Source organism: Bradyrhizobium sp. STM 3843 (assembly GCF_000239815.1).
Taxonomy (GTDB): Bacteria; Pseudomonadota; Alphaproteobacteria; order Rhizobiales; family Xanthobacteraceae; genus Bradyrhizobium.
Map to the genome: position 1 here is coordinate 1 of NZ_CAFK01000054.1, position 49,166 is coordinate 49,166.

Here is a 49,166-nt window from a genome sequence, read left to right on the forward strand (position 1 = left end):
CGATCCTGCTGGTCGAGCAGAATGCGCGCGCCGCGCTGGAGACGGCTGACCACGGCTACGTGCTCGAGACTGGCGAGATCGTGCAGTCCGGTCCCGCCAAGGACCTCATCCACGATCCCAGGCTGATCACGGCCTATCTCGGCGGACATTAGAATCGCAGGTGTCTAGACGCCCGGCCGAACCGTGCGGGTCAGCATCGGGAAATGCTTGTTGCCGCCGGAGAATGGCGGAAATTGGAGGAAGTCCGCGCGCATACGCTTGATCACCTCGGAGTTCACCGCCAGCGAGAGCGCATCCGGGCTGTCGAACACCAGCTTGTTGCGCTGCATGTGCTCGACCCGCCGCGACGGCAGCCGGTCGACCCAATCGATACGCGTATAGATCTCGACCTGGCGGACGTTTGGAAAGGTCCGCATGATCGCCGGATGATGCTCCAGATAATGCAGGTTCCAGGCATTCATGTCCTCGGCCGGGCCTGGATAGTGCACGAGGTAGCTGCATGAAACGTTCGTACTCGCGGGATACGCCGCGGCCTCGACCGGAAACGCGCGCGTCAGCATCACCTGGTGCGTGACGTCCAATCCAGCGAGGCCCGATAACCCGGCGCCCACCGCCAAGCGGGCAAGGACGCTGCCGCGATCCATCGCCGCCTCGCAAGCAAACAGATTCGAAAATCGCAATTGGAGGGCGAACGCTGGTCCAAGGCCGTCAGCCCTGTAGGGATGGTCGACCGACTGCTCGAGCGGCGTGAATAGCAGGCCCTCGGTCATCTCCGGGACCGAGCCGACGAGTGCTGCAACGGCGGCAAGATCATTGGGCTCGACCTGGCGCTCGCCCCGCGGATCGGAGAATGTCATGAAGAGCGAAATCATGACGGCACCGCCTGCACGTCCTCATCCGCGTGCAGATGCGACACCAGCGCGGCGCGAATATCGTCCGGCCAGGCAATCGCCTGATGATCCACCAACGATGTTGCAGCAAGGATCTGGCCGGCCCGCCAGCGCATGCCATCCACGCCCGAGACGACATGCGCCAAATGAAGCGATGCCCGGCCGACCTTGCCTATGCGCAGCGTGAACGTGAGGGCATCCCCAAACATCGACGGTCGGGAAAAGTCGCAGGTCAGGTGCACCGTGGGCGTCCCGATCTTCCGGACCCTCATCAGCTCCGGCCACGGAAAACCGATGGTCGCCCAGAATTCCTCGACGACGCCGTTGAGAATGTTCAGGTAGGACGGGAAGTACGCGATCCCTGAGGGATCGCAATCCCCGAACCTCAGCTCGCGATCGAACGAGAAAATCGCCATCAGATCGCGACAACAGGGTGTCTGATCACACCGACGCCATCGACTCCTGCTTCGACCACATCGCCCGGCCACAGCCATTCCTGCGGGCTCATGCCGGCTCCGACGCCCTCCGGCGTTCCCGTTGCAATGATATCGCCCGGCTCCAGCGTCATGCCCGATGAAATGTCGGCAATCAGGCCCGGGATGTCGAAGATCATATATTTGGTGTTGGAATCCTGCTTGGTGACGCCGTTCTTGGTCAACCACAGCCGCAGATCATGTGGGTCGGAAATCTCGTCCGCAGTCACGATGCCCGGGCCGAACGGCGCATAGGTGTCCATGCCCTTGGAGAAGATCCACTGGCCGGCGCGGCGATTGTCGCGCGCGGAAATGTCGATCATCACCGAATAGCCGAAGACGTGATCCATTGCCTTCTCGACGGAGATGCGTGTCGCGGTCCTGCCGATGATGACCGCGAGTTCGACTTCCCAGTCGAGTTGCTGCGTCATCTTGGCGTTGTGTTGGATCGCCGCCCCCGGGCCGATCACTGAAGTCGGCGGCTTCGAGAAAACGACCGGCTGCTTTGGCAGGTCCTTGTCGGTATCAAGGCTCTTGGCGGATTCCGCGACATGCGCCCGGTAGTTCAGCCCGATGCCGAAGATGTTCTTGCGGGGCCGCGGGATCGGAGCTTGCAGCTTGACATCCTCGACGGGAACGGCGGCGCCGGCCGGCAGACGCCCATTGGCACGATCAAGGCCATCCCTAAGCGCCGGTAACAGCGTGGCGTTGTTGTCGATGAAGGACAGCATGTCGCTCGGCCATGCGAGACCTGACGACGCGCCGAGACGCTCGACATCGACGACCAACCCCTTGAGGAGAACTCCGAGGCGGGCGCCGCTGGCGCCCAAAGTATAGGTCACGAGACGCATGGAAGCTTGATCCGACTCTTTTCCGTTGAATGTCCAGCGAGCAAGAAGATGTCAGGCGGCGACCGATTGGTGGCCGCCATTGTCGCCATAAGTCTCTTCCCGATACAGCCCGAGACCCTCGATGACAGGCAGATCGTTGAAGCAGAACAGGCAGGCATCCTCGCTCGTCGACGCGTTGCCGTGCTCATGCCAGGCCCAGGACGGAACACAGAAGATGTCGCGCTCCTCCCACTCGAAACGCTTGCCGGCGATGATCGAATAGCCGCATCCCTGGGCGACCTGATAGATGAAGCTGCCAGTGTGCCGGTGTGACTTTGTCGCCTCGCGCGGCCGCAACAACTGCATGCTCGCGCCGATCGTCTGCATCACGTGCCCGCCGGTGATCGGATTGACGTAGTTCATGAGAATGCCATCGTGAGGCGAGCCTTCGGTCGCAGCGGCATATTTTTTCAGGGATTCATAGGTCGGTTCCCACTCATATTTGAACATGGGCGAATAGCCCTTCGACCAGCGCGTGTCAGCCGGCCGAAGACCGGGATTGCCCCAGGTCTTGGTCATGTCGTCCACGGGATAACCGGACGGCTCCTGCTGGATCTTCGGATGCACGACGAAGAAATTGGCTTCCAGCGCATTCACGAGTGGGATGTCCAACCCATCCTGCCAGATGCAGACCGACCCATCGCCTTCGACCCCGTGCTCATGCCAGGTGCCGTTCGGCGTAAGCACGAAGTCCCGTGCTCCCAACGTCATCTTGTGACCATCGACGATGGTGTAGGCGCCCGCCCCTTCCATGATGAAACGCAAGGCGGAGGCGGAGTGCGCATGGGCGGAGGCGACCTCGCCGGGATGCATCACCTGCAATCCCGAATAGAGCCAGCCGACCGCGGCCGACACCTCGCGGCGACCCGGATTGTTAAGATAGATCACCCGCCGCCCGGCCTTCTCCGGCGAGACCAGCTCCACCGAGCGCAGCACATGTTCGCGCAAATCACTGTAGCGCCAGAGAACCGGAACGGACGCGGATTGCGGCTGCCATGGCTCGATCTTGTTGGCGACCGTCCAGAGAGCGCCGGCTTCGTATTTTTCGAGGTCCTTGTAGTAGGCCATGAGCTCGGGGGTGTCTTCGACATTGGCCCGGCCGATCACGTTCTCGCGCATCCTGTCCTCCAAGTCCTGTCTCACGACCCTGCATGCTCGATACGTCCCCGACCATCATTCCGACTGGCCGGGGATCGAGGAAAAGCTCACCTGCTCCTCCCCTGCGCCTCGCTCTGTTTCTGCCAAGCCAAGCGGCGCCAATGGGCGGCGGTTCACACGCAAATCAAAAATGTCGAACCGGTTGTAGTGCCCGACAATGTCATGCATCTGCTTCGGCTGGATGCAGCGGTCAAGGTCGATGTCGGCATAGACGATGCCTTCATCGTCGATCAGCGGTGCGCCAACCACACGGCCATCGGGTCCGATGACCCCTGAGAAAGCGCTCGATTTGCGCTGCAAGCGCGCCCTCGCGTCGGGGACGACCGTTTCCATCGCCGCGATGATCTCCTCCGATACGGTCGAGCAGGAGACGATCGTAAAGATCTTGCCTTCAAAGGAATGGGCAATCGCGCGCAACTTGATCGCCTCCGCCATATCGTAGTCGGCGGGTGCAACGGGAAGCGAGATGTAGCTGGCGACATGCACGAGTTCGCCCTGGCCCAACAGCGCGAAACGCGCGAGCGTGTTGGTGTTCTCGCCGCAAGCCAGCCCGCCGAGACGCCCGATCTCCGTATCATAGACGCGCAGGCTCGATCCGTCGCCGCCAGTCCAGGTCAGCTTCTCTGCCCAGGTCGGCACCAGCTTGCGGTGCTTGCCAAGCAGCGCGCCATCCGGCCCGATGAAAACCAGCGTGTTGTAGATCGCACCCAGCGAAACCGAGCTGCGCTCGTTCGCGCCGAGCACGACGTAGCATCCCGTGTCGCGCGCAGCCTTCCGGACAACATCAAGCTCCGGACCCGGCACAAGGATCGACGCCTTGACGAGCTTCTCGAACCACGCGCTCCCGGTGACGGGATCGGTGATCCAGTTCCAGTAGGGATAGCCGGGAACGAACACTTCGGGGAACGCAACGAGCTTTGCGCCGTTCGCCGCGGCCTCACGGACCAGTGACACCGCCTTTTCCGCGGTCGCGCTCGCGTCGAGATAGACAGGTGAGGCCTGGACGGCGGCAGCTCTAAAGCGAGGCAGCTTCAGCATTGGCCCTACCCTGTCGCCGGCTTATGCCCGCCTTCCGCAGCAGAAATGTGCAGGCGTGATAGCATGGCGCGGCGTTGACTTATTTTACATATAAACGTATGCTATCGCATATTTCTGGAGGGTGCAATGGCTGAACGGTCTTTCGCTCGCGAGGTCGAGGATCTCCGGCTCGGCGATGGCGACACGTTCCGCGGCGAGGGTATCCTCGCCATCACCAAGGCGCTGCTGCAATCAGGCGTCGCTTATGTCGGCGGCTACCAGGGCTCTCCGATCTCTCATCTCATGGACGTGCTGGCTGACGCCAAGGACGTGCTCGACGATCTCGGCGTCGTGTTCCAGAGCTCCGCCAACGAAGCGGCCGCGGCGGCCATGTTGTCGGCTTCGGTGATGTATCCCTTGCGCGGCGCGGTGGCGTGGAAATCCACGGTCGGCACCAACGTCGCATCCGACGCGCTCGCCAATCTCGCCTCGGGCGGCGTAACCGGCGGAACGATGATCATCGTCGGCGAGGACTATGGCGAAGGCTCCTCCATCATGCAGGAGCGCACCCACGCCTTTGCGATGAAATCGCAGATGTGGCTGTTGGACCCGCGTCCCGACCATGAATGCATCGTCAATCTGATCGAAAAGGGCTTTGAGCTCTCCGAATTCTCGAACACGCCCGTGATGCTGGAGGTCCGCGTTCGCGCCTGTCACATGCATGGCAGCTTTGCCTGCAAGGACAATGTCAGGCCGGCGCATACCATCAAGGATGCGCTCAACAATCCCAAACGCGACGTCAATCGCATCGTGCTGCCACCGGCGGCCTATGAGCATGAGCAGGAGAAGATCAAGACACGCATGCCGGCGGCGATCGGCTTCATCCGGGAGAACAAGCTGAACGAGTGGATGGGACCGAAGCAGGGCAAGGTCGGCATCGTCATGCAGGGCGGCATGTACAACAATGTCGTCCGCGCGCTGCAATATCTCGGATTGTCGGATGCCTACGGCAATACGCAGATCCCGCTCTACGTCATGAACGTCACCTACCCCGTGATCGACAGTGAGGTTGCGGAGTTCTGTCTCGACAAGGACGCCATCCTGATCGTCGAAGAGGGCCAGCCGGAATATCTGGAGCAGGCGATCAATACGGTGCTGCGCCGCAAGGACATCCAGGCGCGCGTCCATGGCAAGGACGTGCTTCCGATGGGTGGCGACTACACCGCGCAGGTCCTGCTCGGCGGCATCAGAGAATTCCTGGAGAAGACCGAGCCGCGGCTGCTCGGCAACCGGCCGCCGGCGCCGGACGCCACTCCGGTGCTCCATCACCCGGCAGTCGAGAGGCTCAAGCAGGTCGTGCCGGCTCGCCCGCCCGGGCTCTGCACCGGCTGCCCCGAACGGCCGATCTTCGCGGCCATGAAGCTCGTCGAGGAGGAGCTCGGCCAGCACCACATCTCGGCCGACATTGGCTGCCATCTTTTCTCGATTCTGCCGCCCTTCAACATCGGCGCGACCACCATGGGTTTCGGCCTGGGCCCGGCCTCGACATCGGCCTTCAACGTCAAGGCCGACAAGCGCTCTATCGCCGTGATGGGCGACGGCGGTTTCTGGCACAACGGATTGACCAGCGGCATCGGCAACGCCGTGTTCAACAAGCATGACGGCGTGTTCGTCATCGTCGACAACTACTACACGTCGGCCACCGGAGGGCAGGACATCCTGTCGTCACGCGCCATCAACAAGCGGCGCAACACCAACAACTCGATTGTCCAGGCCGTGAAGGGTATCGGCGGCCAATGGGTGCGGCAGCTCGATCGTACCTACGACGTCGGCAAGATGCGTGACACGCTGAAGGAGGCGCTGACGACCAGGGAAGAGGGTCCCAAGGTCATCGTAGCCTCCTCCGAGTGCATGCTGAACAAGCAGCGCCGCGTGAAGCCGCAGATGAGCAAGGCCATCAAGGACGGCGTCCGCATCGTAAAGGAGCGTTTCGGCGTCGACGAGGACGTGTGCACGGGCGACCATGCCTGCATCCGGCTTTCCGGCTGCCCGTCGCTGTCGGTCAAGCAGCTCGATGATCCGCTGCGCGACGATCCCGTTGCGGCGATCGACAATTCCTGTGTCGGATGCGGCAATTGCGGCGAGGTCTCCGAGGCGGCGGTGCTCTGCCCTTCCTTCTATCGCGCCGACGTCATCCATAATCCGACCCGCTGGGACACGTTCAGATCCAAGGTCGCCATGGCCGCGATCGGCTGGCTGCAGCGGCGGCGAGATCGCCGGCGCCCGGCGCTTGAGGCACTGGCATGAGGGACGAGACGGTCCGGCTGGCCCTGCCCGCCGCAGGCGAGGCGACCGAGCGGCCAATCTCGATTGCGATCGTCGCGATGGGCGGCCAGGGCGGCGGCGTCCTGACCGACTGGATCGTCCAGCTTGCCGAGAACCATGGCTGGGTCGCGCAATCGACCTCGGTGCCGGGAGTAGCCCAGCGCACCGGCGCCACGATCTACTACATCGAGGCGATGCCGCCGCTCGATGGTCGCAAGCCGATCCTGTCGCTGATGCCGACGCCCGGCGACGTCGATGTGGTGATGGCGGCGGAATTCATGGAGGCCGGTCGATCCATCCTGCGCGGCCTGGTGACCCCGGATCGCACCACGCTGATCGCGTCCAATCACCGGTCATTTGCGATCGGCGAGAAGATCGCTCCCGGCAACGGCATCGCCGACGGAGGGGCCGTTACCGGCGCAATCGGGATTGCGGCAAAGACCGAAATCATCTTCGATCTGAATGCGCTGGCGATCGAGCATGGCAGCGTCATCTCGGCCGCGATGTTCGGCGCGCTTGCAAGCGCCGGCGTGCTGCCCTTCAGCCGCGAAAGCTATCTTGATGTCATCCGCGCCGGCGAGAAAGGTGCCAAGGCGAGCCTACGAACCTTCGAAGCCGCCTTCGACCGGGTCAAGATCGGCTCCGCCGGCATCGTCGCGCCGACACAGCCGAAGCAGGCCGACGATATCCCGTCGCCCGTAACGCCCGATCCACATCTCGCTGGGCTCGTCGCAAGGTTGACGCAGGAGCTGCCCGAGCCCGCGCTCGCTATGGCCCGCGCCGGCCTGAGAAAGGTGGTCGACTTCCAGGACGTCGCCTATGGCGCCGAGTATCTGGACATCCTGAAGACGCTGCACGCGACCGACCGGAGCTCCGGCGGTGCTGCCCGGGCCTATGCCTTCACCCAGACCGCGGCAAAGTATCTCGCTAACGCCATGGCCTATGACGACGTCATCCGCGTGGCCGACCTCAAGACGCGCGCTGGTCGACGCGCGCGCATCGAGAGCGAGCTCGAGATGTCGCCGGGCCAGTTGCTCCAGACCACCGAATTCATGCATCCACGGATGGAGGAGGTCATGGGCATGCTCCCCGCCGGCTTCGGCCGCTGGCTCGGCGCAAGGCCGCGTCTCTTCGGCTGGCTCGATCGGCGCGTCAACAAGGGGCGCCGGGTGCGCACCTACTCGCTGCCCTGGTTCCTGGCGCTCTATGTCGTGGGCGGGCTGCGCGGCCTGCGCCGCCGCTCGCTGCGTCACACTGTCGAGACGGCCCACCGGGACGGATGGCTCAAAGCCGCGACCGACGCGGTTGGCACCAATTACCAGTTGGGTGTCGAGATCCTGCAATGCCGACGCCTCGTAAAGGGCTATTCCGATACTCACAGCCGGGGACTGTCGAAATTCGATAAGACGCTGGCGGCGATCAAGCTGGTCGAGCAGCGCGAGGATGCCGCGGATTGGGCGCGCCGCCTGCGCGAGGCCGCGCTGAAAGACGCCACCGGTCGGGAGCTCGACGGCGTGATCCAGACCATCAAGAGCTTCGCATGATGCCAGCACGCGAGCCGCACGATTGCTTTGCCGCCGAACCAAAAGGACGTCGGGATCACGCGGCTTGACTAGGATTCTCAGGTTGCTAATCGGAGCGAACGCCCCGCGGTCAATCCCCCAAATCGACGAGACACTTTGTACTCGATGGTCATGCAATGCCGGCAGCACTCAAAGAGAACATTGTTCCTGTCCCCGGGCAGATTGAAACCCGGCTCTGGCTTCAATTGCTGTCTCTGCATGGCGAGCTGTTCGGCTCGCTGAATACGATGCTGAGCTCGGAATTCGGGCTGTCGCTCGCAAAGTTCGACGTGCTCGCCCAGCTCGATCGCTACCCGGACGGACTCGCGCTCGGACAGCTGTCACAAAATCTGAAAGTATCGGGCGGCAACGTCTCGGGGCTGGTGCAGCGTCTTCTCGCCGACGATCTCATCAGCAAGGAGATGTCCAGTGAGGACCGACGGTCGTTCATCGTGCGCCTGACGCCGAAAGGCGACGCGCTGTTCAGGAAAGCAGCCGCCGTTCACAAGAAACATCTCGGCAAACGGCTCGAGAACGTCTCGGCCCAGGAGCTGGACACTGCCTTGTCCGTGTTGAAATCCCTCTCCTCGAAAATTCGCACCGAGAGCAAGAAGCAAAGTCGCAAGAGATAATGGCCAGAGAATCCAAGAGCAAATGGAAGTCGGGTCCACCGAGGACAAGGGACCAGCTGCAAGCCTACATCCCGTATCTGTTCAACCGGCTCGCCAATCGCTGGAATCTCGACCAGAACCGCGATCTGAGCGAGCACAACATCAACAATGTCGTGTTCCGGACGCTGTCGGTCCTCTTCATCTACAAGACCCTCACCGTCAACGAGATCGCCGTCCTCGCGGTAACCGAGCAGTCGACGGCGAGCCGCATGGTCGAGTCCATGGTGTCATCGGGCCTCGTAAAGCGCGAGATCGCGGAGGAAGACCAGCGCCGCCGGGTGGTCGGATTGACGCCGGAGGGCGAGGCGCTGTTGCGCAAGATCTGGCCGATCATGGAGCAGAACTACGACCGGCTCACCGCAGGCATCGATCCCGACGAGATCGAGATCTGCGCGCGCGTGCTCGCCAAAATGGTCGAGAACATCCGCCAGAACCAGATCTGACCGGCGCCATCAGGGACCAAGGCCGACGAGGCTGGTGCCGCCGCAGACATAGAGCACCTGGCCGGTGACGAAGTCCGAGCGCTCATCGAGAAAGAATGCGATGGCGTGCGCCACATCCTCGCGCGAGCCGAGCCGCCCGACCGGAACATTGCGCGCCATCCGCTCCTGCTGCTCGGAACCTTTCGGAACGATGCCCCAGAAATTATCGGTCAGGATCGGCCCCGGCGCGACGACGTTCACGGTGATGCCGCTCGCGGCGAGTTCCAGAGCCCATGTCCGTGCCATCCCGTGCACGCCGGCCTTGGTCGCCGAATAGGCCGAGCGTGTGGGCGCGCCCATCGCGGCGCGCGAGCTGACGAACACGATGCGCCCGAAGCGGCGCGAGCGCATCCCGTCCAGTGCTGCCTGGGTCAAAAGCATCGGCGCGCCCAGGTGCAACTGCGCCAACGTCAGGATGTCTTCCGGCGTCGCATCGGGCAGCAGGTTCGGCAGGATGACGCCCGCATTGTGCACGAGGCAATCGATGGCGTGATCCCGGCAGATCTCCTGCGCGATCGCGCGCGTCTCCTCGATATTGGTGAGATCAGCGCGATAGGCCGCGAGCAGATCATGCGTCCAGCCGGGCTTCTCCAGCCCGACCGAGACGACGCGCTGCCCTCTCTCGACGAGCTTTTTCGCCAGGGCCTCGCCGATCCCTGAATTGCCGCCAGTGATGAGGGTGGTGCGGATCTCACTCATGATGACGTCCCCTGCCCCGTGTCAGACCTGACGCCGCTTAAGGTCGCGCAGATCAAAAAACGCGCCATCACGCATCAGCCTGGCGACAAAATCCTTCAACCCGCCGCGCTGGATCTTCTCCGTTGCCGTCAGCGGCAGGCTGTCGACGAAGCAGATCCAGCCCGGCGCCTTGTAATAGGCCATCTGCTCCAGGCTCCAGCGGACAATGTCTTCAGCGAGCGCGCGGTCGGCGATGGTCGCTTCGGCGATGATGATGACCGCGGCAACCTCGTCGCCGCGCACCTGATCAGGCGTGGACGCAACCGCGGCCTGCCGGATTGCGGGATGGCGGTTGAGCACGGACTCCACCTCGACTGCCGCAATGTTCTCGCCGGAACGGCGGATGACGTTCTTCTTGCGATCGACGAAATGAAGATCGCCATCCGCATCGCGCGACACGATATCGCCGGTGTGCAGCCAGCCGCCCTCCCACGCCTCCGCGGTGGCAGCCGGATTCTTCAGATACTCCCGGAAGAACCCGTAACGCGGATCCGCGCCTGCCCGCCGCACCAACAGCTCGCCCGGCATCCCGGCCGGCGCGTCATGTCCGCCGTCGTCGACAATACGAACCTCAACCTCGGGAGCCGGGCGGCCGAAGCAACTGGTGCCGACCTTGCGCGGCTCGACATTGGCCGCGATCACGCCCCCGCTTCCCGTCTCCGTCATCGCCCAGGCTTCGAGCAGCGGAAAGCCGAACCGCTCCTCGAAGGGCGCATGCAAGAGCTTGTCGACGCCGGCACCGAACCCGAAGCGCACGGTGTGCGCGCGGTCCTCAACCGACGGCGGCGCGCTCATCAGCATCGAGGGCATGACGCCGAGATAGTGCAGACAGGTGGCGCGGCTATCGCGCACGGATGCCCACCAGGTGCGCGGGTGGAAACGATCGAGCATGGTCAGGCTGCCGCCGACTGACAGCATCGCCATCAGCGACACCGCCATCGCGTTCATGTGGAACAGCGGCAGCGGCGTGATCATGCGCTCGCAGTCGGGCTTGAGATCGATCAGCCCACCGACATCGCGATACCAGTTTCCCGAATGCAGGAAATAAGTGTTGGAGAGCACGCAGCCCTTGGGCTGCCCCGTCGTCCCCGATGTATAGAGCAGCGCGCATTCGGCGGACGCGTCACACGCGCTTGCCGGCCGCGCGCCACCGAATGGCGGTGGTACGCCGCCCTCGTCGGTCACGACCGGGATCGGCCGGCCGACCTGAGAGGCCGCCATCTCCACCTCAACGCGCCGTTCGGCGAGAACGAATGCCGCGTTCATCTCGGAATGCGCGATAATGTATTCGAGCTCGCTGATCCGAAGATCCGGATTGATCGGCACCACGGAGACGCCCAGCGCGTTGAGCGCAAACCACAGCTCGATGAAGACCGGCCGGTTCTGGAGCAGCAGTCCGACCCGGTGGCCTTCGCCATATCCTTGGCTCGCAAACGCCGAGCGCCAGTGCTCGACCCGATCAAGCATCACGCGATAAGAGATCTCCCCTGCCGAGATGCCATAGATCCCGGCGGTCTCCGGCAGCACGTTGAGGAAGCCCGCCTCGCCGCGACGAAGGGCGGTCTCGCGGAAGCGGGCATAGACTGTGGTCGCGGCGGTCAAGATGCACTCACATGAAGAGCTGGATGTTGCCGAAGGGCGCGTCAAAATTCACGAGATCGACCCGCTTGAGCTTGATCTTGAGGTCGTCGCCGACCTGGACGAGATCATGGGAGACCCATCCCGAATAGCGCTCCAGCGCGTCGCCACGCGTCTCGGTATAGATATAGGAGGTCCGTGCCTTGAAGACCCCTGCAGTCGCGTCGCATGCCACGATCTGCGGCGCCTGAAGAAGATGGTGGCAACGGCTCTTCGGCTTTTGGCTGAAGGTCCGCTCGCCGGCCAGGCGCTCGACCCGCACCTTGAGCAGCAGCAGGTCCTCGTACATCAACGACGGCTGCAGCACCGGATCCTGCTGCTGCCACTCGAGCGGCATCCAGTATCGCCCTTCGGGGTGAAACAGATCGAGCCACCCTTGCCATTGCATGGTGTCGAGAAGCTCCGCCTCTCGATAGATGAAATCCGTGATGGTCTTCTCGCTGATCATTCGGCGGCCTCGACGTGCTGATCCATGTCCATGGTCATGAACTTCACCCAGGCATGAAACTGGTTCCGCATCTGGCGCTCGGAGGTGCCGTTGATGACGGCAGTCGCGTCCGGTTGCTCGCCGGCCTCATAGAGCCGCTGCAGGTTGACCCATTGGTTGCCGTTGGTCGTCAGCCCTTCCTGCGCCCGCTCATACATCTCCAGGTCGTCGTGACCCACGATCGACGTCGGCGCGTTGATGAAGCGGTTGTACATCAACGCACGCTCGTAGAGTTTGTCGGGTGCGCCGACCAGGCGATAGACCCAGCTCTCGACCAGCGTCCTGTCGACCGCAATCGGGATGAAGTTGCGCAGGATCTGGACAGCACCTTTGACCATGATGTTCGGGAAATACACGGTGTTGTGCCGGACCTCGCCGAGAATCTCGAGGGCCCGCTTCTCTCCGTACGCCGCGACCATCTGGTCGAGATAGCCCGGGATGCCCGCGTAGTTCGAATGGATGGAGTTGTTGACGCCGGTATGACCGTGGCCGTTTGGCCAGATCCTGATGCCGCTTTGCTCGTAGAATTCGTAAGGGCTCATGAAGGGAGCATAGAGCTGCACCGCCATCGGCGCTTCCGTAGCCTCGCCCTGTTCGCGCTTCCAGACCTTGACGGCAGTGCCGGCCGAGCTCTCATGCGCGACCATCGGATGGCAGGTGTCGGTCTGGTTTTCGACCAGCATCTTCCAATTACAGGTGTGCATGTAGCGGATCGGGGTGGCCATGACGGCGAGTTTGCCGTCCGGCGAGCGGTCGACCATGTTGTCGATCGTCGAAAGGCTTTCGCCGAAATAGTCCTTGAAGGAGAGGCCGCTGTCGTTGAGCCGGGCGAAGATGAAATCACGATAGACAACGACGTTCCTGACCTTCGACAGGCCCTCATTCGCCTGGGTATCGCCAAAGCCGGTACCCTCGTAGCCCTTCTTCAGCGGGATCGCGAGCAGCGAGCCGTCGGTCTTGAAAGACCAGGCGTGATACGGGCAACGGAAGAATTTTCCGGTGTTGCCGCAGGGTTCGGAAGCGATCTTCACGCCCTTGTGCGGACAGCGATTGTAGAACACGTGGATGGAGCCGTCGCTATGGCGGCTCGCCAGGACCGGCTGGCGGCCGATATTGGCAGTGATGAAATCGCCAGGCTTGGACAACTGGCTTGCATGCCCGACATAGATCCAGCTGTTCGGGAACAGGTGCTCCATCTCGAGCTCGAAGATCTCGGGGTCGACATAGACGTCGCGGTGAACCTCGGCCTCGCGCACCAGCGCCGCAACCGCGTGGGCATTCCTTCTGTATTTCGCCATGGCGTCCCTCGCCTTCCTCACAAATCCAGCACCAGACGTTCCGACTTCGCGCGTGACACGCAGATCTGCATGACCTTGTTGGATGCTTTTTCGTCCTCGCTGAGAATGACGTCGCGATGGTCGGGCACGCCTGCGATCACGCCGCACTGGCAGACGCCGCAATCGCCGCGCTGGCAGTCGTAGAGCACATCGAGACCCGCCGCCTCCAGCGCCTGGATGATGGTCTGACCTGCTGCGACGCTGACGACCTGCCCGGTCGAGTTGATCTGGACCTCGAACGGCATGTCGGGCGAGGACGCCTGCTCCGCTTTGAAGAGTTCGTAGTGGATGCGGTCCGCCGGGATGCCCTTGGCGAGCGCGGCTGCCCTCACCGCCTCGATCATCCCCCCCGGACCACAGACGTAGATGTGGGAGTTTGCGGCAGCATCCCCGAGCGCCGCTGCAATGTCCAGACGGGACTCGTCACTGTCGTAGTGAACGGACAGCTCTTTGGCGCAAATCTCCTGCAACTGCGGCAGGAACGGCAACAGTCCTGGCGCACGGCCTGCATAATGCAGGCGGAACGGAGTTGCACGGGCCTTGAGCTCCGCCGCCATCGACAGGATCGGCGTGACACCGATGCCGCCGGCAAGAAGCAGCGCCGGCGCTGCTCCCACGTGCAGATGAAAATTGTTGACCGGCGCACTTGCTGTCACGACGTCGCCGATCTTAAGCGTGTGCATGAACTGCGAGCCACCGGTCGAAGCCACCTCGCGCAGCACCCCGAGCGCCAGCGCCCCCTCGGGAAGGCCCGGCAAAGCCATCAGCGAGTACGGCCGGTCTCCTCCGTTCGGCAGCGCCACGCGGATATGCGCGCCCGCCTGCCATCGTGGCACCACGCCGCCCTCCACGCCGAAGACGAGGCGCCGTATGAGCGGCGTTTCCGCGGCATACGATCTCACCTCAAGCTTGAGCGGATGCGTGTCCATTCAGGCATCTCGAATTATATGAATTTGCATATTTTTAGACGTGTAATATTTGTCTGTCAATCGTCGGCACGGGAAGAGGGCTCGGATGGCGGTCCGAGGCCCAGCGCATTACGGTGCGCGATCCGCCACCGCCTGCAGGGGGCGACCATCTAGGGCGGAGTTCTGCCCCGATTGTCGGCGCAGCGGCACTCCCAGAAGCTGTCCTCAAGACATACCACGCACATTTGCTCGAGACGCTCTCTCAGAGCCTGTCGCGCGCGATGAAGGCGGACGGTCAGATTGTTCACGGTCACTCCGAGATCCGCTGCGACCTGCTCCCTGGGCTCGCCGGCAAGATCCAGTCTTCTGATGACCTCGGCATGCTCCGCCTTCAACAGGGAGAGATGGGTATAGAGACACTCGCAGGCGGCGGCATCCACCGTGCCGTCCTGGTCGGCGGCAAGACGATCGCTAAGTTCGTTCGGGAACGGTATCTCCCGTATTCTATTCTTCGAGCTCTGACGGTGATGGTCGGCGATGGTGGTCGCAAGCACCCGGCTGAGCCATCCGCGGACCGAGTCCGCGTCACGGATGTCGCCGGAGCGCTCCAGCGCCCGCAACATGAACGCCTGCAGCACCTCGTCGGCTTCCGCCTGCCCTACAAAGCGGCGCTGCAGATAGCTGCGAAGACGGCCGTAGCTCCCAACAAGAGCGGCACGAACGATCGCATCCGATGCTTCCGAACAACCGGCTACCGGCTCCGGCGTTTCGTTTGATGATTTCATGGCGCATCGTCCTTGCATTGACATTCCTCAGATCGCTTCCTTCCGGCCGAGCGGGTCGGAGAGAGCCAGCGTTGTCATGCTTGAATGAACGGGAGGACTCCCGAACAACGGCGACGACAGTTGTCGTCGCGCCCGACGCGTGGCACCGCGACTAGCTGCGCTTCGGTGCGCCGGGTGATCATTTTTCCGCCGTTCAGCCACCAGCGCGTGCGATCGCGTCCCTTGCGATCATCGGCATGGGCATCGTGATCCCCCCGGGAGGCAACGAGACGCGACTATCCGCGCGCAGCGATAGCGCGAGGCGGCTCGATACGCGGGAGCTGTCTCAGGCGATGGGAGGCCGGTAGTGACGGCGGGGCGCGCCGTCGTTGCCGATGCTGTCGGCCTGCGCCTCACAGCGTGTCTGCGGTGCTACGAACGGGACGATCCAGGGGCCATGCGGTGGAACCGCGCTAAAACACAGCACCGAACCACAACAGGTCGCATGCCGGTTACAGGGCTGATCCTGTTCGTCGTCGTCGCAGTCATCAGCCATCGCAGCGTCATGCGAATCCACATCCGATCGAGCATCGGCCTGATCGTGTTGGTGCGCATCTCCAGATGCGCCTGCCCCGTGCTCGCATGGGACCAATGCATCGAGAAAAACCGAGCCCGCGAGAGACGGCGTCATCGACGCAAGCAGATAGGCGACGACAACAAGCCATCCCCACCATCTGCGCCTCGGCCTTCTCAAGCCAATCATCTCTTCACCCGCTGCCAATCCGGAACGTATAGCTCCGGTTGCAGCAGCGGCCAACAAAAAAACAAGACAGATCGAGCTGACAGCGAAGTGCGCGTGGTGCGCCTCGCGAAATTTGCAGTCGGCGTGATCGTCCAACCTTCGGTAGCGCTAAATTGAATCTATAGAAAACTTATGGTGCAGCTGTAATGAATTACACCAATCGCCGTCGCCCGTCCGATCTCTGCCCGACACAGATGTGGCTCAGGCCGACTTGCATCAAATGCGGTGCGTATCGTCAATGATGCTTCATCCACCCAATGCCCCTGATCTCGTTGAAGGAGTCAGTCCTGTGACACAAATAGCATTGATCGACCGATGCGTGCTCCTGGCCCGTGATCATGCGATCCATCATGACGAAGTGCTCCATATAGTGGCTGGGCGGCGCCTGATGGCATTGCGCACAGTCCTTTGACGTCGGTGAGGGATGCAGGAAGCCGGCGATCTTCCAGGAGCCGAGTTCGTGGCAGCCGCCGCATTCCCGCCCGAATAGTCGGCGATGCGGCTCCCGGTTGCCGTGGCAGCCGGCACAATCGAGCTCCGCCTTTTCCCGATCTTCCGATTTCGGCACGCCGACAAACTCTTTCAGATCCACGATCACCTGATCGGCGAAGATCCACGCAGACTGCTCCAGATCCCCAGAAGGCCTACTGGCTAGCATTAACGAAGCGTGGTCCATCCTGGTCGGACGTGCACTCCCGGTGTGCTCGAGATGGCAACCACGACATAGCATCCCTGCCGCCCCGTGGAAGGCTGTCGATTGCTTGCCCAGCTCCTTCGCGGACGGCGCGTGACAGGCAATGCAGGAGGCCGCATCGACGCCTTTGACAGGCGTATGGCAGCCTTCGCACCGCCCGGACAGAAATGCATGCTTTGCGGAAAGCGGCCCGGGCGTCACGACGCTCGTCCAACCCGACACGGCCTGAGAACCGCCCCGATAGAGGCTGACCGATACGACTGCAGCGCCGACGACCGCCAATGTGGCGACGATAGAATACAGCGGGCCGCGAATGCTCACGCGAACCACCGCAGACCATAGTACCACTCGGCGGAAACATGGAGAGCAAGCAGCGCATACATGACGATCGCGGCGATCACGTGCCCCCCGATCCATGGCATGAAGATCTTCTTGATCGTTTCGCTCGACCCGATCGCAGATTCAAGGTCGGAAATGCCATCGACGAGCTGCAACAGCGGTACGTTCTGCAAGACGAAGTCGTGCGTGCCGGAGTCGCCGAAAGCCGCGGCTTCGCGTGAAGACAGATGCGCGGCCGTGCGCTCGTAGGACGATCGCAAGACGGCAAGGTGAGACTGCTGTTCGCGGATCTCCGCTGCGGTCTGCGGCAGGTAGTAGCGACCGACAAATCCGGTCACGACGACGATCAACAGGCTGATCACGAGCGCGATGCCGAGCGGGCTTTGAAACTTGTGCCCGGTATGCAGCAACGCGAAGAACGCTGCGAGAATTCCGCCATGAACGTGCAAAGTCAAAAGCGTCCGCATCGACATCCGCCGAGTGACTGACGCCTTCAAGGCCCCGCCGTATTTCATGACCGGGTATACGAGAAGGAGAAGGAGCAATGCGGCCGCGCAGGAGCCAAGGACAAAGCCCGCCAGGCTCCCTGCAAACCTGCCATCCGAGTGAAGCAGGAAGGCCGGTACAAACAGCAACAGGCTCGCCAGAACGATGTCGACGATCAGGCGCTGCTTTTCGCTCATATCAAGCCTCGACGACCAGATCTTCGACGGACTTGGCCTGGCACGCCAAGATGATGCCCCCCGATTTGTCGTCCTCGGTCAGGGCATCCTGGACTTCCATCGTGACGCGCCCCTCCAGCAGATGTGTCTTACAGATCCCGCAGATGCCGGCGCGGCACGAATAGTCGATTGGCACACCGATGCTTTCGGCCACCTCGAGAACACTCCTGTTCGGAGGCAGTGCCGCGACCTTGCCTGAGGTCGCAAAGCGGATAGTCGCAGTCGCCGGACCGATGGCGACAGCGGCCTGGCCGCGCGCCGCAGACTCGGCCGTTTGCGCCCCGGCAGCGATGCTCGTTGGCGGAGGAACGGCCCCACGCGCGGGTCCGAACGCTTCTGTCCTGATCTGTTCGGACGGCACCCCGAGCTCGCGGAGGATCGTCTTGAGGGCCTCCATCATCCCCGGTGGACCACACAGATGAACGCGTCGCTTGACCAGGTCCGGCACCGCCCGTCTCAGAAAGTCGGCCGTGATCCGGCCCTCACTTCCCATCCATGATGTGCCGGATGCCCGCGCCATGGTCGCGACGACGTGCAGATTATTCATTCGCCTCTGCAGGTATTCCAACTCGTCACGGAAGATGAATTGCTCGGTCGTCTGTGCGCCATAGACCAGATAGATCTGGCCAGACCATGCGATGTCGGAGAGATAGCGGATCGCCGCCATCAGCGGGGTGATGCCGACCCCGCCGCCGATCAGGACCACGCTGTCGGCTTCGACCCCGGTGAAGGTGAAGGCTCCCGAGGGGGCCATGACCTCCAGGAGGTCTCCGGTCTTCACATTGCCGTGCATGTAGTCAGACAGCAGTCCACCGTCTTCGCGCTTGATCGTGGTCTCCACAAAGGCGGTCTGTGCGGCGGACGACGCGATCGTATAGGAACGCCTGACAACCTTTCCGCCGATCTCGATGGCATAGGTCAGAAACTGGCCCGGCAAGAATGAAAATGGAATCGCGCCACCATCTGGGACCTGCAGACGGAACGTCTTGATGTTCGGGGTCTCCCGATAGATCGCAGAGACCCTTAGCTTGCCTTTCCAGGGTCCGCTCGCTTTGGCCGGCTCGCGATGAGGGCTCGGCTCTGGAGAACGCGCCTCTGCCGTTTGTCGGGCCGGCGCGACGCCCGCCCTTGCGTCTGGATGACGTCCTGCCCCACTGGCGCCCGGTATCTCGATCGCCGGCATGGAAGCGGGCGACACCGGCACGGGCCCGCGCGTCAATCGATCAACAAGCGCATTCGCGCGACGCATGCGCGCCATATGGATGGCGAGCATCCCCGACGAGAAGATCGCCAGCAGCGCCATAGTGGTCACGTGAAACCAGGAAATTCCCAACATGCCGTCCGCGTCCACCACAGCAGGCTGAGGCGGCAGGTTCATCTGTTCCTTGAGCCAGCTTTGCGCAATCTGTTGGGGAGACCTTCCTTCGTTCAGCGATCGCAGCACGGTGACGCCGCTCTGCACCCCATTGAGCGAGTCGCGAATCCGGCTCGCTACCCGATCTGCGCCAACAATATCGCCTGCGGCGATGGCATGGCGCAGGTCCATTTCCGACTCCGAGATACGATCGACCTCGCCGTTGATCCATCCACGCGCCCGGAATTCCAGATTTTTTCGTTGCTCGGCGGATAGCGCCGGCATGTCCATCAATGACGGGTAGAACTCCTTGCGCGGCCTCCCCATCATGTCGCCCATTCCGCTCATCATGCCCGTCGCATCGCCACTTGACGGCGCACCGGCCGCATGGTTACCGGCCGATCCGTCCGACTGCGACGGCGCATCACTGCCCGAGCCGGAGGCTTCGGGATGGTGCGCCGAGTGTCCCTCCTCCGCCTGAGCCGACTGCCAGCTTCCGTCGGCCTGCCGGGCAGAGCGCTTTGCATCGAACCGCACGTCCGATGCGAGCGCGGCGTTGGCTGCCAGCGCTCCCATCAGCAGGGCGAACACACAGAGGCCATGTCGACATTGAAAATGCGATCCGAATCCAGACATGGCTTCTGCTTCCGCAAACGGCCGTCAGAACGTGGCGATCAGAGACAGCAGGACCGCGTCTGCGGTCTGTCTTTGGCTCTCGTTCAGCGACGCATACAGCCGCGTGAAGGCCGAGCGAGCTGATTTGATCGCCTCCAGACGCTCGGACAGATGTCGCTCGTAATGGTCGAGCCGATCGATGCTCCCCAGCCTGTCATCCATCGCGACCATCTTACGCGCTTCCAGGAGATGCTGCCGGCTTGAACGCAGCGCATCCGCCAGATTATTCCAGTCGGCGATCTGCCCGTCGTTGATCTGCAACTCGGCCTTCAGGAAGGCGATCCTTCCTTCAAGGCGTTCCGTCACGTCAGCCGGGCCGCTCACCGCATTGCCGCCGGCGGACGGGTTCATCTGGCCGCGCATCATCTTCTCCATCATTTGCATCATCTGCATCATGTTGGAGCCTTCCTGGCAGCCAGCGCCTTGGCAGTCCCGCATCTGGCTTTGCGGCTGCATCTTCATCTTATCGTCGTTCATGCGACCGCCGCCCATACCGCCGCCCATGGCGTTCGGCTGGCCACTGGGCTGTCCCATGTTCATGTTGGCGCTTGGATCGGATTTCTTCGACATCTTGTCGTCGTCCATCATCGCGAGCTGCACACGATCGGTGGCGCGCGCCGATGCCAGCCCGAACGGCGCCAGAACGAGAACGGCAAGCGCCGCGCTCATAACAACATTTCTCCGGTGGTCCATGGTCATTCTCCAGTTTTGATACGGATGGTCATCCGCTCTTTGATCCGGCGGTGAGTTTCGGTCGGTACGGATCAAGGCATATAGACGCGCGGCGCCTGCGACTCTTACGCGTGCTTGTCTCTCAAAAGCCATCATCCGCTCACCTCCACGCTTCCCCCGGGCGAATGGCTTCTGTCGACGCGCTTGGACCAGGTTCGGTAGTAGGCGACGATCGTCATGATCCAGAGGCCTGCGGCGCCCACCATAAGCTGCGCCAAAACTCCCTCCGATCCGAACTCGAGCACAAAGTGTGCGACGAAGGAGAGAAAGAGGCCGACGCAAAACACAGGCAGCGATTGCTGGCCGCATCTGATCAGCGGCTGCAGCAACGGCGACTTCAAACCCGGCCAATCGATTGGCACGAGCGAGACCACGATCAACAGCAGGCTCGCGAGATGAACGACCCGGTAAGGGCCCAGGTTGGTCTTGTCGTTTGGAATGAACACGCCGGCGAGATCATCGGGAACGTACTCACGCAGCTCCGGGATGCGCTCAGCCAGCGTCATCGCGAGCGCGAACAGCAGAAACCCGGCACTCAGGATGAAGAGCGTGCGGGATGACAGCAGCCACCGGCTCGCCGCGGCCCCTCCCAACGCCAACCAGGCTCCAAACACAAACAGCAATTGCCAGGCAAACGGGTTGAAATACCAAACGCCGGCCGGATAGGACGGCAAGTTCCAGCCATAATGCCTGACCGCCAGATAGAGGCCGATCGAGCCGATCATCACCGCATTGCGCCACCGCAGCATGAACCAGAGGACGATCGGGAACGCAGCCATCAGCACGATGTAGAGCGGCAGCACATCGAGATTAAGCGGCTTGAACTTGAGGATCAGGCCCTGCGCGAGGGTCTCGACTGGAAACTTCATCAGCGGGGCAACGTTGAACTGATCCATCAGGTGAAGTTCGTCGAACCGGTGGGCGACATAGTGCACACCGGTGAGATAGAGTACGAAGAGCAGCAGGTGGGCCACATAGAGCTGCCACACCCGCCGCAGCAGCCTTGTTGCACCGATGACAAAGCCGCGCTCCATCATCATGTTGCCGAAGACGAAGGTCGCCGTGTAGCCCGAGATCAGCACAAAGAGATCAGCGCCGTCGCTGAAGCCGTAGTTTCGCGTCGTGAACCAGGCGAGCACCGAATCCGGAATGTGTCCGAGAAAGATCAACCAGTTTGCCAGTCCACGAAACAGATCCAGCCGGATGTCGCGCTCCGGCTTCACCAGCACCGACCTGATCGTGATGGTCTCCCAGATACGACGGCGCAGGAGAAACGCGACCTGCAGGGGCCGGCCGGAGACATGACCGATAGTCTCGTCAGTCAAAGGGGATCCTCCATTCTGCGACATGCATTGAGGGTTTCGATCGCTTTGCGATTTGCTCGCCGTTCACTGGCGCGGCACGCTAAGTCGCGTCATTGATGCTTGTTTGACGGATATCAAATAGCCACGACGCGCTAGCCAAATCTTTTTGTAGCTCAGTCGAGTAATGAACCGAGGCGGCCGCCGTCCTCAATACGGTCCACACCGTTGCGTCTCTCAGCAATATCTCTCGTTGAACCGACAACAGCCTCGCTGCGCAAAATAGTGAAATTTCGGCAAGCGCGACGCTCGGATTGAGTAAGAAATGCAGGCCGTCCCCGTCGCAGGCGGCGCCGGCGCGATCAATAACAGGTCATTCGGTCCCCTCTCAGGCGCGATTGCACGACGAGATGGTGAGCTCGACTTGGTCTTCGCGACAGACGCCGCCGCAAATGCGGAGATTCTGGCCGATGAATGCCGCTCTCGACTTCCCACGAAGAATGGAATTTATTTTTGTAAGAAGATCGAGATTTTCCGTCACCCGCAGCAAGCGCAACGATCTGCGCATCGGCGCACGGAAGCACGCGTGGTGACGTTTGATCTTTCTCAACCAGCGCCGGCTTCTCTCGGGTTTTGTTGCTGCTCAATCAAGCCACCGGGACTTGATTGCTGCTTGCACAAATTCAAACAGGAGAAACCAGAATGCGTCGCTACAAATTTGTTATTGCCGCTGCCGCGGCCATGACCTTCATCACGCTGCCTGCAATAGCGCAGACCAACACCTCCGATGAACAGAACGGCCATCATTACTCGGGCGGACCGAAGACCGAAGTCCCGCACCACATGGGCAAAAAGGAGAGCGACGCCGGGTCCAACAGCGGCTCAGGCGGCAGCCATCACTACGAGGGCGGACCGAAGACCGAGGTCCCCCATCACATGGGGCCAAAGAAGCCGCAATGATGATCGAGCTGTGGCCCCGTAAGCACGCGGGGTCACTGCCTGCTCCGTTCGGACAGGCAGATGAGCTGATCGGGGCCCATGCTATGTCGCGTCCGCCGGCATGGTTGATTTGTTCGCCGCGATGAATCTTGCGGCGAGGACCAGCGCTCCCATTGAGAAGTCCTTGCCATGCGCGGCGATCATCCGTTCGGAGAGTTCTGCGAGCTCCTTAAAGAATTGGTCCTTGCTCTCTTGCTCCGCTGATGCGCCTGCGTCTGTCATCGGGTCCTCCCTTCGATTCTTGTCAAGCACTACGCACCGTCCTTCGCTTCTGATGGTGCGCTCTCGATTTGGGTCATGATCCGCTGCAGCCCTCCGACACCGGATACAAATCCTCGCTCCGCATATGCGATGTGCGATTGCAGAGAGTCCCAAAGGTCAACCCGAAGCAGCCGGAGCGGGTCACCCGAGAACGTCTCGATCGCCTGCAAGCCGAACTGATGATCAAGGCTCAGACCATGCAAGACGAAATCGGCGAGTTCGCGGGCATGGGTTTCGACAAACGGACGCAGCAGTGGATGGGCGCCGTAGACAATGCCACGTCCTCCGAGCTCACGTTCGATGAACCCGACGAAATGCTCGACCAGAATGGTCTGGCTTTCGCCGGTCACGCGCAGCACGAAAGCGAAATCACGATCGGCGCGCGCCAGAAGCTCCGACGCGACCAGGCCGGCGGCTCTCGCCCCTTCCCGGACCTGTCCTCGGTGCGGCACGTCGCTCATCCTGGGGCTCGGCCACTCGCTCACGGCCTCGATCGATATTGATGCAGCTTGCGATACAGCGTGCTGCGGGACACGCCCAGCTTCTCGGCAGCGGCGGTGACGTTGCCACCCGCAGCGGCGAGCGCGCGTTCGATTGCGCGCCGCTCCATTTCGTCGAACCGAGCCACTTCGTCGTCCGGGGCAGCCTTACGCTCAGACAACGGCTTCGCGGGTGTCGCGGGAGCGTCCGCTTCAAACATATCTTCCGGCAGATCCTTGAGCGTCACCGGATCGCCGACCGACATCAGCACCAGGGTCTCGACCAGATTGCGCAATTCCCGCACATTCCCCGGCCAAGAGTAGTGCTGCAGGAAATCAAGACATTCCCGCTCAAACCGCAGCGGCTCGCGATTGTAGGACCCGGCGAACTGACAATTATAGTGATCCACCAGAATCTCGACATCACCGGCACGCTCCCGAAGCGGGGGAATCGTGATCTTGACCGCGCCGATGCGGAAATAGAGATCCTTGCGAAACCGCCCGTCGGCCACCTCCTGCTTCAGGTTTCGGTTGGTCGATGCGACCAGACGGACGTCGACAGGTCGCAGCTTCGACTCGCCGAGCCGGCAGACGGCGCGCTCTTCCAGCACCCGAAGCAGATAAGGCTGCAGCTCGAGCGGCATTTCACCGATTTCGTCCAGGCTGAGCACGCCGCCATGTGCGAACTCAAATCGCCCGGGCCGTCCTTCGCGCGTGGCTCCTGTGAATGCCCCCGGAGCATGCCCGAACAATTCGCCGCCGAGGAGCTCGCGTGAGACCGCACCACAATTGAGTGCGACAAAAGGCTCCTTGCCTGACTTCGCGCCGACGGCATGCACCAGGCGGGCAAACAGCTCCTTACCGACGCCGGTCTCGCCCTCGAGCAGGATCGGCGTCTTGCCCAGCGCAGCGCGCTCAGTCCTGTCCACGGCCTGCAAGAGCGCCTCGCTGCGCCCGACAATCGCGACGCGGGCCGCCGTCCCGGCCAAGCTCCCGCCAGTTGCCGTCTTGACGGCTGGCGACCGCGGTTTCGCAGGAAGTACGAGCATCGCACCTCGCGCCACCCCGTCGATCGCCAGCGGCTCGATCCGCTGCTCGCGTAGCGCCTCGGGCAGATCCTTGGCGATCTCTGCTGGTACGACGCCATCACGATCTGCGAGAAGCCTGGCACCGACACGCAGGTCCGATGCCGGCGCCACCGCCTTCCAGCGCGTCGAGGCGATGTCATTGTGATGAACAACGCGACCAAAGCGATCGAGAATCACGACGCCATCGGCGCTTCCCGTTCCCGGCAAACGTTCCAGCCCAGCTTCGAGCAGGCGCAGTCGTTCGATGCGGATTCTTTCCGCCAGCGTGAGCTCGATGTGCCCCGCTGCGATCACAGCCAGCGCTACATTGTGTCGGTGAAAGATCGCCTGCGGACCGGAGAAATCGATGATGCCGATGATGCTTCCGTCGACCGGACTGCGGATCGGGCAGCCGACGCAGGTCCACGCTTTGATGCCTTCCGAAAAATGCTCGGCGGCGTGGACGTGAACCGGTTTGCCCGTGATCAGCGCGGTGCCGATTCCGTTGGTCCCGGTCACCGCCTCGCCCCAGGCCGCACCCAACTCCAGGCGGATATCATGCCCGGACTCGATCGTCCGCTGATCGCCCCCGACATCGAGAACGACGCCATTCCTGTCAGTAATGACCACCATGGTGGCGGCGTCGCCGAGGACCTCGGCCACTCGGCGCAGCGTGTTCGCGCTGGCGCTGAGCAGGTCCTCATTCTTGAGGCGCAGTTCGTGGATATTGTCAGCCGAGACGATCAGACTGCTGCCCCGACAACGCGCATCGACGCCGGACTGTACGCTGCGTTGCCACGACTCCTCGATGACGCCCCGCACGGATGCACCGCCCCTGCGGAGGTCACCCGACGTCACAAAGGATTCCCAGGCCTTGCTGGTCTGCCGCTCGTTATAAGGATGCCCCTCATCCGCGTCCCAGGCGCTCGCCTGGTCGCCGGGAATGTGACTTCCGTCGAAGCCAAATGGCGGCTTTGCCATGAGAAGATCCGTCAACATCGCAACACCCACCGCCGGACCGCCCGGCCTTACGACACCGGCGCAATGATCCAGACTGGTTGGACCACTGCCGCAACGGTCGCTTCCATTCTCCGGCGCCATGACATCATACGAACGACCATCGCATGCCCGCCGAAGCCTGATCATCTCCGAGCCACGACATCGTTATTTGTAGCTCGGCTTCTGGCGCTCGCTTCAAGCTCGTGACGTCGTGTCTGCGCGCGTCAGACTCATCGGACCTCGCGATCGGCCGCATTATCCTCCACCGCGCGACAGCACCTGGATGCCAAGCCGAATTGCTACCTCCTGCTCCAGGCATTCTTCCGCAGCCTCATCCGGGACGTGCAGCCCTTCGAGGTCTGCCAGTGCAGCATGAAGCTGGTTGTCGAGCGGGTCAAACAAACCATTTTGTGATGTTGCAAGTGCGAGACGCCGTGCAGGGCCGCGTCCTCGCAATTCTCCGACGAAATGGAGCTGCCGTCCCGATGCGAGATCAGCAACAACGATGCGCCCGTTCAGGCTGATCCTCACATAGGGCGAGACTTCGGAAGACGCCCTGCTGGGCGGTGTATACCACAGCTTGCCCGATGCCTCCGGCTGCGGTGCAGCGACCGGATTGCGCATCGCCTGCCACCGTCCGCCCGTGAGTTGGTTCGCGATCTTGTCGATCGTCGCCCTGTTGGTCTGGATGAACTCCTTGGCCGCAACATCTTCCTTGCGGGGTCCATCCCGCTTCGAGATGATCTCCACCATACACGTTTCCTCCACCCTGTTCCGGTTACGGCTGCGGGGGTTGCTAGATTCCCCTTGTCTTGATCATCGCCGGGACTGTCCCAGTCTAGTCCCTTCCACTCTTTTGTCACTCGCTCATCGCGAATCCTGAGGCATCACATCCGCACGTGCTTCCGCCTAAGTGCCGCTCACGCACGCCCCAGCCTCTCGGCACCGCCGCCGAGCGCCGGACCAGCCGTCGGATCGATGAACTCGGGCCTGTCGGCCACCAGCGTATTCGTGGTCAGAACGAGGGTAGCAACCGACGCCGCATTGCGCAGAGCCGTGTAGGTCACGCGGACGGGATCGATGATTCCTGCAGCAATCATGTCAGTGAAGGTGCCGCTGGCCGCGTCGAACCCAGTCCCCGCTGGAGCTCCGACCAGTTCCGCCACAATCCGTTCGGGATTGTGGCCGGCATTGCGGGCAATAAAGGCCGCCGGCCGCGAGAGCGTATCGCGAACCAGGCCGATGCCCGCACCGAGATCACCGTTGATGTTGCCGAGCATCCTGGTCACGACCGGCGCACATTGAGCCAACGCGGTGCCGCCGCCTGGGACGATCCCCTCCTCCACCGCGGCACGCGTCGCACTGAGCGCATCGTCGATCAGCTGGATGGTCCGCTTCTGCTCGACCGGCGTAACGCCGCCGGCAAAGATGATCGCCGTGCCGCCGGAGAGCTTGGCCAGTCGCTCCTTGAGCTTGTCCTGCTCGATGTTCGGTGGGGCGAGCTCGTATTGCCTGGTCACCTGCTGGCGCCGCGCCGCGATTGCCAGCTCGCTACCGCCACCACGGACGATCACGGTTTCGCGCGCACTTGCCCTGACCTGCCGCGCCGTGCCCAGATCTTCCAGAGCGACCTCTTCCAATTTGCCACCGAGATCGCGCGCAATCACCCGGCCGCCCGTAATGATGGCGAGGTCGTCCATCATCGCTTTCCGCCAATGGCCGTAATCGGGGGGATTAACCACCAGCACCTTGCCTCGGTTACCCTCGCCCAGCAGTGTCACGACGACCTCAGGCGAGATCTCCTCGGCGACGATCACGAGCGGCCGCTTCGTCGCCTCGACCGCCGCACGAATGCCCGCAATCTCCGCGGGGTTCCTGAGTTTCAGGTCGGTGAGCAGAATGTACGGCCGGTCGAGCACCGCCTCCATCTTCTCGACGTCCGTCACCATGTGGTGCGAAATATAGCCCCGATCGAACGACATGCCCTCGACCACTTCGAGGGTGGTCTCGGTCGTAAGCCCATAGTCTGAGCTGATGATCCCGTCCTTGCCGACACGTTCCACAGCCTCGGCGACCAACGCTCCGAGATGGGCATCCGTTGCCGCAATTGTCGCGACCGCCTGCAGGGTCTTGCGGTCCGTAACCTCAACGGCGCTCTTCTTCAACGTCTCGACCACCAACTCGACCGCCTCGTCGATCCCCTTGCAGAGATCGACCGCCTTGGCGCCGCGCTCGAGCGCGGTCACGCCCGCCTGGATGAACCCGTTGGCGAGCACCATGGCGGTCGTCGTACCGTCGCCGGCCACCTCGTTGGTCTGCATGGACACCTCGCGTACGACTTGCGCGCCCATGTTTTCGAAACGGTCCGGCAGCTCGATCTCGCAGGCAATGGTGACGCCGTCGCGCGACACGATCGGCGTGCCGACGGGACGGTCGACCATCGCATTCATCCCCTTCGGGCCTAACGTCGGCTCGACCGCCGCCGCCAACTTCTCGACTCCTCTCGCGAGCGCACGACGCGCCTCGATCGCATGCAGCAGCGCCTTTGGCATGATTATCCTCCCGAATGCTTTCTATTGGTTATTTCGTCGTGCGCGCACGACGCCGCCTCGCGTTGTTCATGCGTCCAAAGGGAGCGTCTCGATCCTCTCAACCGAAGATGCAGCGACTCCGCCTTGCTCCGATCGTGCTGTCACCCGCGGCTTCCCGCAGCTCGCGCCACAGCCTCCGCAATGCCCGCCGTCCGCCGCTGCGGCCTGACCGGCGCCCGCGTCTCCCTGCCGGTATCGCGCGTCGAGCAGCCCTCGACAGAGCGCGCTGTTGAACTCCATGTTGATCCTGACGCCCCTGAGCTTCCGCAAATGCGCGGCCAGTTCGAGCCGTTCGATCGGCTGCCCGGCCCAGGTGACGAACACACGCGACTCAGCATGAGCGGCGAGGCCCCGTTCAGCCAGGATTTCGAGATAGCGCCGCTTGTGGCGAGCCGCGTCTGCGCTACCCAGCGTGACGCGATCCAACCACTTCAAATCCATGTCGGTGATGGCCTGATCATCATATCCCGCGTCCTTCAAAGCCAGGATCACGGCCTCCTGTCGTCGCTGGAAGGCCTTGCGCCGGAACGTCTCCCGCAGCTCCTCCAACGACTCTCCCGGTGCGAACTCGCGCAGCGCCTCCTGGAATGACAGGCCAAGCGCCACCCCGCGGTTGATCTCGTCCGCCACCATGTGGTCTTCCAGACGAAGTCGTACCTGCCGGACCCAGGGCAGTGCGAGCGCCGCACGACGCATGTCGTCGGCCATCAGGAACGCGAAGTTCGCCGCGCACCAGAAGGAGGGAAGTCGAAAATCGATATCGACTGCTCCGGCATCATCGATGGCAATGCGCTCGACGAATCCGAGCTCCGTCACAGGCTCGTCGAGTTCCGGGTCCGTCACCAGAGCAAGGCGTGCCCACACCTCGCTCACCCGTTGATCATCCTGCTGATTGTTCCGCATGCGACTACTCGGCAGCTGCCACTCGAACCTGCTGATCGAGCTTGGCCTTTTGGGCCTCGACGTCGATGCCGTAGAGCCGCGCGGCGTTCAGTCCCAGGATCTTTCGCTTGGCCTGCAGCGACAGGTCGACGCCATGCTCTTTCCTGATATCTTCCGGAATCTCGAAGCTCCAGAATTTCTCGACCAGCCATCGCGGCGTCCAGATCGCGTAATCGCTGCCGAACAACAGCTTGTCTTCGCCGAGCCAGAACAGGAGCTCGCTGATCACCTCCGCAAAATAGCGTGGCCGGCTGTGAATGAAGGGCAGCGCCACCGCGAGCCCGCCATAGACATTGGTCTCCTGCACGGCGATCCAGCAAAAATCGTCCAGCCGCGGCAGCCCGCAATGCTCGATGATGAAGTTCAGCCCCTGGAAGTCGGTCGCGGCATGATCGACGTCGTGCACGTCGAAAGCGTCCTTGTCGAGCGGGATGATGGTCGGGCCCTTGTGGACATGAATATTGGTAATGCCGAGCTTCTGGCAGAGCTCGAGGCACCGGTAAGCGTTTGCATCCGTCAGTTTCCAACCGCGCGATTCACCCTTCCATTCCGCGGTGTAGAGCTTCACACCCTTGATGCCGAATGTTTCCTTCATGTAATGGATATATTCGAGCGCGCGCTCGCCGTCGCGGGGATCGAACGCCCCATTGACGATAAAGCGGTCCTTGTATCGCTTCGCCATCTCCGCGTTGCGATCGATCGTGTTGAAGCCGTTCTTGTAAAATTCGGTCAGATAGGTCGACTGCACGATCGCCATGTCGTCCGGCCCATCGACGAACAGATCATTGTACATCTGCTCGGCGCTGTACTTTTCGAACTGCTCCTTCGGCCATAATTTTTCCGGTGGGCTGAGCGACGTGTGATAGGCATAGAAGCAATCGATGAACTGCTTGCCATGGATGTTGAGCTGATTGGCTGGGCTGCCGTCCCAGAAATGGGTGTGCCCGTCGACGACGAAGACCTGCTCTCCGTTGGGAGCTACGAACATGATGTCCTCCTCCGAGGCTCGTGATGCTGCGCTTTGATCGGTATGGATAACGAGGGCGGAGCCTTCGGGAATGCCCGGCTTCGCCCTCCAGGCGAGGACGCCATCGTCACTCGATATATTCGAACACTTCCTCCATGTTACCGAACAGCGTCACGGTGTTGTCGTCGATCCGCACCATGCGGCCGTAGTGGGTCGACGTGTTCACCTCGAAGATCTCGGCCGTCATCTCCTTGCCAAGGATGTCGCTGATCTCATCCATCTTGAACACCAGCTTGCCTTCACCGTCGATACGGATCAGAGCCGGCTGGTAGGTCACGGTCACATTTGGCTTCTTGGCCATGAACTCCGCGATCGCGCGAGCTTCCACGCTGTCGTTCATGGTGACGCCGCACTGGTGAGAGATTGTCTGCTCGAAGACGATGTCTTTCATCTTGTGAAAGATGTTCTGATTGGTCGCTGCTCGTGATGCCACTGACATTGTCCTTCACTCCTTCGGTGCGGCGAGGCCGAGCTCGACCAGGATTTTCTTGAGGCGCTCGATCGACTGATCCCTTGCGTCGGCATATTGCACCGGCTTGGAATGTGGCTGCGACCAGATGGGTTGCAGGCCGGCCGCCGCCTTTCGCGCGAGCGCGACGTGCTTGCCCAACCAGCTCTGGAACAATCCCTTGTTGTGCTGCGCGTGCTGATTGTCCGTCACGAGCAGATGGAACAGGTCGATCGCGTTGGCGAGATTTCGCTCGTAGTTGGCCTCGGCTGCCGAGATCACCGACGGCGTCATGAAATCGCCGTTCGAGGAGGCTACCTGCATCAGGAAGCCGCTCCGGAACAATTCGCCGACCAGCGGCTCGAAGACGAGATTGATGGCAAAATATTGCTCGAGATAGTCGGTCGCTCCCATGATGGATTCGACCGCCTCGCGCGTGCCCTGCCAGGTCCGGTCCTCCAGCCACGCCCGCTTGCCGGCGGCATCGTCGAAGCCCGGAATGTCCATCCCGATTTCCGCGAGATAGAGCGTGATGTCCTGCGCCAGGCGGTGCTTGTAGGAAGAATTGGTCAGCGTGGCGTTGTTGATCATCTGCGTGTAGCCGTAGCGCTGCGCCTGCATCAGCGACGTCGCCAGGCCGAACTCGGCATGCTTCCAGGCACCGAGGTGGTTCTGAAGGATCTTGATCCAGGCCTTGTCGAACAGCTGCGTTGCTCCGGATTTGCGCCCGTTCGCAATCACTGACTGAACCATCGCCTCGATCTTGGACTGCCGCTGATAGTGGGTCCGCTCCCACTCCTGGTCCGGAGCCCGGAACGCGTGCCAGTTCGAGCTCAGAGCGGCGGTGTTGTCCTTGGTGTAGGCTCCTTTGCCATTCGGAAAGGAGATGATCCAATCCTGGAGCAGATAGCGCTCGGGATCCGGCTGCACGTCGACCGTGACGTCCTCGTAATGCGTTGCCCGCTTTCCTCTCGGCTCGAAATAGCGGTAGCGGCGGCTGTCGGAGTCTGGAAACACTGCGGCGCCGGCCGCGCCGGATCGCACTGCAGGACGTTGCACGGCATTCATCGTATTCCTCCCTTGGTTGATGAATTGTCGGTTTGTTGCGTTCGCTCCAGCCGATCAGGTATTGGCCGGCGTGAACTTGTCGAAGAAGATGCGCTCGGCATCGACGCCGCTGATCTGCAGAACCGGAGTCAGCGCGTCGATCATCGGCGACGGACCGCAGGCATAGACATCCGCGTCATCACCGCCTCCCACGCTGCGCAGATGCGCGTGAACGACCTCGTGCACGAAACCGCGCTGGCCCTCCCACGCCTGGTCATCTGCCGCATGCGACAAAACCGGAATGAAACTGAAGCTGGGACAGGCGGCTGCAATGGCCGCGAAGCGGTCCAGATAAAACAGATCGTTGCGCGTGCGCGCGCCGTAGAAGAAGCAGACCTGACGGTCTTCCCCCGAAGCAAGGTGATCCTGCAGGATCGACCACAGCGGCGACATGCCCGATCCGCCGCCGACCAGGATCATGGGTCCGGTTCGCCGTTCGCGGCGGAAGCAGGTGCCGTAGGGTCCTTTGAGTCTGATTTGGGCTCCGACCTCGAGCTCTCCGTCGAGCCTGGAGGAGAACCGTCCGTTGGGGTATTTTTTGATGATGAAGCTGAGCGCTTGGCTTTCGCTCGGCGGATTTGCCATGGAAAACGAGCGCGTAATCGCCTCTGATCCCGGGAGCGTGATGTCGACATACTGCCCCGCCCAAAACTTCAGGGGTTCATCCAGCGCAACATCGAGGCGGCGGATATCGTGGGTCAGGGCCGTGACGCTCATGACCGTCCCGCCGAACTCCCTGACGGGAATCGATTTGGACAGCACCTCCTCATCGTAGTTGAGCAGGTCGACCTCAAGATCGGAATAGGCCAAAGTCCGGCATAGCAGGATATAGTCCTGTCCGCGCTCCATCTCGTTCAGTGCGAACGTCGAGTACTTCTTAAGCTCGATCTCTCCCTGGACCAGGACGCTCTTGCATGCGGAGCACTGGCCTTCCTTGCAGCCATGCGGCAAGGCGATTCCCTGTCGAAACGCAGCATCCAACACGGTCTCGTTCTCCTCGACCTCGAACTCAATCCCGACCGGGTTTAGACGAACAACATTGGCAGGCGCGCCCATAGGCTGCTCCTCGACGCAGATGGATGCTGGGCTTTTCGAGAGCCGCGAGCGTGGGAGGGAAGGAGCCGGTGAGGCCGGCTCCTTCGGTGATGCTCAGTTGCAACGGTTGATGGTGAATCCCTTGCGGTAGTCCGCGAGATGCGCCTCACGCTGATCCGGCGTCATCTCCCGCAAGGTGATCAGCGGGCTCTTCAGCACATGGCCGCGGACATCGTCGAGGGTCCACATCTCCTTCTGGTCGAAGCGAAGATGCGGCTGCGCGACGAGCGTCTTGCCGTCGGTGCGAACGAAGCCGAGATCCTTGATGGCGTCGGCAAGATCCCAGTTGTGGTAGCAGCTTTCCCATTCGCGACGTCCACTGAACCGTCCCATCGCCGGCGTCGGGCGCCCCTGGTATTCCCCGGCGAACGCCTCGACCGCGGTCCAACGATCGAGCTCATGCGCGAAGGTGTAGAGCTTGCCGTCGATCTCATCCGTGACCATGTCCTCGCGGATCAGGCAAGGCACCAGGCACGACCAACACCGATGTGGATAGACATAACCGACATCACTGTTGAACAGGATATTGGTCTGGCCGCGGTGCGACAGCTTCTCGTACCACTTCCAGAACTCGCCGAACTGGGCGTACCAGCCTGGATATTTATGCTCGAACCATTCGAAATCCTTGTCGGTCTGGGCCTCGATGCGCCAGAAATTCGCCGACCAGCCGACCGCGAAGAATTGCGCGACCCTGTGGACGTAGTGCTTCTCGGTCAGGCGCTTCCAGGCGGTCTGCACGTCATCATGATGGATCTTGATGCCGTATTTCTCGAGCGGCAGCATGTAGGTCCGGTAGTAATCCTCGAAGATCCAGCGGTGCCACATCTCCGCATAGGATTCCTTGTTCTTGTCGCGGTTGGTGGTGCCGTATTCGATGAAAGTTCCGATCGCGGCGTCGACAATCGCATGGTTCTGCCAGAACGCGTAGCGGAGGTCACGCTCGATCAGGAGATGGTTCTCCGGCTCCTTGAGCATCGACATCAGCATGGAATGACCATTGCCGATATGACGGCTCTCGTCGGACTGCACCGACAGGAACACGGTCGGCAGCGCATAGTCACCGTTGCGTGCGGCCTCTGACGGCATCGCTACGAACAGCGTGTTGGTGAATGCGGTCTCGGCAACCACCGTCAGGTAAATGTTGGCCGATGTGATCGCGTCACCCGTGATGAATCCCTCGCCGAACTGCCGCCCGATCGTGGTCGCGTAGCACTTGCCGAACGCTTCCTCGGTAATGTCGAAGCCGGCCGGATCGATGTAGTTCTCCATGTACCATTTCTTCAGGTTCATCTGGATGGTCGAGTGGCGGAACTCATCGACCATCTGCATGGTGAAGCCGGTCCTCAAGTCTTCGCCCGGAGCGAGCCGGCCGACCATCGCCATCGAGCGGGCCGCCGAGATTTCCGGGAACGGGATGATGGCGAGGAACAGCTTCATCCATTCCACCCATCGCGGCTCGACGTTGCGGAACATGTCGCCGCGGAGCGCTGCATCGAGCGCGCCGTAAACCCGATTATCCTTCTCCTCCTGCATCGGAAAGTAGGATCGCAGGACCTGCTTCATCGGGTCCTTCGGCGCCTTGGTGATCTTGTAGTCGGTCGGGAAGGTCATCGCCTCCTGGACGTAGGACGGATTCCATCCGAGATCGGCGATCCGCTTGGCCGCCTCAGCGACGGGAATGCCGCGCTGGGCAGTGATCTTGTTGAGTGTCAAAGTTCCGGACATCTATTCTTTCCTCCTGCTCACGTCAGAGACCACATCGATATGCCACCCGACAGGAACCTGATCGGACCGGGCGGCGCTTACCCGCGCATCGCGGGCAATGTTGCGACCGCTCGCGCGGCCGCACGCTGCATATCGGCAAGGGTCTCGGAACGGCGGGCACAGGCTTTGGGATGACTTGCGATCCCCGGAGCCTCGCTGCTCCTCGATCCCAATCGGTCACCGCCGCTGCTGCGTTCTCTGCCTGGGCGTCCCTTCCCTCGTTCTTGTCGCGACCTGCTGAGATGCGCGGTCGCCGTTTTTCTCTTGCCCTTGCGTTAAGCAACGGACGTGCCACACCCGCTTCTGAGTTGGTCTTGTTAGTTATCAGCCGAAAGGCCGCAGAACGGATGGTCGTGTGGCGTGGAAAGGATCGACGTCGCAGCGCCGCGAGACGCAAATTGCGACAACAATCGCAAATTGCGACTCAGTCTCACACGCATGCGCATCAGCCGCGCCGCACCATTTGCAACGCAGCATCGACATATTGGCAAGGAGAGATGAGTGAGGAGCCCTGTCCAATCGGCGTCACAGAACGCTCGCGACCAGAGGCATAAGGCAACTACGGAGCGCATCGCGCGCGGCCATCGCGGACGTTCCCGCCCGCGATGGATTGGCACGGCGACATCACGGAATCAGAACGGCGCGCCCGTGAATCTTGCCAGCATTGAGATCATGCAGCGCCTGATTGGCGTCGGCGAGACGATATTCGGTCGTTGCCAGCTTGACGAAGCCGCGATCAGCCAACGCCATCAATTCGGTCAACTCCGCCCAGGTGCCGACCAGGTTTCCGATGATGTTTTTCTCGGTGATGACCATGTCAACGGTGGGAACGCGAATGTCTTCGCCATAGCCGACAACATAGTAGCTGCCCATGGCACGCGTCATCGCGAGTCCCTTGGCGGTGGTGCCTTTCTCGCCGACGAAATCGATCACCGCTTCCGCGCCGTTACGGCCGGTGAGATCGAGCACGGCCTCCACCTCGTTGCCGTCGGCTCTGACGAGATGATCGGCGCCGGAGGTCTTGGCGAGCTGGAGCGATGCCTCGGACTTGTCGACGACAACGATATCGGCTGCGCACATGGCCTTTAGACATTGAATCGCAATATGACCGAGCCCACCTGCGCCGATCACCACGCAGGTCTCACCCGGCAGCAAATGGCGCGTCGCCTTTTTCACCGCGCGATACGCGGTCAGGCCAGCGTCCGCATAAGGCGCGACGTCCTTCGGCGAAAGCGTGCGCGGCAACGGCACGATGTTGCGCTCCGAGGCGCAGAGAAACTCGGCATAGCCGCCGTTGCAGTCAAGACCAGGGAAGCTTCCCGGCCCGTGCATGTCGAAGCCGCGACGGCAGGCCAGGCAGGTCCCCCCGGTGATCTTTGGATGGACGATCACCGGATCTCCCTTCTTGAGACCCTCGACCTCCTTGCCGACATCTTCGATCCATCCGGCGTTCTCATGCCCCATGATCAGCGGCAGCAGCTTGTCTCCAGTCGGATCCATGTGGGGCTTCCACACTCCTTCGACGATATGAAGATCGGTGCGGCACACACCGGCGCCGCCGATACGCACGATCACGTCGGTCGATTTGGTCAGCTTCGGATCGGGAACGCGTTCCTCTTGGACCCATCGCTCTCCCGACAATTTCTCATCATACGCTCGCAAGACTTGGGCTCTCATGTCATCCTCCGTCTAGCCGGCGAGATCTGCGCTCGCCCTGGCGGAGGATGACGTCAGCATTTTTCGTGCCAATGGAGTTCCGATGCGGCGCAACGGATCGCCGGTGCAATCGAGCGAGCCCTTCGCGACGAGGACGAAAACGGGTCAGCCGATCTCCGCACGTAGATTGGCCGCCGCCTCGCACATTGCCTTGAGCTTGCCGAACGCCGTTGCGCGCGGCATGTATTTCATTCCGCAATCCGGTGCAGGTATCAAGCGATCGGCCGCCACGTATTTCAACCCGTTACGAATGCGGTCCATCACTATCTCGACGCTTTCTATGTTTGGGTCGCCAAGATCCAGCACACCGAGCATGATTTTCTTCGACGAGAGGTCCTGCAGCACGCCGAGGTCGAGCTTCGGCTGTGCAGCCTCAATCGAGATCTGATCGGCGATGGTATCGTCGAGCTCAGCCAGGAAGGAATAGCCGGCCGGCTTGTTCGATCCCGGCACGACCGCGGCATAACCGAAGCAAAGGTGCACCACCGTCGGAACGGTGACGCCCTTCAGCGCGCGGTTGATCGCCTTCACGGCATAGCGCCTGGCGAGCTCCGGATTGTTGCGCACCCAGGGCTCGTCGAGCTGGATCACGTCCGCGCCCGCCTTTTGCAGGTCAAGCGCCTCGGCATTGACGGCCTCCGCGAAGGCCATCGCGAGCTCTTCGTCGTCCTTGTAGAACTCGTTCTTCGCCTGTTGACTCATGGTGAACGGGCCCGGCAGGGTGATCTTCGCGGCGCGATCGGTGTTTCTGCGCAGGAACTCCATGTCGCGCAGTTCCACAGGTTGCCTGCGTTTCACTGGCCCCACGACGCGCGGCACAGGGGTCTGGGTGTTGCCGGTGCGCGCGGTGATCATCGCGGGATTGTCGGCATCGATCCCTTCAAGGGCCGTCGCGAAGCGGTTCGAATAGCTCTCCCGCCGGATCTCGCCATCGGTCACGATGTCGATACCGGCGCGCTCCATGTCGCGGATCGCGACGATGGTCGCATCATCTTGCGCCTGCTCCAGATGCTCCGCAGGCAACCGCCACATCGCATGCATGCGCGTGCGTGGCACCGACTTCGACAGCATGGCGCGGTCCACCAGCCATTCCGGCTGCGGATAGCTGCCGACGACGGTGGTCGGCAGGACATGTGTTGGCAGCGGCACGAGAGGTCTCCTTATACTTGGTGAAGGCGGTACTCAGGCCGCGCGGGTGGCAGCGCCGGGCGCCTCGTCCTTCACCGGATTGCGCAAAATACCGATCCCGGAAATCTCGATCTCGACGACGTCGCCGCCTTTCATCCACAGCGGCGGATTGCGATAGGCCCCGACGCCGCCGGTCGTGCCAGTGACGATCACGTCACCGGGCACGAGCTCGGTGAATGTCGAGCAATAGGCGATCAATGCCGGCACATCGAAGACGAGATCCGAGATCGGCGCCTTCTGCACCTCGACGCCGTTGAGCCGAGTGATCAGCGTCTGCTTGCTGATGTCGGTCAATTCGTCCGTGGTGACCATCCAGGGCCCGAAGCCGCCTGTGCCGACGAAGTTCTTCCCGGGCGCGAATTGTGAGGTATGCCGCTGCCAGTCGCGGATGCTGCCGTCATTGTAGCAGGCGTAGCCGGCGATATGACTGAAGGCCGTCTCACGTGGAATGCGGCGGCCGCCCGCGCCGATGACGACCGCCATCTCGCCTTCATAGTCGAACCGCTCGGATTCCAGCGGGCGGATCAGGGGCTGCCCGCTGCCGACCTGGCTGTTGGCAAAGCGGGTGAAGATCATCGGGTGCGGCGGCGTGGGATGGCCGCTCTCGGCCAGATGTGTCGCGTAGTTGACGCCGATGCAGAGGATCTTGTCCGGGTTAGGAACGGTCGGCAGCAAAGTCAGCTCATCGAGCGCATAGTCAGGCTGCTGGTCCACGAGCGTCTTCAGTTCGTCGACCGAAGATTTCGTGAGCAGATCCTTCAATGTCGGGACCTTGAGGCGCTTGCCCGCATCGATCACGCCCCGGTCGGTGACGATGCCGTAGCTCGCTGTGCCAGCGTGGGTGAAGCTCGCGATTTTCATGGCCGGTTACTCTCTTCAATGCAGGAAACGTAATCTTGAATTGGGAGTGCGATCGCGCCGTTGCGGATCGGAACGCATTGCGGCGGAAAGTCCTGCCGGAAGCGCGCGCCATTCGCCTCAGCGCGATCGAGAAAGCGCTCCAGATGGTCCATGGCGCCCGTGGGCAGATCGTGCAACACCAGCAATGTCCACGGCTGCCGGCTGCACTGGTCGAGCGCACGCTCGGTCCATCCATCCGGATCGTCCCAGTCACGTGGAATCGCGTTCCAGAGCACGCAACTATGCGCGTTGCGCACGAGATGATCGACCACGGACGGCTTCAACAGCCGCGCATCGAGATTGCCGCCGCCACCAAATGGCCGGAACCAGCGTTGCGGATGCGCGAGATCGCCGATCGCAGCCTGTGTGCGGCCGATTTCGTCCGTTGCCGCATCGCGGTCCGGCTGCTCGCCGAGCGGAATGCTATGCTTGAAAGTATGATTGCCGATCCAATGGCCCTCCCCGTGCGCACGAACTGCAAGGGCGCGTCGCTCCGGATCGGCAAGCTTCTCGCCAATGACGAAGAAGGTGGTCTTGAGCCCGCGTGCGCCGAGGATATCGAGCACGCGCGGTGTCACAACAGGATCAGGGCCGTTGTCGAAGGTCAGGGTCAGATCGTACACGCTGATACCTCAAGTCGCCGGCTGCATCACGCCTGACGAGACGTCGTCAGCAGCCTGACCGGCGCGCGTGCCGGTCTGCCAGATTGCCGCCTTGCGCTCGATCCACCGGATCGCGGCATTGAAGGCGATCGCCATGAACAGCACGAGAAGAACGCCGGCAAACACGTGCGGGCTGTCGAGGATCGTACGATAGCGCGAGATCAGATAGCCGATGCCGGCAGAGGAGATCAGCATCTCCGAGACGACGACGCCCACGATCACCAGCGCGCCGCCGACGCGCAGACCTGATAGCACCGTCGGTATCGCGGCCGGGATGATGACGCGGACCAGCCGCTGGCTCAGCGTTGCGCCCATGCTGCGCGCCGCAAGCAGGAGCTGCGGATCGATGGTCTGGATGCCGGCGGCCGTCGCGAGCATCGTCGGCAGGAAGCCGTAGATCGAGGCGAACGCGATCTTGGATTCGGATCCGATACCGAGCCACACCGTGAAGACGGGATAGAGGATCACGAGCGGTACCGCATAGAGGCTGGACACCATCGGCATGATCAGGATGCGCGGGCGCGGCAGGCTGCCCACGATGGCACCGAGAAGAATGCCGCCGCCGCAGGCGAACGCCATGGAGACCAGGACTTCATAGAGCGTTACGACAAGCGCATGACCGTATTCAGCAGCCTCCGTCCATCCGGCCATCAGCGTCGCCGACAGCGGCGGCAGGAACAGCTCGGGAATGAGACCGGTTCGCGGCAGAAGCTCCCACAGCGCAATCAGGCCGATCACGATCAGATGTCGCAGCGTCTTCGCACTTAGCCTCATGCTCATCTCCGCCTCACGCCGATTTGCGGATGTGGCGCCAGATGCGATCGCGCAGCGCGCCGAAGGCGTCGCCACTGAGCATGTCGTAAGTGCGCGGCCGCGGCAACTGGACCTGGAGATGATCGACGATGCGACCGGGCCGCGCCGACATCACGATCACCTCGTCGGCGAGATAGACAGCTTCGGTAAGGCTATGCGTGACGAAGACGACCGTTTTGCCGGTCGCCGCCCAGATGCGCAGGAGTTCGTCACCCATGGTCATGCGCGTCTGCTCATCGAGTGCTGCGAACGGCTCGTCCATCAGCAGCACCGGCGGGTCCTGGACCAGCCCCCGCGCGATCGAAACGCGCTGCTTCATGCCACCGGACAATTCGTGTGGATGGCGCCTGCCGAAGCCATCGAGGCCAACCAACTTCAGCGCGTCCTGTGCCCTGGCCCGGCGTTCGGCCTTGGGCACGCCACGCAATGCCAGCGGAAACTCCACATTTTCTTCCGCCGTCAGCCATGGAAACAGGCTGGGCTCCTGGAACACAACGCCGACCCTGTCCGGGTCCGGCTGCGGCATCGGCGCGCCACTGACGGTGATCGTGCCTGAGGTCTGCTGACGAAGCCCTGCCATCATCATCAGAAGTGTCGACTTGCCGCAACCGCTTGGGCCGACCAGCACGGCGAAACGTCCCGGCTTGATCTCGAGCGAGACGTCCTCAAGCGCGACGACGTCCTGGGACCGGGTCTTGAAGACCTGGCCGACATTCTTCACCTCGATCGCGCCGGCGCGGCCGGGAGGCTTCAACGGCGTCACTTTCGCCAATGGCTGCATCGCGTTTCTACCCATCTGACAAGCTCGTTGAAGGTCATGGCGATCGCGGCGACCATGACGACCCCGGCGAGGAGCTGCTTCATCTGGAAGTTCTCGCCCCAGGTCGCGATCTGGTGGCCGATGCCGTCGCGCGAGGCGTACATCTCGGCGAGGATCACGCCGGTGAGATTGAAGATCATCGAGATCCGCAACGCTTCGAGCAGAACCGGGAGCATACTCGGCAGATAGACCCGGAACGCAGTCTGCATCGGCGTGGCGCCATAGGAGCGCGCGACTGTGAGATGCTCGACCTTGATGGACTCCACGGCAGTCGTGGTCGACATGATCACGATGAAGATGGTGGAGAAGAAGCCGAAACCGACCTTCTCGGCAAAACCGACCCCAAACACCAGGATGAACATCGGCAGAAAGATCGACTTCGGGATGCTGAAGGCGAAAAACAGCAGGGGCTTGGCCACCTCAGCGAAATAGCGATTCTCCGCAACCAGGAAACCGATCACCGCCCCGAAGGGAACTGCCAGCGCGAACGCGGCCAGGACTTCGGTCGCGGTCACCATCAGATCCTTCTGCACGGAAGAGCGCCGGAGGAGTTCGACGAGCGTTGCGCAGGTGTCGGAGGCCGACGGCAGCAGACGCGGATTGACGATGCCGGTGCGGGACAACACCTCCCACAGCCCCAGGACCGCGATCACGATCGCGATCCTGGCAAGGATGATGGCGAGCCTGTTCTGCATGTTCACGGCTTGGTCGGAACCGGCTTGAACCTGGTCGAGATCACGTCCTCGACCGGGACGATATCCTTCAGCCCGCCGAGCTTGGCGAGGTCGAGCGACAGTTGCACGGCTGCCGTCACATTGTCGGCGCCCATGTTGCCATCGGTTTCGAGCTTCATGATCGTGTTGTCATATTCCATGCCAGCGATCTCCGGCGGCATCTCATAGAGCTCGGCGATCAGTTTGACCGTGACGTCGCGATTGGCGCGCATGAACGCGACCGCGCCATAGAGCGCGTTCAACGCCTTCTGCACCATCTCCGGCTTGGCCTCGGCAAACTTGTCGAGCACGATCCAGCCCGCAGTGAGGTTCGGCGGGACCGCAGTCGCGTAGTCGAGGATGGTGCGCGCCTCACCGGATTTGGAGATCTGGAAGCTCAGCGGCGAATAGACCACGGCCGCCTCGACGTTGCCGGCCAGCAAATTCGGCACCAGGCCGCCACCCCCGACCGGGACGCGGGTGAAGTCGATCTTCCTGTCCTGGATGGTCCACAGCGCCAGCAGGTCAGAGCCAGAGCCGGCGGCCGTGATCGCAACTTTCTTGCCGTTGAGATCCTTGACGTCGAGCGTCGACTTGGTAGGGACCATCAATTGCCAGCCAAAATTGCCCATCGAGGCATTGGCCACAATCCTCGACATCACACCCTTCTTCCGTCCGGCTGAGACCAGCGACGGCGGATCGAGAATGATGTCGGCGGCACCGGCGGCCATACCCTCAAACGTCTCGGCTCCGCTTCGGTAGACGGTCAGCTCGGCCTGGATGCCTTCCTTCTCGAACAGCTTCTGCCGCACCGCCGTCTCGGCGATCGTCGTCGGCCAGTAGGTCTTCGTGGGCAGGCCAACGCGAATGGTTTCGGCCGCGCTCGCAGGCCCAGCAAGAATTGCGGCGACGACGAGTGACATGAGCGCATGACGGCGATTGATTTTCATTGTTCGTTTCCTCCCGGTCTTTGCTTCTTGCTTTGCTTCTTGCTTGCCGGATCTTTCCGGATCCTCAGGGTCCGCCGCTGACCTCCGCAATTCGCGACGCGGCGAGTTCGACAAACTCCTTGGTGATGCCGAAGTGCTTTGACAATGCGCGAACTGCCGCATCCGCATCGCGTTTGATCACGGCAGCCACGATGGCCCTGTGTTCCGCCTCGACGTCACGCCGCTTTCCGACCGCTCTGCGGAGCGCGAGGCGCCGATACCTCTCGCTTTGCTCGTGCAGCACATCACGGAAGCCGAGCAGCCATGGCGAGCCACAGGCATTGACGAGTGCACGATGGAAGATGCGGTGGCGGACGACCCACTCCTCGTAATGCACCGTCGGATCGTCCGGATAGTGATAAGGAACGGCTTTCAGGTCTGCCCAAGCGGACTTCACCGACGCGAGCCAGGCCTCGCCGCCCCGCTCAATCGAGCGGCGAAGCGCGAGACCCTCGATGTCGATCCGGGTCTGCGTCACGTCGGCGAGATCAGCGAGCGACACCGGGCTCACCCGGAAACCGCGCTGATCGGACGCCTGCACGAGCCCATCGGCAACCAGTCGAGAAAGGGACTCGCGCACGGCGGCAAGGCTCACGGAAAACTGCTTGGCCAGCCCCGCAATGTGCAGCTTCTGACCGGGAAGCAGACGTGTCGCCAAGATATCGGCACGCAAGCGTTCATGCAGGGCCGAGGTCAGGCTGCGGGGACCATCGCCGGAGCTTCCGGACATATGAAACTGAAGCGGACCCATTTTCAGATGATCGCAAGAGAGCCCGCCCAGGTCAATATAAAATCGAAAATCGATTTTTTAACCTCAGAAGCCGACGTCGCCGCGAACAGAGTTTGATCAAACGCAAGGTGGCTGCCTTGCCACTGCGCCAATCTGTCATTGCACCCGATCACGACGGTCGAAGGACGCCAATGTTTCAGATTCGAATTCACGGTCGCGGCGGACAGGGCGTAGTCACGGGAGCCGAGATGCTTTCGGTCGCCGCCTTCTGCGAAGGACGCCACGCCCAGGCCTTCCCCAGTTTTGGATCGGAGCGCACCGGCGCGCCGGTCGTCGCCTTCTGCCGGATTGCCGACCAGGCGATCCGCTTGCGTGAGCCCGTCCTCGAGCCGGATTGCCTGATCGTCCAGGATCCGACCTTGTTCAAGGTGGTCGATGTGTTCGCCGGCCTGCTTGGCGACGGGTATCTGCTCGTCAACACCAACAAGAGCTTTGCCGAACTTCACCTCGACGCGACCGTCAATCGGCTGCCCAAGGGACACGCCGTGATCGTGCCGGCAACCGAATTGGCGCTGAAACATGTCGGACGCCCGGTGCCGAATGCCGCCCTGCTCGGCGCCTTTGCCGCCCTGACCCGGTTCGTCCATATCGACAGCGTCAGGCGCGCGATCGAGGAGGCGTTTCCCGGCAAGGTCGGCGCCGCCAATGTCGGCGCGGCGGTGGAAGCCTACGAATTCGTCCTGTCGCAGCAACACGCCGCCAGTGCGGCGTAGACGGAGTCCGCGATGCTCAAGCAAATCGAGGGATCGCACGCGATGGCCGAGGCCATCGCGCTCTGCAGGCCCGAGGTCGTCTGCGCCTACCCCATCACGCCGCAGACCCATATCGTCGAAGGCCTCGGTGAACTCATCAAGACGGGCAGCTTGGTCGATTGTGAATACATCAATGTCGAAAGTGAGTTCGCTGCGCTTTCGGTCGCGATCGGCGCGTCCGCTGCCGGTGCCCGGGCCTATACGGCGACGGCCTCACAAGGGCTGCTGTTCATGATGGAGGCCGTCTACAATGCCTCTGGCCTTGGCCTGCCGATCGTGATGACCCTTGGCAACCGCGCCATCGGCGCCCCCATCAATATCTGGAACGATCATTCCGACGCGATGTCGGCGCGCGATTCCGGCTGGCTGCAGCTGTTTGCCGAAACCAACCAGGAAGCTGTCGATCTACACATCCAGGCCTTCAGAATCGCCGAAGAGCTGTCAATGCCAGCGATGGTTTGCGTCGACGGCTTCATCCTGACCCATGCGGTGGAACGGATCGACATTCCCGACCAGGCGACCGTCGATGCCTATCTGCCGCCCTATGATCCCGTGCAGGTGCTCGATCCCGCAGCTCCGATCTCGATCGGCGCGATGGTCGGGCCCGACGCCTTCACCGAGGTCCGTTTCCTCGCGCACTACAAACAGACCCAGGCGCTCGGGCTCATTCCCGAATTCGCCCGCGAGTTCGCCGAGAAATTCGGGCGCGAATCCGGCGGTCTGCTGCGCTGCTATCGCACTGAAGATGCCGAGTTGCTGGTGGTCGCGATGGGGTCGGTCTGCGGCACCATCAAGGACACGATCGATGAGATGCGCGACGACGGCATCCGCATCGGGCTCGTAACTATCGTCTCGTTCCGCCCGTTTCCGGTCGAAGCGTTGCGCACCGCGCTTGCGGGCACCAAGGACGTCGTCGTGGTCGAGAAGAGCGTCGCCGTCGGCATGGGCGGCCAGCTTGCAGACAATGTCGGCGTCGCGTTGCGCAATCTGGCTCGTGCGCCGCGGCTGCATTCGGCCGTGGCGGGGCTCGGCGGCAGGCCGATCACACGCGCCTCGCTGCATCATCTGTTCCGGCAGGCCACCGTGCAGCCCTGGGAGGGCACACATTTTCTCGACCTCAACGAGCGCGTGGTGGGCCGCGAGATCCATCGCAAGCGCAAGAGCCGCCGTTCGGGACCGACAGCCGAAAATATTCTGCGCCAGCTCGCCATCGCGTCCGGCCTGCCGGCCGCCGAGTGAGGTCGCCCCAAAGGTTTAGCCGAGGAACATGTCATGACCAATCCCGTCGCGACACTCGCCCCCGAGGACGCCGTCCAGAAGCTGAAATATTATCAGAAGGGCACGTTCACCGTCGGAAACCGGCTGGTCGCGGAAGCCGAGCGCTCGGTTCAGGCCTCGCGCGATCGATCCAATGCGTTGACCTGCGGACATCGCGCCTGTCAGGGGTGCGGCGAGGCGCTCGGCGCGCGCTACGCCATTGACGCGGCGATGCGTGCCACCAACAACAACCTGATCGCTGTCAACGCGACCGGGTGCCTGGAAGTTTTCACCACACCTTATCCGGAGACGTCATGGCAATTGCCCTGGCTGCATTCGCTGTTCGGTAACGCGGCCGCGGTCGCAACCGGCGTCGCGGCGGCGATGCGCGTGAAAAAGCGCAGCGACGTGCGCGTGATCGCGCAGGGTGGCGACGGCGGCACCACCGACATCGGCTTTCAATGCCTGTCGGGCATGTTCGAGCGCAACGATGATGTGCTCTACATCTGCTACGACAACGAAGGTTACATGAACACGGGGGTGCAACGCTCCTCCGCGACGCCGCCGACCGCCCGCACCGCGACGACGCCGGCGGTCGGGCCCGAGCCGGGCAATGTGTTCGGGACCGGCAAATCCGTGCCGCGCATCGCCGTCGCCCACCAAATTCCCTATGTCGCCACGGCGACGGTCGCCGATCTGCATGATCTCGAGCGCAAGGTCATCAAGGCGATGAGCATTCACGGCGCCCGCTATATCCAGATCGACGTGCCCTGCCCGCTCGGCTGGGGCGCGGCGTCACAGGATACGATCCGCCTGGCGCGGCTTGCCGTCGAATGCGGCCTCTATCCGATCTTCGAGGCGGAGCATGGCAAGGTCACGCAGGTGCGAAAGATCCGCCGCCAGGTGCCAGTGGAAGACTATCTGAAGCTGCAACGCCGTTTTGCACACCTTTTCCGAGGCGACCGCGAAGACCCCCGCGTGGCGCGACTGCAGGCGATCTGCGACGCCAATATCGCGGAATACGGCTTGGTCAACGCGGCGGCCGACGAAGAGTGAGGATCGCGATCATGGAACATCCCTTTGCCATTACCCTTGATGTCGGCACCTCGCTCATCAATCACACCGGATCCTGGCGCACGCTGCGGCCCGAATATGTGCATCGGCTGCCGCCCTGCAATCACGCCTGTCCGGCCGGAGAAGACATCCAGGGTTGGCTCGCTTACGCCGAGAGCGGCAACTACGAGGCCGCTTGGCGCGCGCTGACGGAGAACAATCCGCTGCCCGCGATCATGGGGCGGGTCTGCTATCACCCGTGCGAAAGCGCCTGCAACCGTGCGGCGCTCGATTCCGCTGTCGGCATCAATTCCGTCGAACGCTTCTTGGGCGACCTCGCAATCAAGAACGGCTGGTCGTTCAAGCAGACCGCACAGCCGTCCGGCAAGAAGGTGCTGGTGGTCGGCGCGGGCCCGTCCGGCCTGTCGGCGGCCTATCATCTGGCGCGGCTCGGCCACAGCGTAACGATCAAGGAGGCCGGTCCGCTGCCGGGCGGCATGATGCGTTTCGGCATTCCCAAATACCGCCTGCCGCGCGACGTGCTGGATGCGGAAGTCAAGCGCATCACCGACCTAGGCGTCGACATCGAGTACAATGCCAAGGTCACCAATATCAGCGAGGCAATGGCCGAGGGCGGGTTCGATGCGGCCTTCCTGGCCGTCGGCGCTCATATCGCCAAGCGCGCCTACATTCCGGCCGGAGAAGCCGCCAGGATCCTGGACGCAACGCTGGTGCTGCGCTCGATGGAAGGCGAGGACAAGCCGCTGCTCGGCCGGCGCGTCGTGGTCTATGGCGGCGGCAACACTGCGATCGACGTCGCGCGCACCGCCAAGCGGCTCGGCGCGGAGGAAGCCATCATCGTCTACCGCCGCACCCGCGAGAAGATGCCGGCCCATGATTTCGAACTGGAGGAAGCGCTGGACGAAGGCGTGATGATGAAATGGCTGTCGACCATCAAGAATGTCGAGGCCGGATCGATCACGGTCGAAAAGATGCAACTCGACGACAAAGGCTTTGCGCAGCCGACCGGCGAGTTCGAGACGCTCGAGGCGGATTCCGTCGTGCTCGCGCTCGGTCAGGACGTCGATCTCTCATTGCTGGAAGGCATCCCCGGCATCGACGTGAAAAATGGCGTGGTCCAGGTCAGCCCCAACATGATGACCGGCGTACCCGGCATCTTTGCCGGCGGCGATATGGTGCCGTCGGAACGCACCGTCACGGTGGCGGTTGGGCACGGCAAGAAAGCCGCTCGCAACATCGACGCCTGGCTGCGTGGCGATGCGCATGTGGCGGCGCCGAAACACGAGATCGCCACGGCCGACAAGCTCAACACCTGGTATTACGGCGAGGCGCCGAAGACGCTGCAGCCGATCCTGGAGACCGCGCGTCGTACCTCGACCTTCGAGGAGGTCGTCAAGGGACTGGACGAGAGCAACGCACTCTATGAGGCGCGCCGCTGCCTGAGCTGCGGCAACTGCTTCGAGTGCGACAATTGCTACGGCGTATGCCCCGACAATGCCGTGATCAAGCTTGGCCCAGGCAACGGCTTTCAGATCAACCTCGATTATTGCAAAGGCTGCGGCATCTGCGCCCAGGAGTGTCCGTGCGGCGCGATCCGAATGGTCCCGGAAGCGATCTGAGAGATTGACGATCTCCTGAGTGCTGATTTCGATGTTCTCTGCGAACCTCTGATAGGCCTAGCGCCGCCGCAGGTCAGACGGGCTATGCCCAAATTTCTTCCGAAACACCGTACTGAAGTGCGATGAACTGCTGAATCCGAATCGATAGGCGACTTCGGTGACCGAAAGCGAACGCAGCTCCGGCCGTGTCAGGACGTCGTAGCATCGGTGCAGACGACGATCCGTGATCCACTCCGAAACCGACATGTCCGTCAGGCGAAAAAGATAATGAAGATGCCTCAACGAGACGCCGTTGCTCTTCGCAATCGTCTCGAGCGAAAGATCGGGATCGGTGAGATGCTGCTCGATCCAGGCCTTGACCGAGCGCAGACGGCTCTTCTGTGCGGTGGCATCCTCCGAGAGTTCGTCCCTATCACCCATGTCGAGCGCAAGTGCGAGCACATCCATCAGCTCAGTGCCAAGGCGGGATCTGACGGTCTCGTCAAGCGATGATCCCTCGGCTGCGATGGTCGCGCAGAATTCTGCGGCAATGCGGCCAAGCCCACGCCCGGTCGGGATGGTCATCGCAACGGGAAGCTTGCTCTCGCTGAATCGCGCCGCGAATTCCTTGCGCGGGATCTCCAGATAGAGCGACCGGACCTTCCCCACGCATTCCAGATCATAGGCCTCGGAGGCCGAGAAGATCGCGCCGACACGGGGATTGGATAGCAGCGTCTGACTTGCCTGGAGGATGTTGACCTTCCCGCGCTGTACGAACTCGACATAGTAACAATCCTTGTCGAGCTTCGCGATGTGTCGCTCGCGCCGCGTGATCCTCTGCTCGGACAACAGTACGTCCGTCATCGTCACCGTGCCGAACCGCGCTTCCCGGATGAAGCCTTCATAGTCGGAGCGCCGTTCTGCGTTGACGTCGACGTGCACATAGACGTCGCAAATGGCATCCTGCCAAGCCGCGTAGCGCTTGGACGGCTCCAACTCATCCGTCGTGAACACCAGATCCATTGGTCGCCCTTGCTGCAGGTGCGAGACCCTTGCGCGTTGCACAAATCCGCAAGCAATCAAATTCTAGAGTTCCATCCGCGCTGCGCAAGCGAACTTTGCGCGCAGACGCAAAAGCTTTGCGCTCCCGGGCAAG

The 49,166-nt window shown here is 62.2% G+C and carries 47 protein-coding genes and 1 pseudogene; 11 read left to right on the forward strand and 37 right to left on the reverse strand.

All coding sequences use genetic code 11. From position 1 onward, the window contains the following. A pseudogene (locus BRAS3843_RS42070) lies at positions 1-152 on the forward strand (ABC transporter ATP-binding protein); the annotation flags it as partial. 12 nt (positions 153-164) lie between these two features. Here the strand turns inward: BRAS3843_RS42070 and BRAS3843_RS07740 are convergent. The 5 genes from BRAS3843_RS07740 to BRAS3843_RS07760 are packed head-to-tail and all read right to left on the reverse strand — an operon-like array spanning position 165 to position 4,449. Beyond that, positions 165-872: a hypothetical protein gene (locus tag BRAS3843_RS07740; RefSeq protein ID WP_008968247.1), complete on the reverse strand. Its 708-nt coding sequence runs from the start codon at positions 870-872 to the stop codon at positions 165-167. Continuing rightward, positions 869-1,306 (reverse strand): thioesterase family protein, encoded by a 438-nt coding sequence (locus BRAS3843_RS07745; protein WP_008968248.1) that lies wholly within the window; start codon positions 1,304-1,306, stop codon positions 869-871. Before BRAS3843_RS07745 ends, BRAS3843_RS07740 begins: the two co-directional genes overlap by 4 nt. Then, a complete protein-coding gene (locus tag BRAS3843_RS07750; RefSeq protein WP_008968249.1) occupies positions 1,306-2,214 on the reverse strand; it encodes a fumarylacetoacetate hydrolase family protein in 909 nt (302 codons plus the stop codon). The genes BRAS3843_RS07745 and BRAS3843_RS07750 overlap by 1 nt, the downstream gene beginning before the upstream one ends. A gap of 51 nt (positions 2,215-2,265) precedes the next feature. Continuing rightward, on the reverse strand, positions 2,266-3,372 hold the full coding sequence (locus BRAS3843_RS07755; RefSeq protein ID WP_008968250.1) for a cupin domain-containing protein: 1,107 nt from the start codon (positions 3,370-3,372) through the stop codon (positions 2,266-2,268). 54 nt (positions 3,373-3,426) lie between these two features. Beyond that, positions 3,427-4,449, reverse strand: coding sequence for a carbon-nitrogen hydrolase family protein (locus BRAS3843_RS07760; protein WP_008968251.1), 1,023 nt, complete (start codon positions 4,447-4,449; stop codon positions 3,427-3,429). 126 nt (positions 4,450-4,575) lie between these two features. On the opposite strand from BRAS3843_RS07760, the gene BRAS3843_RS07765 reads away from it, so the two are divergent. The 4 genes from BRAS3843_RS07765 to BRAS3843_RS07780 all read left to right on the forward strand — a co-directional run bounded on the left by BRAS3843_RS07765 (position 4,576) and on the right by BRAS3843_RS07780 (position 9,429). Continuing rightward, the gene (locus BRAS3843_RS07765; RefSeq protein ID WP_008968252.1) at positions 4,576-6,735 is read left to right on the forward strand and encodes an indolepyruvate ferredoxin oxidoreductase subunit alpha; all 2,160 of its coding nucleotides are present in this window, start codon (positions 4,576-4,578) and stop codon (positions 6,733-6,735) included. Next, complete coding sequence (locus BRAS3843_RS07770) at positions 6,732-8,297, forward strand: indolepyruvate oxidoreductase subunit beta family protein (protein ID WP_008968253.1); 1,566 nt, start codon at positions 6,732-6,734, stop codon at positions 8,295-8,297. The genes BRAS3843_RS07765 and BRAS3843_RS07770 overlap by 4 nt, the downstream gene beginning before the upstream one ends. 155 nt (positions 8,298-8,452) lie before the next feature. Next, complete coding sequence (locus BRAS3843_RS07775; protein WP_008968254.1) at positions 8,453-8,947, forward strand: MarR family transcriptional regulator; 495 nt, start codon at positions 8,453-8,455, stop codon at positions 8,945-8,947. Continuing rightward, positions 8,947-9,429 carry a MarR family winged helix-turn-helix transcriptional regulator gene (locus BRAS3843_RS07780; RefSeq protein WP_008968255.1) on the forward strand — a complete coding sequence of 161 codons (483 nt, stop codon included), beginning with the start codon at positions 8,947-8,949 and terminating at the stop codon, positions 9,427-9,429. Before BRAS3843_RS07775 ends, BRAS3843_RS07780 begins: the two co-directional genes overlap by 1 nt. Positions 9,430-9,438: 9 nt before the next feature. Here the strand turns inward: BRAS3843_RS07780 and BRAS3843_RS07785 are convergent, their stop codons facing one another. From BRAS3843_RS07785 to BRAS3843_RS07810, 6 genes are all read right to left on the reverse strand, one after another. Then, entirely contained in the window at positions 9,439-10,167 is a 729-nt protein-coding gene (locus BRAS3843_RS07785) for an SDR family oxidoreductase (protein ID WP_008968256.1), read from the reverse strand. Positions 10,168-10,188: 21 nt separating this feature from the next. After that, positions 10,189-11,808: an ATP-dependent acyl-CoA ligase gene (locus tag BRAS3843_RS07790; protein WP_008968257.1), complete on the reverse strand. Its 1,620-nt coding sequence runs from the start codon at positions 11,806-11,808 to the stop codon at positions 10,189-10,191. A 7-nt stretch (positions 11,809-11,815) separates the two neighbouring features. Continuing rightward, entirely contained in the window at positions 11,816-12,292 is a 477-nt protein-coding gene (locus BRAS3843_RS07795) for an aromatic-ring-hydroxylating dioxygenase subunit beta (protein ID WP_008968258.1), read from the reverse strand. Beyond that, on the reverse strand, positions 12,289-13,629 hold the full coding sequence (locus tag BRAS3843_RS07800; RefSeq protein ID WP_008968259.1) for a Rieske 2Fe-2S domain-containing protein: 1,341 nt from the start codon (positions 13,627-13,629) through the stop codon (positions 12,289-12,291). The genes BRAS3843_RS07795 and BRAS3843_RS07800 overlap by 4 nt, the downstream gene beginning before the upstream one ends. 17 nt (positions 13,630-13,646) lie before the next feature. After that, entirely contained in the window at positions 13,647-14,597 is a 951-nt protein-coding gene (locus BRAS3843_RS07805) for a PDR/VanB family oxidoreductase (protein WP_008968260.1), read from the reverse strand. 149 nt (positions 14,598-14,746) lie between these two features. Next, a complete protein-coding gene (locus tag BRAS3843_RS07810) occupies positions 14,747-15,361 on the reverse strand; it encodes a sigma-70 family RNA polymerase sigma factor (protein WP_008968261.1) in 615 nt (204 codons plus the stop codon). A gap of 436 nt (positions 15,362-15,797) precedes the next feature. Between BRAS3843_RS07810 and BRAS3843_RS40590 the strand changes: the two genes are divergently transcribed. Further along, positions 15,798-16,259: a hypothetical protein gene (locus BRAS3843_RS40590; protein ID WP_139024765.1), complete on the forward strand. Its 462-nt coding sequence runs from the start codon at positions 15,798-15,800 to the stop codon at positions 16,257-16,259. A gap of 118 nt (positions 16,260-16,377) precedes the next feature. Here BRAS3843_RS40590 and BRAS3843_RS07815 read toward each other — a convergent pair whose 3' ends face one another. From BRAS3843_RS07815 to BRAS3843_RS07835, 5 genes are read right to left on the reverse strand one after another with little or no spacing between them, the layout of a single operon-like run. Further along, on the reverse strand, positions 16,378-17,157 hold the full coding sequence (locus BRAS3843_RS07815; protein ID WP_008968262.1) for a cytochrome c3 family protein: 780 nt from the start codon (positions 17,155-17,157) through the stop codon (positions 16,378-16,380). Then, the gene (locus BRAS3843_RS07820) at positions 17,154-17,858 is read right to left on the reverse strand and encodes a hypothetical protein (protein ID WP_008968263.1); all 705 of its coding nucleotides are present in this window, start codon (positions 17,856-17,858) and stop codon (positions 17,154-17,156) included. Before BRAS3843_RS07820 ends, BRAS3843_RS07815 begins: the two co-directional genes overlap by 4 nt. A gap of 1 nt (position 17,859) precedes the next feature. After that, a complete protein-coding gene (locus tag BRAS3843_RS07825; RefSeq protein WP_035981087.1) occupies positions 17,860-19,887 on the reverse strand; it encodes a 2Fe-2S iron-sulfur cluster-binding protein in 2,028 nt (675 codons plus the stop codon). A 24-nt stretch (positions 19,888-19,911) separates the two neighbouring features. Then, positions 19,912-20,754: a Spy/CpxP family protein refolding chaperone gene (locus BRAS3843_RS07830; RefSeq protein ID WP_244425161.1), complete on the reverse strand. Its 843-nt coding sequence runs from the start codon at positions 20,752-20,754 to the stop codon at positions 19,912-19,914. Next, complete coding sequence (locus BRAS3843_RS07835; protein ID WP_244425168.1) at positions 20,751-21,902, reverse strand: OpgC domain-containing protein; 1,152 nt, start codon at positions 21,900-21,902, stop codon at positions 20,751-20,753. The genes BRAS3843_RS07830 and BRAS3843_RS07835 overlap by 4 nt, the downstream gene beginning before the upstream one ends. Positions 21,903-22,661: 759 nt before the next feature. Here BRAS3843_RS07835 and BRAS3843_RS07840 point away from each other — a divergent pair. Next, positions 22,662-22,919, forward strand: coding sequence for a hypothetical protein (locus BRAS3843_RS07840; protein WP_008968267.1), 258 nt, complete (start codon positions 22,662-22,664; stop codon positions 22,917-22,919). 81 nt (positions 22,920-23,000) lie between these two features. Here BRAS3843_RS07840 and BRAS3843_RS07845 read toward each other — a convergent pair whose 3' ends face one another. From BRAS3843_RS07845 to BRAS3843_RS07940, 20 genes are all read right to left on the reverse strand, one after another. Then, positions 23,001-23,210 (reverse strand): hypothetical protein, encoded by a 210-nt coding sequence (locus tag BRAS3843_RS07845; protein ID WP_244425162.1) that lies wholly within the window; start codon positions 23,208-23,210, stop codon positions 23,001-23,003. After that, positions 23,210-23,578 carry a hypothetical protein gene (locus tag BRAS3843_RS07850; protein ID WP_244425164.1) on the reverse strand — a complete coding sequence of 123 codons (369 nt, stop codon included), beginning with the start codon at positions 23,576-23,578 and terminating at the stop codon, positions 23,210-23,212. The genes BRAS3843_RS07845 and BRAS3843_RS07850 overlap by 1 nt, the downstream gene beginning before the upstream one ends. A 122-nt stretch (positions 23,579-23,700) precedes the next feature. After that, positions 23,701-25,746: a sigma-54-dependent Fis family transcriptional regulator gene (locus BRAS3843_RS07855; RefSeq protein ID WP_244425166.1), complete on the reverse strand. Its 2,046-nt coding sequence runs from the start codon at positions 25,744-25,746 to the stop codon at positions 23,701-23,703. 273 nt (positions 25,747-26,019) lie between these two features. Further along, entirely contained in the window at positions 26,020-26,517 is a 498-nt protein-coding gene (locus BRAS3843_RS07860) for a hypothetical protein (RefSeq protein ID WP_008968271.1), read from the reverse strand. Between the two features lie 167 nt (positions 26,518-26,684). Beyond that, entirely contained in the window at positions 26,685-28,316 is a 1,632-nt protein-coding gene (locus BRAS3843_RS07865) for a molecular chaperone GroEL (RefSeq protein WP_008968272.1), read from the reverse strand. A gap of 66 nt (positions 28,317-28,382) precedes the next feature. After that, on the reverse strand, positions 28,383-29,258 hold the full coding sequence (locus BRAS3843_RS07870) for an iron-sulfur cluster assembly protein (protein WP_008968273.1): 876 nt from the start codon (positions 29,256-29,258) through the stop codon (positions 28,383-28,385). A gap of 4 nt (positions 29,259-29,262) precedes the next feature. Beyond that, entirely contained in the window at positions 29,263-30,285 is a 1,023-nt protein-coding gene (locus BRAS3843_RS07875; RefSeq protein WP_008968274.1) for an amidohydrolase family protein, read from the reverse strand. 106 nt (positions 30,286-30,391) lie between these two features. Continuing rightward, the gene (locus tag BRAS3843_RS07880) at positions 30,392-30,763 is read right to left on the reverse strand and encodes an MmoB/DmpM family protein (protein ID WP_008968275.1); all 372 of its coding nucleotides are present in this window, start codon (positions 30,761-30,763) and stop codon (positions 30,392-30,394) included. Between the two features lie 6 nt (positions 30,764-30,769). Continuing rightward, positions 30,770-31,840: an aromatic/alkene monooxygenase hydroxylase subunit beta gene (locus BRAS3843_RS07885; protein ID WP_008968276.1), complete on the reverse strand. Its 1,071-nt coding sequence runs from the start codon at positions 31,838-31,840 to the stop codon at positions 30,770-30,772. A gap of 54 nt (positions 31,841-31,894) precedes the next feature. Next, positions 31,895-32,935 (reverse strand): FAD-binding oxidoreductase, encoded by a 1,041-nt coding sequence (locus tag BRAS3843_RS07890; RefSeq protein WP_008968277.1) that lies wholly within the window; start codon positions 32,933-32,935, stop codon positions 31,895-31,897. 93 nt (positions 32,936-33,028) lie between these two features. Continuing rightward, positions 33,029-34,699, reverse strand: coding sequence for an aromatic/alkene/methane monooxygenase hydroxylase/oxygenase subunit alpha (locus BRAS3843_RS07895; protein ID WP_008968278.1), 1,671 nt, complete (start codon positions 34,697-34,699; stop codon positions 33,029-33,031). A 663-nt stretch (positions 34,700-35,362) separates the two neighbouring features. After that, positions 35,363-36,415, reverse strand: coding sequence for an NAD(P)-dependent alcohol dehydrogenase (locus tag BRAS3843_RS07900; protein ID WP_008968279.1), 1,053 nt, complete (start codon positions 36,413-36,415; stop codon positions 35,363-35,365). A 144-nt stretch (positions 36,416-36,559) separates the two neighbouring features. Further along, positions 36,560-37,597: a cobalamin-independent methionine synthase II family protein gene (locus BRAS3843_RS07905; RefSeq protein WP_035981092.1), complete on the reverse strand. Its 1,038-nt coding sequence runs from the start codon at positions 37,595-37,597 to the stop codon at positions 36,560-36,562. A gap of 39 nt (positions 37,598-37,636) precedes the next feature. Continuing rightward, positions 37,637-38,503 (reverse strand): fumarylacetoacetate hydrolase family protein, encoded by an 867-nt coding sequence (locus BRAS3843_RS07910; RefSeq protein WP_008968281.1) that lies wholly within the window; start codon positions 38,501-38,503, stop codon positions 37,637-37,639. Beyond that, positions 38,500-39,165: a polysaccharide deacetylase family protein gene (locus tag BRAS3843_RS07915; protein ID WP_008968282.1), complete on the reverse strand. Its 666-nt coding sequence runs from the start codon at positions 39,163-39,165 to the stop codon at positions 38,500-38,502. The genes BRAS3843_RS07910 and BRAS3843_RS07915 overlap by 4 nt, the downstream gene beginning before the upstream one ends. Before the next feature lie 9 nt (positions 39,166-39,174). Further along, on the reverse strand, positions 39,175-39,978 hold the full coding sequence (locus tag BRAS3843_RS07920) for an ABC transporter permease (protein WP_139024767.1): 804 nt from the start codon (positions 39,976-39,978) through the stop codon (positions 39,175-39,177). 13 nt (positions 39,979-39,991) lie between these two features. Then, entirely contained in the window at positions 39,992-40,813 is an 822-nt protein-coding gene (locus BRAS3843_RS07925) for an ABC transporter ATP-binding protein (RefSeq protein WP_008968284.1), read from the reverse strand. Next, a complete protein-coding gene (locus BRAS3843_RS07930) occupies positions 40,777-41,532 on the reverse strand; it encodes an ABC transporter permease (RefSeq protein ID WP_035981093.1) in 756 nt (251 codons plus the stop codon). The genes BRAS3843_RS07925 and BRAS3843_RS07930 overlap by 37 nt, the downstream gene beginning before the upstream one ends. A 2-nt stretch (positions 41,533-41,534) precedes the next feature. Then, on the reverse strand, positions 41,535-42,500 hold the full coding sequence (locus BRAS3843_RS07935; protein WP_008968286.1) for an ABC transporter substrate-binding protein: 966 nt from the start codon (positions 42,498-42,500) through the stop codon (positions 41,535-41,537). Between the two features lie 64 nt (positions 42,501-42,564). Then, the gene (locus BRAS3843_RS07940) at positions 42,565-43,269 is read right to left on the reverse strand and encodes a GntR family transcriptional regulator (RefSeq protein ID WP_035981095.1); all 705 of its coding nucleotides are present in this window, start codon (positions 43,267-43,269) and stop codon (positions 42,565-42,567) included. Between the two features lie 191 nt (positions 43,270-43,460). Between BRAS3843_RS07940 and BRAS3843_RS07945 the strand changes: the two genes are divergently transcribed. Genes BRAS3843_RS07945 through BRAS3843_RS07960 form a run of 4 tightly spaced genes read left to right on the forward strand, consistent with a single transcriptional unit; the run spans position 43,461 to position 48,031 of the window. Continuing rightward, positions 43,461-44,042 (forward strand): 2-oxoacid:acceptor oxidoreductase family protein, encoded by a 582-nt coding sequence (locus BRAS3843_RS07945; protein ID WP_035981088.1) that lies wholly within the window; start codon positions 43,461-43,463, stop codon positions 44,040-44,042. Positions 44,043-44,054: 12 nt separating this feature from the next. Then, the gene (locus BRAS3843_RS07950) at positions 44,055-45,320 is read left to right on the forward strand and encodes a transketolase C-terminal domain-containing protein (RefSeq protein ID WP_008968290.1); all 1,266 of its coding nucleotides are present in this window, start codon (positions 44,055-44,057) and stop codon (positions 45,318-45,320) included. Positions 45,321-45,353: 33 nt separating this feature from the next. Further along, positions 45,354-46,394 carry a thiamine pyrophosphate-dependent enzyme gene (locus BRAS3843_RS07955; protein WP_008968291.1) on the forward strand — a complete coding sequence of 347 codons (1,041 nt, stop codon included), beginning with the start codon at positions 45,354-45,356 and terminating at the stop codon, positions 46,392-46,394. 11 nt (positions 46,395-46,405) lie between these two features. Beyond that, positions 46,406-48,031 carry an NAD(P)-binding protein gene (locus BRAS3843_RS07960; protein WP_035981090.1) on the forward strand — a complete coding sequence of 542 codons (1,626 nt, stop codon included), beginning with the start codon at positions 46,406-46,408 and terminating at the stop codon, positions 48,029-48,031. Between the two features lie 57 nt (positions 48,032-48,088). On the opposite strand, the gene BRAS3843_RS07965 is transcribed toward BRAS3843_RS07960, so the two are convergent. Then, entirely contained in the window at positions 48,089-49,033 is a 945-nt protein-coding gene (locus BRAS3843_RS07965; RefSeq protein ID WP_008968293.1) for a helix-turn-helix domain-containing protein, read from the reverse strand. Positions 49,034-49,166: the final 133 nt, after the last annotated feature.

Bases quoted from the DNA above. Each gene is read 5' to 3' on its own strand.
- BRAS3843_RS07895 (WP_008968278.1), bottom strand. From the start codon at position 34,699: ATGTCCGGAACTTTGACACTCAACAAGATCACTGCCCAGCGCGGCATT.
- BRAS3843_RS07765 (WP_008968252.1), top strand. From the start codon at position 4,576: ATGGCTGAACGGTCTTTCGCTCGCGAGGTCGAGGATCTCCGGCTCGGC.
- BRAS3843_RS07795 (WP_008968258.1), bottom strand. From the start codon at position 12,292: ATGATCAGCGAGAAGACCATCACGGATTTCATCTATCGAGAGGCGGAG.
- BRAS3843_RS07890 (WP_008968277.1), bottom strand. From the start codon at position 32,935: ATGGGCGCGCCTGCCAATGTTGTTCGTCTAAACCCGGTCGGGATTGAG.
- BRAS3843_RS07875 (WP_008968274.1), bottom strand. From the start codon at position 30,285: ATGTTCGTAGCTCCCAACGGAGAGCAGGTCTTCGTCGTCGACGGGCAC.
- BRAS3843_RS07775 (WP_008968254.1), top strand. From the start codon at position 8,453: ATGCCGGCAGCACTCAAAGAGAACATTGTTCCTGTCCCCGGGCAGATT.
- BRAS3843_RS07860 (WP_008968271.1), bottom strand. From the start codon at position 26,517: ATGGTGGAGATCATCTCGAAGCGGGATGGACCCCGCAAGGAAGATGTT.
- BRAS3843_RS07745 (WP_008968248.1), bottom strand. From the start codon at position 1,306: ATGGCGATTTTCTCGTTCGATCGCGAGCTGAGGTTCGGGGATTGCGAT.
- BRAS3843_RS07785 (WP_008968256.1), bottom strand. From the start codon at position 10,167: ATGAGTGAGATCCGCACCACCCTCATCACTGGCGGCAATTCAGGGATC.
- BRAS3843_RS07800 (WP_008968259.1), bottom strand. From the start codon at position 13,629: ATGGCGAAATACAGAAGGAATGCCCACGCGGTTGCGGCGCTGGTGCGC.
- BRAS3843_RS07825 (WP_035981087.1), bottom strand. From the start codon at position 19,887: ATGTCTGGATTCGGATCGCATTTTCAATGTCGACATGGCCTCTGTGTG.
- BRAS3843_RS07805 (WP_008968260.1), bottom strand. From the start codon at position 14,597: ATGGACACGCATCCGCTCAAGCTTGAGGTGAGATCGTATGCCGCGGAA.
- BRAS3843_RS40590 (WP_139024765.1), top strand. From the start codon at position 15,798: ATGCGGTGGAACCGCGCTAAAACACAGCACCGAACCACAACAGGTCGC.
- BRAS3843_RS07960 (WP_035981090.1), top strand. From the start codon at position 46,406: ATGGAACATCCCTTTGCCATTACCCTTGATGTCGGCACCTCGCTCATC.
- BRAS3843_RS07885 (WP_008968276.1), bottom strand. From the start codon at position 31,840: ATGAATGCCGTGCAACGTCCTGCAGTGCGATCCGGCGCGGCCGGCGCC.
- BRAS3843_RS07780 (WP_008968255.1), top strand. From the start codon at position 8,947: ATGGCCAGAGAATCCAAGAGCAAATGGAAGTCGGGTCCACCGAGGACA.
- BRAS3843_RS07880 (WP_008968275.1), bottom strand. From the start codon at position 30,763: ATGTCAGTGGCATCACGAGCAGCGACCAATCAGAACATCTTTCACAAG.
- BRAS3843_RS07865 (WP_008968272.1), bottom strand. From the start codon at position 28,316: ATGCCAAAGGCGCTGCTGCATGCGATCGAGGCGCGTCGTGCGCTCGCG.
- BRAS3843_RS07740 (WP_008968247.1), bottom strand. From the start codon at position 872: ATGATTTCGCTCTTCATGACATTCTCCGATCCGCGGGGCGAGCGCCAG.
- BRAS3843_RS07750 (WP_008968249.1), bottom strand. From the start codon at position 2,214: ATGCGTCTCGTGACCTATACTTTGGGCGCCAGCGGCGCCCGCCTCGGA.
- BRAS3843_RS07945 (WP_035981088.1), top strand. From the start codon at position 43,461: ATGTTTCAGATTCGAATTCACGGTCGCGGCGGACAGGGCGTAGTCACG.
- BRAS3843_RS07855 (WP_244425166.1), bottom strand. From the start codon at position 25,746: ATGGCAAAGCCGCCATTTGGCTTCGACGGAAGTCACATTCCCGGCGAC.
- BRAS3843_RS07830 (WP_244425161.1), bottom strand. From the start codon at position 20,754: ATGATGGCTTTTGAGAGACAAGCACGCGTAAGAGTCGCAGGCGCCGCG.
- BRAS3843_RS07920 (WP_139024767.1), bottom strand. From the start codon at position 39,978: ATGAGGCTAAGTGCGAAGACGCTGCGACATCTGATCGTGATCGGCCTG.
- BRAS3843_RS07870 (WP_008968273.1), bottom strand. From the start codon at position 29,258: ATGCGGAACAATCAGCAGGATGATCAACGGGTGAGCGAGGTGTGGGCA.
- BRAS3843_RS07955 (WP_008968291.1), top strand. From the start codon at position 45,354: ATGACCAATCCCGTCGCGACACTCGCCCCCGAGGACGCCGTCCAGAAG.
- BRAS3843_RS07755 (WP_008968250.1), bottom strand. From the start codon at position 3,372: ATGCGCGAGAACGTGATCGGCCGGGCCAATGTCGAAGACACCCCCGAG.
- BRAS3843_RS07900 (WP_008968279.1), bottom strand. From the start codon at position 36,415: ATGAGAGCCCAAGTCTTGCGAGCGTATGATGAGAAATTGTCGGGAGAG.
- BRAS3843_RS07930 (WP_035981093.1), bottom strand. From the start codon at position 41,532: ATGCAGAACAGGCTCGCCATCATCCTTGCCAGGATCGCGATCGTGATC.
- BRAS3843_RS07950 (WP_008968290.1), top strand. From the start codon at position 44,055: ATGCTCAAGCAAATCGAGGGATCGCACGCGATGGCCGAGGCCATCGCG.
- BRAS3843_RS07840 (WP_008968267.1), top strand. From the start codon at position 22,662: ATGCGTCGCTACAAATTTGTTATTGCCGCTGCCGCGGCCATGACCTTC.
- BRAS3843_RS07760 (WP_008968251.1), bottom strand. From the start codon at position 4,449: ATGCTGAAGCTGCCTCGCTTTAGAGCTGCCGCCGTCCAGGCCTCACCT.
- BRAS3843_RS07770 (WP_008968253.1), top strand. From the start codon at position 6,732: ATGAGGGACGAGACGGTCCGGCTGGCCCTGCCCGCCGCAGGCGAGGCG.
- BRAS3843_RS07935 (WP_008968286.1), bottom strand. From the start codon at position 42,500: ATGAAAATCAATCGCCGTCATGCGCTCATGTCACTCGTCGTCGCCGCA.
- BRAS3843_RS07910 (WP_008968281.1), bottom strand. From the start codon at position 38,503: ATGAAAATCGCGAGCTTCACCCACGCTGGCACAGCGAGCTACGGCATC.
- BRAS3843_RS07820 (WP_008968263.1), bottom strand. From the start codon at position 17,858: ATGAGCGAAAAGCAGCGCCTGATCGTCGACATCGTTCTGGCGAGCCTG.
- BRAS3843_RS07965 (WP_008968293.1), bottom strand. From the start codon at position 49,033: ATGGATCTGGTGTTCACGACGGATGAGTTGGAGCCGTCCAAGCGCTAC.
- BRAS3843_RS07810 (WP_008968261.1), bottom strand. From the start codon at position 15,361: ATGAAATCATCAAACGAAACGCCGGAGCCGGTAGCCGGTTGTTCGGAA.
- BRAS3843_RS07925 (WP_008968284.1), bottom strand. From the start codon at position 40,813: ATGGGTAGAAACGCGATGCAGCCATTGGCGAAAGTGACGCCGTTGAAG.
- BRAS3843_RS07940 (WP_035981095.1), bottom strand. From the start codon at position 43,269: ATGTCCGGAAGCTCCGGCGATGGTCCCCGCAGCCTGACCTCGGCCCTG.